Annotated in this window: 23 protein-coding genes (1 of these 23 running past the window's edge); 13 read left to right on the forward strand and 10 right to left on the reverse strand. The window is 74.3% G+C overall.

The genetic code is table 11. The features are described from left to right. The first annotated feature begins 530 nt into the window (after nucleotides 1–530). The 4 genes from ACFW2G_RS18310 to ACFW2G_RS18325 all read left to right on the forward strand — a co-directional run bounded on the left by ACFW2G_RS18310 (nucleotide 531) and on the right by ACFW2G_RS18325 (nucleotide 3142). The gene (locus tag ACFW2G_RS18310; RefSeq protein ID WP_236647499.1) at nucleotides 531–1079 is read left to right on the forward strand and encodes a ribosome-inactivating family protein; all 549 of its coding nucleotides are present in this window, start codon (nucleotides 531–533) and stop codon (nucleotides 1077–1079) included. Then, on the forward strand, nucleotides 1076–1921 hold the full coding sequence (locus ACFW2G_RS18315; RefSeq protein WP_384585179.1) for a hypothetical protein: 846 nt from the start codon (nucleotides 1076–1078) through the stop codon (nucleotides 1919–1921). The genes ACFW2G_RS18310 and ACFW2G_RS18315 overlap by 4 nt, the downstream gene beginning before the upstream one ends. Then, nucleotides 1918–2682 carry a class F sortase gene (locus tag ACFW2G_RS18320; protein WP_384585182.1) on the forward strand — a complete coding sequence of 255 codons (765 nt, stop codon included), beginning with the start codon at nucleotides 1918–1920 and terminating at the stop codon, nucleotides 2680–2682. Before ACFW2G_RS18315 ends, ACFW2G_RS18320 begins: the two co-directional genes overlap by 4 nt. A 166-nt stretch (nucleotides 2683–2848) precedes the next feature. Continuing rightward, complete coding sequence (locus tag ACFW2G_RS18325; protein WP_037917587.1) at nucleotides 2849–3142, forward strand: WhiB family transcriptional regulator; 294 nt, start codon at nucleotides 2849–2851, stop codon at nucleotides 3140–3142. A 44-nt stretch (nucleotides 3143–3186) separates the two neighbouring features. On the opposite strand, the gene ACFW2G_RS18330 is transcribed toward ACFW2G_RS18325, so the two are convergent. After that, nucleotides 3187–3477, reverse strand: coding sequence for a hypothetical protein (locus ACFW2G_RS18330; RefSeq protein WP_384446433.1), 291 nt, complete (start codon nucleotides 3475–3477; stop codon nucleotides 3187–3189). A 328-nt stretch (nucleotides 3478–3805) separates the two neighbouring features. Here ACFW2G_RS18330 and ACFW2G_RS18335 point away from each other — a divergent pair, with 328 nt between their 5' ends. Then, nucleotides 3806–4330, forward strand: a complete 525-nt coding sequence (locus tag ACFW2G_RS18335; RefSeq protein WP_037918600.1) for a DoxX family protein — start codon at nucleotides 3806–3808, stop codon at nucleotides 4328–4330. A gap of 13 nt (nucleotides 4331–4343) precedes the next feature. Here ACFW2G_RS18335 and ACFW2G_RS18340 read toward each other — a convergent pair whose 3' ends face one another. Further along, complete coding sequence (locus ACFW2G_RS18340; RefSeq protein WP_037917593.1) at nucleotides 4344–4727, reverse strand: hypothetical protein; 384 nt, start codon at nucleotides 4725–4727, stop codon at nucleotides 4344–4346. A 526-nt stretch (nucleotides 4728–5253) separates the two neighbouring features. Between ACFW2G_RS18340 and ACFW2G_RS18345 the strand changes: the two genes are divergently transcribed. Beyond that, on the forward strand, nucleotides 5254–5520 hold the full coding sequence (locus ACFW2G_RS18345) for a metal-sensitive transcriptional regulator (RefSeq protein ID WP_384585185.1): 267 nt from the start codon (nucleotides 5254–5256) through the stop codon (nucleotides 5518–5520). Between the two features lie 281 nt (nucleotides 5521–5801). Here ACFW2G_RS18345 and ACFW2G_RS18350 read toward each other — a convergent pair whose 3' ends face one another. Next, a complete protein-coding gene (locus tag ACFW2G_RS18350; protein WP_384585188.1) occupies nucleotides 5802–6506 on the reverse strand; it encodes a 4'-phosphopantetheinyl transferase family protein in 705 nt (234 codons plus the stop codon). A gap of 397 nt (nucleotides 6507–6903) precedes the next feature. Between ACFW2G_RS18350 and ACFW2G_RS18355 the strand changes: the two genes are divergently transcribed. From ACFW2G_RS18355 to ACFW2G_RS18365, 3 genes are all read left to right on the forward strand, one after another. Beyond that, on the forward strand, nucleotides 6904–7212 hold the full coding sequence (locus ACFW2G_RS18355; RefSeq protein WP_384585190.1) for a hypothetical protein: 309 nt from the start codon (nucleotides 6904–6906) through the stop codon (nucleotides 7210–7212). A gap of 234 nt (nucleotides 7213–7446) precedes the next feature. Then, nucleotides 7447–8865: a hypothetical protein gene (locus ACFW2G_RS18360; RefSeq protein ID WP_384585193.1), complete on the forward strand. Its 1419-nt coding sequence runs from the start codon at nucleotides 7447–7449 to the stop codon at nucleotides 8863–8865. A gap of 240 nt (nucleotides 8866–9105) precedes the next feature. After that, complete coding sequence (locus ACFW2G_RS18365; RefSeq protein ID WP_384585196.1) at nucleotides 9106–9690, forward strand: DUF4232 domain-containing protein; 585 nt, start codon at nucleotides 9106–9108, stop codon at nucleotides 9688–9690. A 303-nt stretch (nucleotides 9691–9993) separates the two neighbouring features. On the opposite strand, the gene ACFW2G_RS18370 is transcribed toward ACFW2G_RS18365, so the two are convergent. The 7 genes from ACFW2G_RS18370 to ACFW2G_RS18400 all read right to left on the reverse strand — a co-directional run bounded on the left by ACFW2G_RS18370 (nucleotide 9994) and on the right by ACFW2G_RS18400 (nucleotide 17373). Further along, a complete protein-coding gene (locus ACFW2G_RS18370; protein WP_384446420.1) occupies nucleotides 9994–10251 on the reverse strand; it encodes a hypothetical protein in 258 nt (85 codons plus the stop codon). After that, entirely contained in the window at nucleotides 10238–10528 is a 291-nt protein-coding gene (locus ACFW2G_RS18375; protein ID WP_384446418.1) for a DUF6400 family protein, read from the reverse strand. The genes ACFW2G_RS18370 and ACFW2G_RS18375 overlap by 14 nt, the downstream gene beginning before the upstream one ends. A 608-nt stretch (nucleotides 10529–11136) precedes the next feature. Next, a complete protein-coding gene (locus tag ACFW2G_RS18380) occupies nucleotides 11137–11352 on the reverse strand; it encodes a response regulator transcription factor (protein ID WP_037917606.1) in 216 nt (71 codons plus the stop codon). 1108 nt (nucleotides 11353–12460) lie between these two features. Then, on the reverse strand, nucleotides 12461–12964 hold the full coding sequence (locus ACFW2G_RS18385) for a hypothetical protein (RefSeq protein WP_236647502.1): 504 nt from the start codon (nucleotides 12962–12964) through the stop codon (nucleotides 12461–12463). A 139-nt stretch (nucleotides 12965–13103) separates the two neighbouring features. Then, a complete protein-coding gene (locus tag ACFW2G_RS18390; RefSeq protein ID WP_384585199.1) occupies nucleotides 13104–13877 on the reverse strand; it encodes an intradiol ring-cleavage dioxygenase in 774 nt (257 codons plus the stop codon). Nucleotides 13878–14222: 345 nt separating this feature from the next. After that, nucleotides 14223–15806, reverse strand: coding sequence for a long-chain fatty acid--CoA ligase (locus tag ACFW2G_RS18395; protein ID WP_384446411.1), 1584 nt, complete (start codon nucleotides 15804–15806; stop codon nucleotides 14223–14225). 7 nt (nucleotides 15807–15813) lie between these two features. Beyond that, a complete protein-coding gene (locus ACFW2G_RS18400) occupies nucleotides 15814–17373 on the reverse strand; it encodes a class I adenylate-forming enzyme family protein (RefSeq protein WP_384585202.1) in 1560 nt (519 codons plus the stop codon). 210 nt (nucleotides 17374–17583) lie between these two features. Between ACFW2G_RS18400 and hemA the strand changes: the two genes are divergently transcribed. The 4 genes from hemA to ACFW2G_RS18420 form a co-directional block, all read left to right on the forward strand. Beyond that, a complete protein-coding gene (hemA, locus tag ACFW2G_RS18405) occupies nucleotides 17584–18828 on the forward strand; it encodes a 5-aminolevulinate synthase (RefSeq protein WP_384585205.1) in 1245 nt (414 codons plus the stop codon). A gap of 301 nt (nucleotides 18829–19129) precedes the next feature. Next, nucleotides 19130–33580 (forward strand): type I polyketide synthase, encoded by a 14451-nt coding sequence (locus ACFW2G_RS18410; RefSeq protein WP_384680982.1) that lies wholly within the window; start codon nucleotides 19130–19132, stop codon nucleotides 33578–33580. Between the two features lie 16 nt (nucleotides 33581–33596). Beyond that, nucleotides 33597–48782, forward strand: a complete 15186-nt coding sequence (locus ACFW2G_RS18415) for a type I polyketide synthase (RefSeq protein WP_384680970.1) — start codon at nucleotides 33597–33599, stop codon at nucleotides 48780–48782. A gap of 37 nt (nucleotides 48783–48819) precedes the next feature. Beyond that, nucleotides 48820–57671, forward strand: partial view of an SDR family NAD(P)-dependent oxidoreductase gene (locus ACFW2G_RS18420; RefSeq protein WP_384680973.1) — the 5' portion only. The gene runs 3004 nt beyond the window's last position; only the first 8852 of its 11856 coding nucleotides appear in the window; it begins with the start codon at nucleotides 48820–48822; the stop codon falls past the right edge of the window.

Genomic DNA, 57671 nt, shown 5'->3' on the forward strand with positions numbered 1-57671 from the left:
AGCCCCCGCTGAGAGCAAGGCCCACGCCAGTAACCCACTTCCCCTCCTCACGCTCCACTGGAAGCAGGCTACGGGAGATCTCAAACGCGGTCTGAGCGCATCCCGCACGCCGCGGCCCCGTACTGATTTTTTGGCATCAGAGGCCAACTATTCGCCCGGCCGCCGCCAGGGCGACTACAAAGGTCGAGACCGAACCGAAACCGAAACCGAATCCGGCGACGGTGACCATGTCACCCGTCGGCGCTCGGAATATGTCGAAGGCGGTGGATGCGCGTGCGTGAGTACAGCAAGGTCGAATCGATTCCGTTCAGATTACCGCGGAGGGGTCCGGACTTCGGCTCCTCCACCTGATGCAGGCGGCCATGCTGAAACCCGTGACGTTTTCCTCGGCGCACGCATCGGTGGACGAGTATCGGCTCCTGACATCGACCATCAGGTCCAGAGCCGCAGATGCTCACGGTGGTTTCAGCATGGCCGGCCCGAGTGGGGCGGGCGCATTCCACCTCCCCCTCCGCATTCAACTTCGCGGCTTGTTCATCGAGCTCTACATCGAGCTCCGCCTGTACCGCGCAGGCGCCCGCATCGTCGGATTCCGCAACACTTTCGAGAACGGACAGGCCCCGCCGGAGGCGTACGTGCGCCACGTGCGGGACGCGGCCGCGCCTCCCGGCATCCGCCGCACGCAGGAACTGCCGTTCGGCGGCCGCCGCAGGGACCTCGAGACGGCCGCCGGCGTGCGGAGTTCCGGGATACTCCTGGGGCGTCGGCCCCTCGGCGATGCGGTGATGTGGCTGCACCGCAACCGTGATCCCCAATACACCGCGCACGGAATGCTCGTGCTCTCGGTGATGCTTTGCGACGCCGCCCGATTCCCCGCTCTGGCCGATGCGATGTCACGCATCTGGATGACCGGGGGAAGGCTGCCCGAAGCAGTGGGCGCCGGAAATCCGTCAAACAGAAACCCATCCAGAGGCGTTGGGGCGCCGAAGAAGGAGCGAGGCCCTTTCCAGGGGCTCGTTTCCACCCCGTACGATCTGCGATTCCCGTCCCGGGGATCCACGGAACAGGAGCGAATGTGATAGTCAAGCGCGCCGGTCGCCACGTGGTTCTCGCCGCCGTACCCGCCGCCGTGTTCCTGACCCTCGGTCTTTCCGGACCAGCTCTGGCGCAAGGCGGAAAGGCGTACCAGATCGACCTGGCGCAGCTGAACGAGTCGGGCTCGCGCGGCACGGTCATGCTCAGCCTCAACGGCAACCAGCTGACCGTGCAGATCGAATCCGAGGGCATGGTGCCCGGACAGCCCTCCGCCCAGCACCTCCACGGCTCGACGAAGGGGCACGACTTCAAGTGCCCGGACGCCACCGACGACACCAACCGCGACGGAGTCCTGAGCAACACCGAAGCCACGCACGACTACGGCGACATCAACATCTCCCTCACCACGACGGGGGACACCACCCCCGCCAGCGGTCTCGCCGTCGATCGCATGCCCAAGGCCGACCCGAAGGGCCGACTCTCCTACAAGCGGACCATGACCGTCAGCCAGGACGTGGTCGAACACATCAAGGACCTGCACGTCGTCCAGCACGGCATCGACCGCAACAAGAACGGCAAGTACGACTTCGAGGGTGCCGGCAAGAGCGAACTCGATGCGAAGCTGCCCCAGGAGGCCACGGCCCCGACCAACTGCGGAGAGGTCAAGGGCGCGGCCGTCGGTTCCCTCCCGGTCGGAGCCATCGAGACCGGCGGCGGCTCCCCGGAGAGCACGCAGAGCGCGTCCGTGCCGGTGACGGTCCGGGACGGTGTGGCGATCAGCGTGCTCGCGGTGGCGGCCGGTGCCGTGGCCCTCTCCCGGAAGCGGGCCTCCGCAGTCCCCGTCCCCGTCCGCACCGGCCGGGAGAACACCGGGGGCCGCGCGTGAAGCGGACCCCCACACCCGGCACGCCCCCCGCAACCGCCGCCACGGCCCCGCCCGACCCGGCTCCCGCACCGGCCGCGCGGCCATACCACCGCGGTGCGCGCCCCCTGGCCGCTGCGCTCCTCGGCGCGCTGCTCCTTGCGGGCTGCGGAGGCCAGAACGCCGCGCAGCCGTCCACCCCGCAGGGGCAGGCCGGGGGAGCGGGCGCCGATGCCGGAGTGCCGGCCCCCGCCGGCGGGGGTGCGGCGGCACCCGCGGACGGCTCGCAGAGCGGTCCGGCGGGAGGCGCGGGCAAGGGCGGGCCCGCCCTCGCCCGATCGGAGCCGCAGAAGATCACGATCCCCTCCCTGGGCCTGACCAGCACCCTGGAGACGCTGCGGCAGAACGCCGACGGCACCATGCAGACCCCGAAGGACCCCGCGCTCGCGGGCTGGTACGAGCCGGGGCCGACCCCCGGTTCGCAGGGACCGGCCGTGATCGCAGGCCACGTCACATGGAACGGAGCATCAGCCGTGTTCGAGAAGCTGAAGACGATGAAGGGCGGTGACACCATCAAGGTGACGCGCAAGGACGGCAAGACGGTCACGTTCACGGTGGACCGGGTCGGCGAATATCCGAAGGCCGAATTCCCCACACTGGAGGTCTACAAGAACCTCGACCACGCGGGGCTTCGCCTGGTCACCTGCGGCGGGGACTTCGACCCGAAGAAGCACTACTACGACAGCAACGTCGTGGTGTTCGCCCGCATGACGGACGCCGCCTGAGCCGCACGTCGGGGCCGCGGCGACGCCCGCCGGCCGCAGCCACCCCACTGCGGCCGGCGGGCCGGCCGGCCGCAGTGGGGTGGGAGCCCGTCGCGCGACACGTTTCATCCGCCGGATCGTGAGCAGGCGAGCCTTCGTCACCAGCATCCCACGGAAGGAACAAGCGATGTCCGACGTGTCGCGACTCCCGGGCCGGGCCGAGCACCACTGGGCGTGGCAGGCAGAAGCCGCCTGCCGTGGTCTGGGCTCGCGCCGGTTCTTCCACCCGGCGGGAGAACGCGGTGAGGACCGCGCCGCCCGCGACGAGGCGGCCAAGGCGATATGCGCCGGCTGCCCGGTTCGGGCCGCGTGCCTGCGGCACGCGCTCACCACCGGAGAGGCGTACGGAGTGTGGGGCGGGCTCACCGAGGAGGAGCGCCGGGCCCTCGGAGCCCGCGGCGGCATGAGCAGGGCGGCCTGACGGCCGGCACAGCCCTGCGGCCGGCCGGGTCCGGGGGCTGCGGCTCAGGGCAGCCCGGTGCTCAGCGGACGGGTCGCCCCGGCCCGTACGGAGTTGATCACCGCGTCGTGCAGGGCGCGGCTCGCCTCCTCACTCGGACACGGGACGGGGCTTCCGGCGAGGGGCAGCCAGTCCGAAGCCCCGCTGTACTGCACCGTGACGTGCGCCAGCTTCTCGTCCTCGGTCCACGTGGTGTGGATGTCGAGCTCACCGGTGAGGACGGGCCCCGCCTCGCCGGTCATGACGCCGTCCCGGCCGGCGAAGATCCCGCGGGTCGTCCATGATGCCCAGCTCATCCGGCCTCCTTGCCGCACTGCGCGCAGCGCATCGCACTCGTCGTCCTGTCAGTGTGAACGTGTCGGCCCGCCCGCGCCCTGCGGGCGCCGGCCCACCGTGCCGCGCCCGCCGAACATGCAGGTCATCGGGGGTGCGCAGATCCGGACCGGTCACCGGGTGCCGGCGCGTGGCGCCGGCCCGCCTCCGGAGGCAGGCGTTCGGCGGCGGGACGGCCGCGTCCCGCCCGTTCGGCGGACTTGCCCGCCGCCGCCGGGTGACGGCTGCTCCGACGGGATACGGATGTCGTCGCCGCACCACGACCGGGCCGCCACCTCCAGGGAGACCTCGATGAGCCGTATCAACCGACGTGACCTCGCTCTGCTGGCCCTGCGGGCCGGAACCGGAGCGGTGCTCATGGCGCACGGCACCCAGAAGCTGTTCGGGTGGTTCGGCGGCGCCGGCCTGGACGGGACGGCCGCCGCCATGGAGCACATGGGCTTCACCCCCGGTCGCCGAAGCGCCCTCGCAGCCGGGTTCGGCGAGACGGGCGGAGGGGCGCTGCTCGCACTGGGGCTGGCCACCCCGGCGGCCGGCGCCGCGGCTGCGGGTGCGATGGCGGGCGCGGTCGCCGTCCACGCTCCCGCGGGCTTCTTCGCCCAGGGCGGCGGGTTCGAGTACCCGGCCTTCCTCGGTTTCACCGCCGCCACGATCGGCCTTGCCGGGGCGGGCCGGTACTCCCTGGACCACGCCACCGGTCACACCTTCGACCAGCGGTGGATGCTCGTCCTGGCCTTCACCGCCAGCGCCCTCGCCGCGGGGGCCGTGGTCACCAAGCGTGCGCAGGCCCGGTCGGAGGGCAGCGGCGAGGACTGACGCGCCGGGCCGATCAGCGACCGGCGGTGATCCACCGTACGAGGGCGGAGTTGACCGCGTCGCCGAGCGCGGACAGGGCGCGGATGGCCACCATGTCGCCGGCACGCGGCGGGATGCCGACGGAGGTCAGTGCCGCCTGGAGATCCAGGCGCCGCCGGTCCCAGGCCGTCAGGGACGAGGCCGGGCAGGGTACGGACGACGACGCGTCGGCCTGTGGAACGGTCGTGTCGAGGAGAGGCGGACCGTTCGTCTCGATCTGCTGTTCCCGATGCGTCCGTTCCTGCGGCGGGGCGTCGCAGGTGAGGAACTCCGCTCCCGCGGCACCCGGGAAGCGGTAGGGGTCGAGGACCAGCTGAGGGACCGTTGCCGCTGACGGGGAGTAGTGCCAGGTCTCCATGCGAACCTCCCGGGGTCGGATGCGCTGCTGTCGGGTCGGGATGGGCGTCGGGCGGGCCGGGCGAAACCGCGTGATGCGGTTCCCGCCGTCCTGCCGGGAGCCACACCCTGGCCCCTGCCGGCGGAAACCGCTACGACTCGTGACGGGTGTTTCCCCATGCGGACATGCTTGTGACCCTTGCCTGCACGCGGCAGACGTCACCGTCCGGTTGACGTCGTCGGGCCGGGGCGGGCGCGTCGCCGGCGATAGGTCGACGTGAGCGCGTTCTGCCGGATAAGCAGCTCATGCGCGCCGTGCCGTGCGCTGTGCGCCGAACGGGGCATGGATCCTGTAACAGCCGTACTCCACCACTCGCTCACGCGCGGTGACGCCGCGCCGCAGGAGTGTGCGGGGGGCTGGCCCGCCCCGATCCGACGCGGATCCGGAGGCGCGAGCCCGCTCGCGCGGGACGAGCGCACCCGCCCGACCCGGATACCCCGCTGGGTACCCTGGGGAGGGCAGTACGGTCGGTGATGAGGAGAAATCGGTGAAGGTGGAGGAAGGGGCGGCGAGCGCGGTCCTCAACCGTCTGAGGCGCGCGCAGGGCCAGCTCGCGGGGGTGATCGCCATGATCGAGGCGGGCCGCGACTGCAAGGACGTCGTCACCCAGCTGGCGGCCGTCTCCAGGGCCCTCGACCGGGCCGGTTTCAAAATCATCGCCAGTGGTATGCGCCAGTGCCTCGCCGAAAGCGAAGAAGGCGCACCCCCGATGAGCGAACAGGAACTCGAGAAGTTGTTCCTCACCCTCGCCTGACACCGCGACCCGCCCCGAGGCGCACGCTGGACGGTCCGGACGCTTCGTGCCGCGCTGAGTTCCGGACGCCCGGCCGGTCCACCCTTCAGGCCCATTGCCCTGAGGAGCAGGAGGATCCGGAGGCGCAGGCCCGGGTCGTGCCCCGTCTCGTGGCGGGTGAGCCGAACTCCGGCGACGACGCGGTGCCGGACCGGGCGGTAGGCCGGTCGGACCGGGACCCGGGCTGGACGTCGCCGAGCCCGTGACCTGGCCGGGCACGTCACCGGTGGCCACCGAGTGCGTCAGGTGTCGGTGAGGGTGGCGAGGGCAGCTTGATGACGGGGCGGGGCCGGAAGGTCGGTAAGGCGGTACCCGGGCACCGCGGGCGGGGTGGCACGGGTGCTGACGTAGGGGTGGGCGAGGCCGCCGGCGAGTCCGGTGCCGGTGGCTTTGAGGCAGGCTTCCTTGCGGGCCCAGCACCGGGCGAGCGCGGTGACGCGCTCGGCTGCCGGGAGGGAGTTGAGCTCCTGCGTCTCAGTGGGGTGGAGCACGTGCAGGACGTCGTCGACGGTGTGGGGGGTGGGGTGCTCTTCGATGTCGATGCCGACTGCGGTGGTGGCGACGGCGATGTACGCGTGGTCGCCGCTGTGGGAGAGGGAGAAGTGGAGAGGGTTCCCGGGGACGTTGGGACGGCCGTGCGGTTCGCCGCAGCAGGGGCAGTCCTCGCGGGTGAGCCGGATGGTGCGGGCGGGTTCGCCGAGGTAGAGGGCGAGAACGGTGCGCAGGGCGAGGTGTGAGGCGGTGTAGCGGTGGGCGAGGCCGGGGGTGCGGAAGCGGGCGGCGCGTTCGCGTTCGCCGGCGTCGAGGATGGTGTGGGCGTCTTTGACGGGGTGGCCGCCGACGGTGTCGATGGTGGTGTTGAGGGCCCACACCACAGGGGCGACGGCGGTGGGCGCGGGGCCCGGAGCGGGCGGGTTGGCGCCGAGTTGGTTGATGTTCTCGATCACGCGCTTGAGGGTAGTCGAGCCGGTCGGCGCGCCGGCCACGGTCTGCGGCGGGCGAGGTGCCTTGCCCGTGGTGACGGATCCGCGCGCGCCCGCACGGCGGTGACGTACGCCGCGAACCGGATGGTCGACCGGCAGCGGCAGGAGGACAATCGCGGCATGGAGGGCGTGATGGCCGCCTGTACCGGACTGCGATGACCACCGGCCCCGCGGCACAGGCGGTCCGTAACGGTACCGCTGCCGGTACCGGTGGCTCTGCCCGGCGCCGCAGCCGCTCGGCCGCCGTCCGAGGCCGTCGCATGCGGTGCCCGAGGAACCGGGCAGGCTGGTCGCGGGGGTTCGGGGCCCGGCGTCGGGGCATCCGTACGATCTGGCCCCGGCCCATCGACAGGAGGCAGCAGTGACCACCTACGTCATCACCGTGCCCGGCACCTTCTTGAAGGAGATCGACGAGGATACCCGTTCCGATCTGGCAGGCAGGCTGGCGTCGCACCACACCGGCCTCAGCGAGTCGGAGGACGTGGAACTGCTCACGGTCCACGAGGGCGGCGCCTTCTCCGTCCGCCTCGAAGTGGACGCCCCGGACCGGGCGACGGCCGAGGCCGACGCCGTCCGCCTGCTGACGGGCGCCCTCGAGGAGTCGGGCGTCCCGGAGAAGGAGGCCCCCCTGGGACCTTGCGCGGTTACCGGCATCGACGCCGAGTCCTGACACTCCTGCCCCGCCTCGTTCCGGGAGATCGCCGCCGCGTACGCCGGCACCGGACCAACTGCAGCTGCCCGGGCCGGATGCGGAGATCCGCCGCGCACGTCCCCCGTTCCTCCGGCGCCGTGACGCGCCCCCCGCAGTTCTGCCCGGGTGCCGGGGGCACCCTCGTACCTGGATGCCGCGGTGGGCAGTTGGGGCATGTGCGGTGGGGGACGTGGTGTGGGTACCGTCGGGCCCATGGGTTTCAGTGGTGAAGGTGCCGGCGGTGGGCGGCGGGGGCATGTGCTGCTGTTGGCGGGGGACGCCGCGGTGCGCCGCGGTGGGGTGCTGGTCGCTCCCGGTGCGAACGTCGCTGCGCTGGCCATGGTCCCGGCGGGTGCGCTGCTGGGGTGCGGGGCGCCGGCGGACATGGTGTGCCTGGAGGGGGTGCGTGATCCGAACACCGTGCTGGCACGGTTGCGGGTGGCCGTGGGGGCGGCGGGCCCGGTGTTCGTGTACGTGTCGGGGCGGCTGACCGCGGACCGCCGCGGCCGGCGGTTGTTCGTGGCGTTGGCGGGGACGACCACGGGCAGCGTGCGGTACACGTCGCTGCCGTGGGAGTGGCTGGTGGGGGAGCTGGGTTCGCGTACGGGGGGCGAGACCACGGTGGTGGTCGATCTGGTGGCGGACAAGGCGGCGTGGCCCCTGCTGGGGGAGTACGGCACGCTGCCGGGGCTGTCCGTGCTGGCGGGGGTGGAGGCCTTCGGGGTGGTGCGCGGACCGGGTGCGGCTGCGCCGGCTGAGGACGGCGGGGTCAGCGGGTACACCCGGCAGTGGATCGACCAGCTCAGGCGCGCTCCGGTGCGGCCGTCCCATGTGGAGCTGCACGTACTGGCGGCCGGGTCGGCGGGGCTGCCTCCGGGGACGCTGGTGGTGCCGTCCGCGGGGGAACTGCAGACGCGTGCCGTGCCGGTGCCCGAACGCCCGCGGTCCGGACCGGAGTCCGTATCCGGGTCCGCTGCCCAGGGCGTTCCGGTCTCGGGGCCGGCAGTCGTGATTGCGCCCTCTCCTGGCACCGCACCCGCACCCGCACCCGCACGCGTTTCCGCTTCCGTCCCTGCGTCTGCATCTGCGCCAGGGCCCGTGCCCGTCCTTGCGACCGGAAGCACGCCGGGCACCGCAGTCGGCCCGGTCCCCGTGCCCGTACCCGTCCCCGGGTCGTTGCCGGTGGGCGCCGTGGAGGGGGATCCGCGGGCGCGTCTGCACGCCCTGGCGGTGGAGGGCCGTCATGGGGAGGCGGATGCGCTGGCGCGGGCGTGGGAGCGCGCGGTGGTGGAGCGGTGGGGGCGGATCTCGGCAGAGGCGGTGCGGTGTGCGGAGATCCGTGCGGACCTTGCGCGGATGGCGGGGGATTTCGTGTCGGCGACCCGGTTGTGGACGGGGGCGGGTCGGGTGCGGCTGGAGTGGCAGGGGGTGAATGCGGCCGAGGTCCGGGACGCTGCGACGGGAGCGTTGTACTGCTGGACGCAGGTCAGGCACCCGGCCCGGGCGCTGGAGACCGGGCCGGACCTGGTGGGCCTGCTGCGGTTGCTGCCTCTATTGGATCAGGCTCATCTGCGACTGGCCGAGCGGCGGTTGGACGCGCTGCGTACCGCGGACGCGGCTCTGCGCTTCTGATCGCGTGATTCCGTACGCGCGATGTGCCGGCCCCGGCCGTGTGGCGGCTTCGGAGCGGTAAGGGCCGCAGCCGGCGGGCGCGGAGCACGTCCGTGCGCGGCGCGGCCGACCTGGCTGCCTGGTGCTCCCGTGCCCCTCTGGTTCCCTCGCCTTCCCGCGTGCGGTGTGGGGGCGGCAGGGTCACGCTGGAAAGTGGCCCATCCGGACACCGCTGCAGTGTGGCGTGTGGGAAGGAGCGTCATGTCCTGCACCGTGAAGAGTGCCGTGGCCGGCCACCGCCCGCGTGCGGTCCTGGCTACAGCGGCGGCGGCTGTGGCCCTGCTGGCCGGGACCGCCCCGGCCACCGCCTCTACTACCGGAACCGCAGTCGGGGGTGACGTCGGGAGCGGGATCGTCGCCGCCCCTGTGCCCCCGTGTCGCGGTGGGCAGCTCGCGGCGGGGGGTGCCGAACGGTTGGGGGCGGACGCCGTGCGGATCACCGTCGTCAACGAGAGCGGGGCGCCGTGTGTTCTGCGGGGCTACCCCACGGTCGCTCTCGCTGGTCAGGGCTCGCCCGCCAATGCCCGGTCTCTCACGGTGGTCCACCAGGGCCCGGCCCGCCCGGTGGTGCTGCCCGCCGGTGGCGCGGCGGTGTCCCGTGTCTCCTTCGCGCCGGTGCTGGGGGAGGCAGACGGCTACTGCGCTTCCGGTGCCGAGCCGTTCGCCGCGCCTTCGATGGTGGTCGGTGTGGCGGGTGTCCGCTTGCAGATTGCGCCCGACGACGGCGGGAACTTCGCGGTGTGCGGGACGGTCGTCCGTGCCACTTCCTTCCGCCCTGCCTCCTGAACCCCGTGCCTCCGGCCCCGGCCGACGGCTACTCCTGCGCTGCGGTCTTGCCCGAAGCGGTGGGTACGGGCGCGGAGTCGCAGGTGCCGGCGCCGTTTGGCCGGGCTGTCCGCGACGGGCCCTGCCCGGACGGTGTTCCGCGAGGTCCCACCGTGTTCCGGCCTGCCGCCGCGCCCGGAAGAAAGGGGGCGAGAAGAAACGTGGTGGTGAGGGGCTTGCAGCAGTGGTGCGGGCGGGCGGCTGTGGGCCCAGGGCCGGACGAGCACCGCTGAGGATGCGCAGAGGGCTGTCAGGTTGGTGCCTTCAGTGGGTCGGTGGGGTTGTGGTGGTGTGCTGCCAGGGGTGGCGGGTGGCGCCGAAGCCGCTTTCGTGAACCCATGCGTGGCTGCAGTGGGGGCATTGGAGGTGGAGCAGGCTGCCGGTATTGGTCAGGAGGTAGCGCCAGTGCGTGGGGCAGGTGCGCTGTTGTCGGCAGGGTTCGCAGTCGTGGGTGTCGCGGCAACGGGGACAGGGGATCCAGGCGCGGCGGCCGGGGTCGGCCTGCGGGTCAAGAGGCAGCACGGCCGTCTCCCCGGATGGGCAGGACGCCGGCGGCGACGAGGCCGTCGTAGAGGCGTTGCTGCTCGGCGTCGAGTCCGGAGTACAGCAGGTCGTATGCGGATTCCTCACCGAGGAGGACTTCCACCGGGTTCCAGTCGGGTCCGAGGGCTTCCATGATGTGGGCGCGCCGGAGGACCTCGTGCGACGTGAGGTCCACGGTGAAGTCGGCGGACGCCGACCCGCCGGAGCCGGCTGCGGTGTCGGCGTTGTCGTCGGGGGAGGGGGTGTGGGGGGCCATGCCCTCGAAGTTAGGTACCCCTTCTTTTGCCGGTCAAGGGAGGGTGGGGGGAGTCACAAGCAGCCCCTGGCCTGTCCTGATCCCTGGGCGAAGAGGTGGCGGAGTGTGTCGTATATGTCACCAGAAGTCGCAGTGGGGGTGGTGGGGTCTGCGTGTGACGGTCGGCCCAGGTGGGGTGCCTCCGCGCCCTTGGTCGATGCGTGACGGAGGCCGGCGGTCGGCGGCTCTGGACCGCCCTGGAGGCCGTTCCGGTGCGGCGGGGGTCGTCTGTACCGGCACCGGGCCCTGCTCGGGGGTGCGAGCCTGCGGGGGATGGCCAGGGCGGGGATCCGATGGGGGCGGCGAACGGCGTGGCCGGCTTCTTGGGCGGGACTTGGGGAGAAGCCGTGGCCGAGGTGGTCCTGGGCCTGCTCACTGGTGCGTATCTCGGTCGCCCGGCCCCCTTCACCCACCTGAACCGGTCCGTCGGTCCGCGCTTCACCCTTTGCGCGGGAGCGGCTGCTCGGCATCCCTCGCGCACGGTGCGCGGCAGGTCTTCCGCGCCCTCGGGGTGGCGTTCATGCCGTCGATGGGGATCGGGGCGCGGGGCTGGGCCCGGTGGTGGGGGTTTACAGGCCGAGGGCGATGGCGATGCGGGTCATTTCGGCGGTGCTGTTGACGTTCAGTTTGGCTCGGATGCGGCGCAGGTATGCGTCGACGGTGTGCTTGGAGAGGCCCATGTGGCGGGCGGTCTGGAGGTAGGTGTGCCCGGCGGCGATGTGGCGTAGTGCTTCCTGCTCGCGGGGGGCGAGTCCGGCTGTGGGGGTGGCGGGTGTGGGAGTCATGGGATTTCCTCTGCCGTGTCGGCTCGGTCACCGCTGCTCGCGTCCTCGGAAGCAGTAGGGATATCTAGCTGGATGTCCCTTTTGTTGTCTTATGAAGAGCGTGGCTTCGGGACTTCATGGGGCTGTCCGTCGACTGTCACAGCCGTGTGACAGGCCACCGCCACCCCCGCCGCCTGCGCCGTTCCCGCGGTCCCTGCCGTCCCTGCCGCCCTCTGCCGTGTAAGAGCCCTGCGACCGGTCGGCTGCACCGGGGAGGCCGGATGTCGGGTGGGTGCACCCGGCGCGCGGATCGGTCCGAAGGCGCCTGTGGGGGCGCCGAGTGTGACGAGTGCGCCGTGAGGGCAGGGCGGGCGGGCAGCCCGGGTGGAGGGGATGCGGAGGCCGCGTAACTGCGCGGTTCCGCAGCGCCCGGTACGGCACATGGCGGTGTCGCCGGGGGGCGAGCCGGTGGGTTGCGACCCGGTGATGGCCCGCTGCCTGAGGTGTCTGCCGTTCCGTCGACCCCGAATTCTGCGGGACGGGTTGTGCTCGGCCGGAGCGAGTCGGCCGTGGGGCCGGTGTGCCGGTGGACGTGGAGAGCACCGCTTCGTGGGAGGAGAACGGGGAGCTGAGGTAGGGACGCGAGCACTTTCAGGAGACGGCGAGGTGCCCACCGGGGAGACATGCGGATGAGCCGCTTGGATTGCGTCGCCGGCGGCATGCACCCTCACGGCGTGTAGCGATCGTGCGCGATCCCGGGTGGCGCCCGCTGAGGGTTCTACCGCTGGCGCTGGCGCTGGCGCTGGTCGGTCGCGCAACGGTCGCGCCGCGTAGCGGCAGGCGCCTGCCTTGCTGGCCGGATGCGGGCCGAGCACCGGCGGCGTTTGGTGCCTCGTTGCGCCGGATCCCCTTGTCGCGACGGGATGCGCCGCACGCGCCACAGCAGTCGAGCTCGTCGACATCCAGTGCCCGCAGGGCCCTTGCTGAGAGCGGCACCCTGGTGCGAAGGGTGCTCCTGCAGAAGGAGGGCCGTCTCGGGCGGTCCTTTACCAGCCGTGTCATAGACCTGCCAGGCGATCCCAGTGGGAGAGCGGGGGCAGGTCTGAGGTGGGCACCCCTGGGGCTGGGGTCAGGTGGTGGGGGTGGGCGCGGGGGTGTCGTAGACGAGTTTGTAGGTGATGTCCTTGGGGATGGGGGCGGGCGAAGTGTCGGTGTAGAGGAGTCGGATTCTGGTGAAGCGTTGAGTTTGGGGGTGGTCGGGCCAGGGCTGGGGGTTGCTGAGGGTGACGGTTACCGGGTAGGGGCGGAAGCGGCCTGCGGCGCAGTAGGGGCGGCAGTCGTTGACCATGTCGGTGCCGGTGGCTGTGGCAGTGCTGGGGCCCCACGTGTTCCAGTGCAGGTCGACGAGTCGGTTGTTGCCGTCGCCGCAGGCGAGGAGGTATTCCTCGGGCCGTATGTGGCCTTGGGAGGAGCAGTCGACGACGACCGGGTCGGGTGGGGGTGCGGGCGCGGGGTGCGCGGCGGAGGCTGGCAGGGCTGCGACTGTGAGGGCTGCAGTGGTGCTCAGCAGGATCCCGGTCCGTTTCCGGGACCGGGGGTGGTGGGTGTTGTGGCCGTGTCCTGAAGTGTCCACGAGGCCTCCCTTGCCCGTCCGTGGCGCCCGTCGGCGCTGTGGCCATGCCCAGCTTCTCCGATCCGGGCGAGGCGCGCACCTGCTGGGAGCCGGCGCCTTGGACCGGGGGAGGCCGCCACCCCGGCCCGGGTGGGGCGGTTCAGGTGATGCCGATGGTGTACATGGTGTGATACCCGCCGCCGTCGCTGTCCGGCGTGAGGGGCAGGGTCATGGTCTTACCGGCGGCCCGGTAGCGGCTGTCGCGCTGGTTGGGGTGGTCGGGGGCGGTGCGGTGTGCGTACGGCGGGCGGGCGTACACCTGGGTCAGGAGGTCTTCCGGGAAGAAGAACTGCGAGGTGGTCTCGGTGCGGGAGTCGGGGCGGACTTTGAAGTGGATGTGCGGGGCCAGCCCGGCGTACCAGCCCGGCACGATCGTGCGGAAGGTGCACCGTCCGGTGCGGTCCGTGGTCTGGGTGCCGCGCAGGAAGGTGTCCTTGCCTGTGGAGTAGTCGCCGTTGGCGTCGGCGTGCCAGACCTCGACGGCGGCATGGGCGAGTGGCCGGCAGCCGTCGGCGACCCGTACGACCGTGAGGTCCAGCCGCAGCGGTACTCCGTTTCGGCCCTGGGTGATGTCGGAGCGGACCAGGTCCACGTCCAGGTAGTACGGCCCCGCGCCTGCCTCGACGGCGAGGATGCAGGCGGGCGCGGCCGCGGTGGTCCGTCCGGCCGGGGGCGGGGGGCCGGTGGGCTGTCCGGCTGCGCTCCGTGTTCCGGACGGGGCTGCGCACGCCCCGCCCAGGAGGGCGGCGGCGCCGGCCGATCCGGCGGCGAGCAGCAGGGCGCGGCGGCCGGGCGGCCTCGGGAATGCACCACCGGCACCGGCAGAGGCGACGAGCTCGGGGGTGATGGTGTTGGTGTTCTCGTTCTCGACCATGCGAACCCCTCATGCACGCCGTGGATGCCGTTCCGCGCGGGTGGGCGGGCGCGGCAACTGGCCTCACCGTGCCGGAGGCCACCCGGCCCGCCGGGCACCGACACGCCCTCGTCCGCCCTTCCCATCCCACCGGCCCCGCCTCCGCGGGCCTCCCTGCGGTTGGTTTGTTGGTGAGGGGTGAGGTTCCGTCGAGATGCGGGGATGGGTGACAGAGGGGCAGATGGGTCCCATGAGAGGAGTGGCGGCGGTGAGACCGTCTGCGCGCCGGCACGGGGTGACCGTCGTCGCGCTACGGACCGGCAGGCCGCGGGTGCACCGGTACGCGGGCACCGCCGGTACGACCCGCTACTGCCGTCCTGTTGTGTCGGTCAGGAGGGAGACCAGCTCGCGTTTGAGGATCTTGCCGCTGGGGCCCAGGGGGAAGGAGTCGGTGAACTCGACCCGGCGGGGGTATTTGTACGGGGCCATGCGCTCTCTGCTCCAGGCCACGATCTCGGAGGCGAGGGCAGGGCCCGGGGCCGCGCCGGGGCGGGTCGTCACCACGGCGCACACCTCCTCGCCGTGGACGGGGTGGGGCAGGCCGATGACGGCTGCCTGGGCGATGGCCGGGTGGCGGGCCAGGACGTCTTCGACCTCGCGCGGGTAGACGTTGTAGCCGCCGCGCAGGACGACGTCCTTCTTGCGGTCGACGATGGACAGGTAGCCCTCGTCGTCCTTGACGCCGAGGTCGCCCGAGCGGAACCAGCCGTCCACGATCGCCTCGGCGGTCGCCTCCGGCCGGTTCAGGTAGCCGGCCATCACGTTGTGCCCGCGGATGACGATCTCGCCCACCTCGCCGGCGGCGAGGAGCTCCACCCGGTCCTCCACATCCGCCCGGGCGATCTCGACCTCGACGCCCCAGATCGGCCGGCCCACGGTGCCCGGTCTGAGCGGCCACGACCGCTGGTTGTACGACACCACGGGAGAGGTCTCCGTCAGCCCGTACCCCTCGAAGACCGGGCAGCCGAACTCCTCCCGGAACGCGTCCATGAACGCCACCGGCAGCGCCGAGCCGCCGGAGAACGCGCGGTCGAGCTGAGGTCTGCGCGGGTCGGCGCGGGCCGCGTCGAGGAGCGCCCGGTACATGGTCGGGACGCCCATGAAGAGGGTGCACCGCTCCCGGACCATGAGGTCCAGCGCGCCCGGCCCGTCGAACCGGGGCATCAGGACCAGGGTCGCCCCGGCCCGGAAACAGGTGTTCATTCCGCAGATCTGGCCGAAGGTGTGGAAGAGGGGGAGACAGCCGAGCAGCACGTCGTCCGGCGTGAAGTCGAAGGGCGACTGCATCGTGGTGTCGACGTTCATGACGACGTTGAGGTGGGTGAGCAGGGCGCCCTTGGGGCGGCCGGTGGTGCCGGAGGTATAGAGGATCACCGCGATGTCACCGGGGTCGCGCGGCACCTGGCGGTCGACGGGTGCGCTGCGCGCCGCGAGCGCGTCCAACCGCGGCGGGCGGCCACCCCCCTGCTCACCGTCCGCCCCTTCCTCCCCGTCTCCTTCCTCCATGACGGTGAGCAGGGGGGTGCCGGTCGCCTCCGCCGCCTTGCCGCCCTCGGCCAGCAGCGGGGCGGCGCAGACCAGTGCGACCGCCCCGGAATCCTCCAGGACGTACGCGATCTCGTCCGAGCGGAGCAGGGCGTGGACGGGGACCGCGATGGCGCCGAGCGCGAGTACGCCGAAGTAGGCCAGCGGGAAGTGCGGTGTGCTGGGCAGCAGCAGTGCCACCTTGTCGTCGGGGCCGATACCCCGCGCGCGCAGCGCCGCCGCGTACCGGCGTGCCCCGTCCCACAGTTCACGGTAGGTGATCCTCCGGGTACCGCACACCACCGCCGGGTGCTCCGGCCGTCGTAGCGCGGACTCGGCGAGGATGGCCGCCACGGAGAGGGTCACGGCGGTCTCACGCGCCCGCTTCGGCGGCCAGCCGCGCCTTGTCCGGCTTGCCGACGCCGGTGAGCGGCAGGGCGGGCCGGACGCGGATGTCGGCGGGGACGTGCTTGGGCGAGATGGTGGCCCGGATGTGCTCCGCCAGCTCCTCGGGGGTGACCGCACCCGGTGCGCGCAGCACCACGGCGGCGTGCAGGTGCTCGATCCGGTCCCGGTCCTTGACGCAGAAGACGGCGGCCTGCGCGACATCGGGGTGTGCGAGGAAGGCGTTCTCCACCGTCACCGGATGGATCTTGATGCCGTTGGTCTTGATCACCTCGCCGATCCGGCCGCGGAGGTGGAGGTAGCCGTCGCCGTCGACAAAGCCGAGGTCACCGGTGTGCACCCAGCGGTCCCGTACGGTCCGGGCGGTGAGCTCGGGTTCGGCCACGTACGCGCTCATCGTGAACGCCGACCGTACGCAGACCTCGCCGATCTCGCCGAGCGACAGGTCGCGGTGGTCGTCCGGGTCGGTGATCCGCACCCAGCCGGGCATCGGCCGGCCGACCGTTTCCCGCAGCCGGGGGTCGAGGTGCTCGGCGGGCGAGAGCATGCTGACGAAGCCCGCCTCGCTGGTCGCGTACACCTGGATCAGTACGTCGCCGAAGACCTTGACCGCCTCGGCCAGCCGCTCGGGGGACGCGGGGGAGCCCACGTACGTCACCATCTGGAGGCTGGAGAGGTCGGTCGAGCCCACCTCCGGCCGGTCCATCAGCAGGTAGAGCTGGGGAGGTGAGAGCAACATCCGGGTGATCTTGAACTGCTCGATGCAGCGCAGCGCGTCACCCGGGTCGAAGCCGTCCCGCAGGACCACCGAGCCGCCGGACGCCAGGGAGTCGTCGGCCGTGGCGCCGCTGGAGTGGCTGAGCGGGAGGCAGGCCAGGTAGACCGACCGCCAGCCCATCTGGAGCCCGGCCGAGATGAAGCCGTTGCGGGTGCGGAAGTCGAAGGCGATGCCCTTCGGCTCGCCCGTCGTGCCGCTCGTGTAGGTGACCACCGCGGGCCGGTCGAGCCCTATCCCCATGGCGGACGGGTCCAGCGCGTCCGCGTCGCCGGCCGTCAGGTCCAGGACGTCCGGACCGAGGTCGCCGAGGGCGACGAGGGCGAGCGGGGTGCCCAGCCGCTCGCGCAGCTCGCGGGCGGTCGCGACGTTCTCCGCGTCGACCGCCAGGTGCGTCGCGCCGGTGTCCCGGAGGACCTTGAGTTTGGCGTCGGCGGCCAAGTGGTCGGCCGGGTCGACCGCGTTGGTGGTGTGCAGGTGGACGACGGTGGCCCCGATCAGGTTCGCGGCGTAGCGCAGGACCAGGGTCGGGCCGGTGTTGGTGACGGTGAGGATGGCGACCACGGTGCCGGCCGTGCCGCCGCTCGCGTCGCTTCCGCCGGCGTGCCGGTGCAGGGAGTGCGCTGCGGACCGGACCAGGGCGGTCAGCTGCGCCGCGGTCAGCGTCCGGTCCCGCCAGGAGAGGACCACTTTTTCCGGCTCGGCGGAAATTACCTCAAGGATCTTGCTGACATACGTTTCGTTCGACGGCATAGAGAACTCCAGTGGTGCCGTGTCGAGGAATTTCGGCAGAGCCTACAACAAGCAAAGCGGGTGTACCAGGAGTGTGAATTGAAGAAACGGTCGCATCGGGGGTCTTGAATTGTCGCAGACCGCGTCATCGAAGTGATATTCCGCTCTGGGACAATCCCCTCTACCAGTCCGAGCCCCGTATCGGCGCAGCCTTCGGAGAAAAGGGTCGTCATGAACCAATACTTGGAGCTCTTCTCGCGGCACATGGAGGAAGGCGGGTCCGCAGAGGCGAAACGGGAGTTTCTGGAGGTCAGCCGGCTCGCCGGGAAATTTCCCGCGGCCCGGAGCCTGCGCGACGGCATCGGCTCCGAGATCAGCGTGTGGTGCAGCAACGACTATCTGGGAATGGGCCAGCACCCGCTGGTGCTCGCCGCGACCAGGGAAGCCCTCGACGCGTACGGCGCGGGCTCGGGCGGCTCCCGGAACATCGGGGGGACCAACCATTACCACGTACTGCTGGAGCAGGAACTCGCAGATCTGCACGGCAAGGCCGACGCCCTCCTCTTCACGTCGGGATACACCGCCAATGACGGCGCCCTCACGGTCCTCGCCGGCCGGCTGGGCGACTGCGTCGTCTTCTCCGACGAGATGAACCACGCCTCGATCATCGACGGACTCCGCCACAGCGGCGCCGAGAAGCGCATTTTCCGCCACAACGACACCGCGCATCTCGAAGAGCTGATATCCGCCACCGATTCCGACCGGCCGAAGATGATCGTCATGGAGTCGGTCTACTCGATGGGCGGTGACGTTGCCCCGCTCGCCGAGATCGCCGCCATCGCCCGCAAGCACGGCGCGATGACCTTCCTCGACGAGGTCCACGCGGTCGGCATGTACGGGCCGCAGGGAGCAGGCATCGCCGCGAGCCTGGGCCTGGCCGACGAGTTCACCGTCATCATGGGCACCTTGGCCAAGGGCTTCGGCACTACCGGCGGCTACATCGCCGGCCCCGCCGAACTGGTCGACGCGGTACGCGGTCTGTCCCGCTCCTTCATCTTCACCACGGCCCTGCCCCCCTCGGTCGTGGCGGGCGCGCTCGCCGCCGTCCGGCACCTGCGCGCCTCCGACGAGGAACGCGACCGGCTCCGCGAGAACGCCCGGCTGACGCACCGGCTGCTCACCGAACACGGCATCCCCTTCGTCTCCGACGAATCCCACATCGTCTCGATCTTCGTCGGGGACGACGCGCTCGCCCAGCGGATCTCCGGCCTGCTGCTGGAGCGCCACGGCATCTATGTGCAGTCGATCAACGCGCCGAGCGTGCGGGCCGGTCAGGAGATCCTCCGGAGCGCGCCCGGTGCCGTCCACGAACCCGCCGCGGTCGCGGAGTTCGTCGCGGCCCTGGACGGCATCTGGGAGGAGCTGGGCGTGACGCGCGCACCGGGCTGGCGCCGGTCCGCCGTGACGCACGGCTGACCCGCCCCCGAGGTGCGCGCGGCCCTCCCGCACTCCGCGACCCGCCCGCCCCCGTACCCGTACCCGTACCCGTACCCGTACACACGCCGTACACGTGCCCGTACGCGTACCCCTGTCCGTGTCGCGGCCTGCGCTATCGGGCTGCTATGCGGCTTAGGAAAGATCGGCGTCGCAGGTCCGGCGGAGGTACGCGCCGGGCATGACGAAGGCGCCCTGGCCGGCGCGGGACCCGCGGGAGCGGGCGCCCGCCCAGGTCCGGTGACGGAAGGTCCTGCTCGCCGTGAAGGAGTCCGAAGACACGATGGCGCACCCCGACGGTACGGAAGCACCGCTGCTGTGGACACTGGCCGGCAACGGCAAGGACGCGCTGGCGGCCGGAGCACGCGAGCTGCACGCGCACCTGGCCGGCCGTGACGACTGGAGTCCGCAGGACGTCGCGTTCACCCTCGCGCGCACCGCGTCCGGAGGGAGCCGGCGGGCGGCACTGGTCGCGGACGGGCGCGACGGTTTCCTGGAGCGGCTGGACGCGCTCGCCGAGGGCCGGACCATGCCCGGCCTGGTGGAGGGGTCGGCCGCCGGGTCCGCCCGGCGGGTCGCCTTCGTGTTTCCCGGACAGGGCGCGCAGTGGCCTCGGATGGCGGTCGACCTGCTGGACGCCTCCCCGGTGTTCCGCGACCGGATGGACGCGTGCGCGCAGGCCCTGGAACCCTTCATCGACTGGTCACTGATGGACGTGCTCCGCGACCCGGACGCGCCCGGCGCCCCCGCGGCCGACCGCGCCGACGTGGTGCAGCCCGTGCTGTTCGCCGTGACGGTGTCCCTGGCCGCGCTGTGGCGCTCACACGGGGTACGGCCGGACGCGGTGCTCGGCCACAGCGTCGGCGAGGTCACCGCCGCCGAGGTCTCCGGCGCGCTGTCCCTGGACGACTCCGCGCGCGTGGTGGCTTTGTGGAGCCAGGCCCAGGCCACGCTGGCCGGGCGCGGGGACATGGTCTCCGTGATGGCCCCGGCCGGCGAGGTCGAACCGCGGCTGGGCCGCTGGTACGGCCGCCTCGTCGTCGCCGCGCACAACGGCCCGCGGTCCGTGATCGTCTCCGGCGACCGCGACGCCGCGGCCGAACTCCTCGACGGACTCGCGGCCGACGGGGTGCACGCACGGCGGATCGCGGTGGGCCTGGCCGCCCATTCCCCGCACATCGACGAGATCGTCCCCCGGATGCGCGCCGACCTCGCCCCGGTCCGCCCCCGCACCCCGCACCTGCCCTACTATTCCGGGCTGACCGGCGGACGGCTGGACGTCCCGATCCTGGACGCCGACTACTGGTGCCGCAACCTGCGCGGCACGGTCCTCTTCCGGCAGGCCGCCGGAGCCCTGCTGCGGGACGGCCACGACGTCCTGCTGGAGGTCAGCCCGCACACCGTGCTCACTTCCGCCCTCACGGACACCGCGCAGGAGCGCGGCACACAGGCCGCCGTCCTCGGCACGCTGCGCCGCAACCAGGACGGGCCGGGCCGGTTCCTGACCTCGCTCGGTGAACTGTACGTACGCGGTGCCGCGCCGGGCCCCGACCCGCAGGCGCGCTCCGCCGGGCCGGGCACCCTCGTACCCGAACTCCCGCTGGCGGCCCTCACGGAGGCCGTCCCGGCGGGCGCGTCCGGAGCGGCGGACGGGCACGGGACGGCGGACGGCGACGGGCAGCGGGACGACGGCGCCGCGTTCCGCGCGGAGCTGGCCGCCATGGACCCGGCGGAGCAACGCGCCGCGCTGGCCCGGCTGGTGGCAGCGGAGACCGCCGCGCTGACCGGGCGGTCCGACCCGGTCCCCGGCCGACTGGCCTTCCTCGACCTCGGATTCGACTCCGTCACCGCGGTGGAGCTGCGCAACCGGCTGAGCGCGGCGACGACGCTGCGCATCCCCGCGACGGTCGTCTTCGACTGCCCGACCCCGGACGACCTGACCGCGTACCTGTGCGCCGCGCTCTCCGGTGAACGGCCCGGTGAGGACGCCGACGCGGACGCGCCTGTGCCGGTGCGGGCCGCGGACGACGACCCCGTGGTGATCGTCGGCATGGGCTGCCGCTACCCCGGGGGCGTCGGCAGCCCGGACGACCTGTGGGAGCTGGTGTCGAACGGCGTCGACGCGGTCTCCGCGCTGCCCGACAACCGCGGCTGGGACCTCGCCGGGCGCTACGACCCCGCGCCGGGGACACCGGGCCGCTACTACCAGCGCGAGGCCGGGTTGCTGTACGACGCGGCCGACTTCGACGCGGAGTTCTTCGGCATCTCGCCGCGCGAGGCGCTGGCCATGGACCCGCAGCAGCGGCTCCTGCTGGAGACCACCTGGGAGGTGCTGGAGCGGACCGGGATCGAACCGTCCACCCTGCGCCGCACCCGGACGGGCGTCTTCGTCGGCGCGATGACCATGGACTACGGGCCCTCCCTCGAACAGGGTGCCGACGCGGGCGGCCACCTGCTGACCGGCAACACCGGAAGCGTCGCCTCGGGCCGGCTGGCCTACATCCTCGGGCTGGAGGGAGCGGCGGTCACCGTCGACACGGCCTGCTCCTCCTCGCTGGTCGCCCTGCACCTCGCGGTACGTGCGGTGCGGTCGGGGGAATGCTCGCTGGCGCTCGCCGGAGGCGCCACCGTGATGTCCACGGTCGGCATGCTCGTCGAGTTCAGCCGGCAGGGCGGCCTGGCCCCCGACGGCCGCTGCAAAGCGTTCGCGGCAGCGGCCGACGGCTTCGGCCTGGCCGAGGGCGTGGGCATGCTGCTGGTGGAGCGGTTGTCGGACGCGCGGCGGAACGGGCATCCGGTGCTGGCGGTGATCCGTGGTTCTGCGGTGAACCAGGACGGTGCGAGCAATGGGTTGACGGCGCCGAACGGTCCGTCGCAGCAGCGGGTGATCCGGGCGGCGTTGGCGGACGCGGGGTTGTCGGCTGCCGAGGTGGACGTGGTGGAGGCGCACGGTACGGGGACCCGGCTGGGTGACCCGATCGAGGCGCAGGCGTTGCTGGCGACGTACGGGCAGGGGCGTCCGGCGGACCGGCCTGTGTGGATCGGCTCGCTCAAGTCCAACATCGGACACGCCCAGGCCGCGGCGGGCGTGGGCGGGGTCATCAAATCGGTGCTGGCCCTGCGGCACGGAGTGATGCCGAAGACGCTGCACGTGGACGGCCCGACGCCCGAGGTGGACTGGTCGGCGGGGGCCGGACGGCTGCTGACGGAGGCCCGTACGTGGGACGACGCGGGTCGTCCGCGACGGGCGGGCGTGTCCTCCTTCGGGATCAGCGGCACCAACGCCCATGTGATCGTGGAGGCGGCGCCGGCCGACGAACCGGCCGGGGAACCGGGCGACGGGCCGTCCGTGCAGCCGGGCGGGACGGTGGTGTGGCCCCTGTCGGCACGCACCCCGGAGGCGCTGCGCGCGCAGGCGGCGGCGCTGTCGGCCCGGGTCGGCGACGGGTCGCGCGCCGAGGCCGCCGACGTGGGCTTCTCGCTGGCCACGGGCCGCGCCGTCTGGGGACACCGCAGGGCGCTGGTCGGTGACGGCGACGAACTGCGGGCGCTGCTACAGCAGTTGGCCGATGGCGGCGCGGAGCCGGGCCCGGTGCGCGGGGAGGGTGTATTGCCGACCGACGCCACGGTGTTGGTGTTTCCGGGTCAGGGTTCGCAGTGGGTGGGGATGGCTGCGGAGTTGTTGGCTGGGTCGGTGGTGTTTGCGGGGCGGATGGCGGAGTGTGAGCGGGCTTTGTCGCCGTTTGTGGATTGGTCGTTGGTGGAGGCGTTGGGGTCGGGGGAGTTGCTGGGGCGGGTTGATGTGGTGCAGCCGGTGTTGTGGGCTGTGATGGTGTCGTTGGCGGAGGTGTGGCGGTCCTATGGCGTGACGGCCGATGCGGTGGTGGGGCATTCGCAGGGTGAGATCGCGGCTGCGTGTGTGGCGGGTGGTTTGAGCCTGGAGGATGGGGCTCGGGTGGTGGCGTTGCGTTCGCGTGCGGTGGGGGTGTTGGCGGGTCGGGGTGGGATGGCGTCGGTGCCGGTGCCTGCGGACGCGGTACGGGAACGTCTTGCCGGGTGGGATGGTCGTCTGTCGGTGGCCGCGGTCAACGGGCCTTCGTCCACGGTGGTGTCGGGTGATGCGGATGCGGTTGCGGAACTGGTGGCGGAGTTCGTGGAGGAGGGGGTGCGGGCGCGTGTGATCGAGGTCGATTACGCCTCGCATTCTTCGCATGTGGAGGAGATTCGTGAGCAGTTGCTCGCGGATCTGGCCGGGGTGGCGCCGGGCTCGGGTTCGGTGCCGTTCTTCTCGACGGTGACGGGTGGTTGGCTGGATACGAAGGCTCTGGATGCGGAGTACTGGTACCGCAACCTGCGGGAGACGGTCTGCTTCGAGGAGGCGACCTGTGCGCTGCTGGACAGCGGGCACCGCGTCTTCATCGAGGCCAGCGCCCACCCGGTGCTGGGCGTGGCCGTGGCGGAGTCGGTGGAGGCCGCGGGTGTGGACGCCGCGGTGCTCGGCACTCTGCGTCGTGGTGAGGGTGGTCTCGATCAGGTGCTGCGTGCGGTGGGCCGGGCCTGGGAGCGTGGTCTGGCGGTGGACTGGTCGGGGGCGTATCCGGGGGCGCGGCGGGTCGAGCTGCCGACGTACGCCTTCCAACGCAGCCGCTACTGGCTGACGGCACCCGCCCCCGTACCCGCTCCGGCCGCCGAGGACCGCTGGGACGACCTGGAAGGGCAGGACCCGGCCCGGCTCGCCGAGACCCTGGGCGTCGGCCGTGACGCCCTGGACGAGGTGCTGCCCGCCCTGGCCGCCTGGCGCTCCGCCCGGACCCGTGAACGGCGGGCCGAATCCTGGCGCTACCGCGTCACCTGGACGCCCCTGTCGGTCGCCCCGGCGGACGGACTCGCCGGCCGCTGGCTTGCCCTGCGCCCCGAGAGCGATGCCGCGGCGGCCGTCCTCGACGCGCTCCGCGATGCCGGAGCCGACCTGATTCCGTGCGTCGTCGCCGGTCCGGGCACCACCCGTGGGGAACTGGCCGTGCTGCTCACGGATGCCGTCGGGGGACAGCCGATCGCCGGAGTGCTGTCGCTGCTGTCCTGGGAGGAGCGCACCCATCCCCAGCACCCCGACCTCCCCGGCGGCCCGGCGCTGACCCTCGCGCTGGCCCAGGCGCTGGAGGATGCGGGCATCGACGCCCGCCTCTGGACGCTGACCACCGGAACGGCGGCCCTGGGCGGCGCGGAGCGGCCCGGAACCGTCGGGCAGGCCGCGTCCGCGACCCTGGGCCGGACCGCGGCCCTGGAACACCCGCACCGCCGGGGCGGCCTGGTCGACCTGCCCGAGGTGCTGGACGCGCGCGCCGCCCGCCGCCTGTGCGCGGTGCTCGCGGGAGCCGTAGCCGACGAGGAGCAGGTGGCGGTGAGGTCCACCGGCATCCACGGACGGCGCCTGCGCCCCGCCCCTTCCGCTTCCTCCGCTGCCCCTCTCGCCGCGCCGTCGGAGGGCCGTGCGGACGGCCCGGCCGTCCCGGTGCGGCCCGGTCCGAAGTGGCAGGGCACGGTCCTCGTGACCGGTGGCACCGGTGGCGTCGGCTCGCACACGGCGCGCTGGCTCGCGGGCCAGGGCGCGGAGCGGCTGCTGCTGGTCAGCCGCCGCGGCGCCGACGCACCCGGTACGGACGCCCTGCGGGCGGAACTGACGGCGCTGGGCGCCGAGGTGGCCTTCGCCGCCTGCGATGTAGCCGACCCGGTCGCCCTGGCGGCGCTGATCGACGCCATCCCGGTGCAGTACCCGCTGTCCGCCGTCATCCACGCGGCGGGCGTCCTGGACGACGGCGTGGTCGACGCCCTCGACCCGGCCCGGCTCGCCGTGGTGCTGCGCGCCAAACTGACCGCCGCGCGGAACCTGCACGAGGCCACCGCGGGCCTGAACCTCTCGGCCTTCGTGGTGTTCTCGTCCGTGATGGGCGTCCTGGGCAACGCCGGGCAGGGCAACTACGCCGCCGCCAACGCCGCCGTGGACGCGCTTGTCGCCGCCCGCCGGGCCGCCGGACTGCCCGGCACCTCCGTGGCCTGGGGCGCCTGGGCCGGGCCGGGCATGCTCGCGGACGACGTCGCCGCGCGGCTGCGGGACTTCGGCATGCCGGTGATGGAACCCGAAACGGCCGTCACCGCGATCGGTCGGGCCCTTGCCGAGGACGACACGCTGGTGATGGTCGCTGACATCGACTGGCGGCGCTTCACCGCGGGCATGGGGCTGCGCTCCACCGCCCTGCTGGACGCGCTGCCGGACCCGGCCGGGGCCCCGGCCGCCCCCGACACCGGCGCACCGCCGGCCCGGGACGGCGGCTCCGCCGACGGAGCCCACGACGCCGACACCCTGCGGCAGCAGGTCGCCGTACTGCCTCGCCACGAGGACCGAGTCCGGACCCTCACCGAGCTGGTACGCGCCCACGCCGCGGCGGTCCTACGCCACCCCGACGTGAACACGGTCCAGCCCGCCAAGGCGTTCTCCGCGCTCGGCTTCGACTCACTGACCGCCGTGGAACTGCGCAACCGCCTCGCCACCGCCACCGGACTCGCCCTGCCCGCCACCGTCCTCTTCGACCACCCCACCCCGTCGGCCCTCGCCGACCGGCTGCTCGCCGAACTCGGCCTCCCGGACGCGCCGGAGGAGACCGCCGCTCCCGTCGCGACCGGGGCGCACCGCACCGCGGAGACCGGCCGCAGCGAGCCGATCGCGATCGTCGGCATGGGCTGCCGCTTCCCCGGCGGAGTCACCCGGCCCGAGGACTTCTGGCAGCTGCTGTCCGAAGGCACCGACGCCGTCGGCGACTGGCCCTCGAACCGGGGCTGGGACACCGACGGCCTGTACGACCCGGACCCCGACCGGGCCGGCACCACGTACAGCAGGCAGGGCGGTTTCCTGCACGACGTCCCCGAGTTCGACGCCGAGTTCTTCGGCATCTCGCCCCGCGAAGCCCTGGCCATGGACCCGCAGCAGCGGCTGCTCCTGGAGACCACCTGGGAGGCTGTCGAGCGCGCCGGACAGGACCCGACCGCACTGAAGGACCGCCAGGTCGGGGTCTACATCGGCACCAATGGCCAGGACTACTCCGCCCTGCTGGAGGGCGCCGAGGGCATCTCCGAAGGCCACCTGTTGACCGGCAACACGGCCAGCGTGCTGTCCGGACGGCTCTCCTACGTCCTCGGCCTCCAGGGGCCCTCGCTCACCGTGGACACCGCGTGCTCGTCGTCCCTGGTGGCGCTGCACCTGGCCGTCCAGGCCCTGCGCCGCGGCGACTGCGAACAGGCCCTCGCGGGCGGGGTGACGGTGATGAGCACACCGAAGCTCTTCGTCGAGTTCAGCCGTCAGCGCGGACTCGCCGCCGACGGACGCTGCAAGGCGTTCTCCGCCGAGGCGGACGGCACCGGCTGGGGTGAGGGCGCCGGCGTCCTGCTGCTGGAGCGCCACAGCGACGCCCTGCGCCACGGCCACCCGGTCCTCGCGCTGATCAGCGGCACCGCCGTGAACCAGGACGGCGCCAGTAACGGGCTCACCGCCCCCAACGGACCCTCCCAGCAGCAGGTCATCCGGGCCGCGCTCGCCGACGCGGCGCTGCGTGCCGACCAGATCGACGCGGTCGAGGCCCACGGCACCGGGACCCGGCTCGGCGACCCGATCGAAGCGCAGGCCCTCCAAGCCGTGCACGGGCCCGACCGCCCCGCGGACCGGCCGCTGTGGCTCGGCTCGGTGAAGTCGAACATCGGGCACACCCAGGCCGCGGCCGGGGTGGCCGGGGTGATGAAGATGGTGCTGGCCATCCGCCACGGCGAACTCCCGGGCACCCTCCACGCGGATGCGCCGAACCCGCACGTCGACTGGTCCGGTGGCGCGATCCGGCTGCTCACCGGGCACACCCCGTGGCCGCGGACCGGGGGCCCGCGCCGGGCGGGCGTGTCGTCGTTCGGCATCAGCGGGACCAACGCGCACGCGATCATCGAGCAGGCGCCCGTCATCGCGGTCGTGCCTGCCCCGGACCCGGCCGACACCGGCACCGCGGACGAGACCGGCACCCATGGCGCCACTGCCACCGCGGCCGTCGCCGCGGTCACCGCGACCACGCCCACCGCCCGCCGGACCGGCCCGCCCGTGCCGCTGCTGCTGTCGGCCAGAACGCCGGAGGCGCTGCGGGCGCAGGCGGACCGGCTGGTGGGCCGGCTCGACGCCGACCCGGACCTCGAACTGGCCGACGTCGCCTACTCGCTGGTCACCGGCCGCGCCCCGCTCGAACACCGGGCCGCCGTCCTGGGGCAGGACCGGGCGTCCGTCCGGCGCTCACTGACCGCCCTCGCGCGGGGCACCACGGCGGGCCGGCTGCTCACCGGCCGCGCCGGGCACTCCGGCCGGACCGCCTTCCTCTTCCCGGGACAGGGCAGCCAGCGGGCCGGGGCCGGCGCCGGGCTCTACCGCGACGACCCGGTGTTCGCCGATGCCCTCGACGAGGTGCTGACCGGGCTCGACCCGCACCTCGACCTGCCCCTGCGCGACATCCTGTTCGCCGCGCCCGGAACCCCCGGGGCGGAGCTCCTCGACCGCACCCGGTACACCCAGCCCGCGCTGTTCGCCCTGGAAACGGCCCTGTTCCGGCTCGTCCGGCACTGGGGCGTGCGGCCCGACCTGCTGATGGGGCACTCCATCGGCGAGCTCGCCGCCGCCCACGCCGCGGGCGTACTGGACCTCGCCGACGCCTGCGCGCTGGTCGCGGCCCGGGGCCGGCTGATGGACGCGCTGCCCGCGGGCGGAGCGATGGTGGCCGTGGAGGCCACGGAGGAGGAAGTGCGCCAGGCCCTGCACGACGGCCTCGCGGCCCGCGCCGGGCAGGACCCGGAGCGGGGCGCGGTGGACGTCGCTGCCGTCAACGGGCCCTTCTCCGTAGTCCTGTCCGGCGACGAGGACGCGGTAAGGCGGCTGGCCGGGGTGTTCCGCTCCCGCGGCCGGCGCACCCGGCGCCTCAGCGTGAGCCACGCCTTCCACTCCGCCCGGATGGACGGGATGCTCGACGCGTTCCGGGACGTGGCCGAGTCGCTGACCTACCACGCGCCCGGCATCGAGATCATCTCCAACCTGACCGGCCGGACGGCCACGGCCGCCGAACTCCGCTCCCCGGACCACTGGGTGCGCCACGTACGGGACACCGTCCGCTTCCTGGCGGGGGCCCGCCGGCTGCGGGCCGAGGGTGCGACGACGTTCCTCGAACTCGGCCCCGGCGGCGTGCTGTCCGGCATGCTGCACACCTGCCTCGCCGACCCCGAAGCCGGTCCCGAAGAAGCCGCCCCTGGCACCGATACCGTTTCCGCCTCCGCTTCCAGCGCCCACCGGACGGTGCCGCTGCTGCGCGACGGCCGGGCCGAGACCGACGCGGTCCGCACCGCACTCGCCTCGCTGCACCTGCACGGCGTACCGGTGGACTGGTCGGCGGGTTGGAGCGGCACCGACGTACGACGGGTCGACCTGCCCACCTACGCCTTCCAGCGCAGGCGCTTCTGGCCGGAAGCCGCCCTCGACCCGGCCCCCGCAGCCTGGCGCTCCCGCCGGGCGATCGAGGCCCCGGCCGGACCGCAGCGCTACCGCATCGCGTGGCAGCAGCTCACTGCGCCCGCCGAGGCCCGGCTCTCCGGCCGCTGGCTGCTCGTCACCCCGGACGGACCCGGCGCCGAGGACACCGCGCTCGCCTGCGAACAGGCCCTCGCCGGACACGGCGCCGACGTGGTCGTGATCCGGGTCGGGGCTACCGTCGAACGGACGGAACTGGCCGCACTGTTACCGGAGTTCGGCGCCCTGGATGGCGTCCTGTCGCTGCTGGGCCTGGCCGAGGGAACCCATCCGCGGCTGCGCACGCTGGACGCCTGCCTGACCGGGACCCTGCTGCTGCTCCAGGCCCTGGGCGAAAGCGGCATCGACGCACCCCTGTGGTGCGCCACCCGCGGTGCGGTGGCGGTCGACGGCACCACACCGGTCCGCCCCGAGCAGGCCCAGGTGTGGGGCCTGGGCCGGGTTGCGGCGCTGGAGCACCCGCGGCGCTGGGGCGGCCTGGTCGACCTGCCGGAGCTGCTGGACGGACCCGTGCTGGAAGGGCTGTGCGCGGTGCTGGCCGGACACGACGGCGAGGACCAGGTGGCCGTACGCGCGCCGGGACTCCTGGGCCGCCGCCTCGTCCCCGCACCGGGACCCGCGGCGCCCGGGCCCGCACCGTGGACCCCGCGCGGCACGGTCCTCGTCACCGGAGGCACCGGAGGCCTCGGCGCCCAGGTGGCGCGCTGGCTGGCGGAGCGCGGCGCGGAGCACCTCGTACTGCTGAGCCGGCGCGGGCCCGAGGCGCCGGGAGTCGACGCCCTCGTCGCCGCGCTGGCGGAGCTCGGGGCCCGGAGCACCGTACTGGCCTGCGACGTCGCCGACCGGACCGCACTGGAAGGGGTCCTGGCGCGACTGCGCGCCGAGGACGACACCGTACAGGCCGTGGTGCACACCGCGGGACTGACCTCCGACACCCCGCTCGCCGACTGCACCCCGGAGGAGCTGGCCGCGGACACGGCGGCCAAGACGCGGGGCGCGGCGCACCTGGACGCCCTGTTCGAGGGCGTCGGACTCGACGCGTTCGTGCTGTTCTCCTCGATCTCGGCCACCTGGGGCAGCGGCGGTCAGGGCGCGTACGCGGCGGCCAACGCCTACCTGGACGGCCTGGCCGCGGCGCGCCGCGGCCGCGGCCTGACGGCGGCCTCGGTGGCTTGGGGCCCCTGGTCCGGCGCGGGCATGGCCGACGGCGCCACCGGGGACGGCCTGCGCCGCCACGGCCTGGTGCCGATGGACCCCGCGGCGGCCCTCGCCGCGCTCGGGCTGGCACTGGACCTGGACGAGACCGAAGCGGTGGTCGCCGAGGTCGACTGGAGCCGCTTCGCTCCCACCTTCGGATCCGTGCGCGCCAGTGCGCTGCTGCGCGGACTGCCGGCCGCCGCGGAGACCCCGCCGCCGGACGGCGGCCCCGCCGCGGACGCCCCCGCCGGAGCCGGTACGGGCGGCGACCCGTCGTGGCGGCAGCGGCTGGAGCGGCTGTCCGGGCCGGAGGGCCGCAAGCTGCTGACGGAACTGGTCCGCAGCGAGGCGGCGGCGGTGCTGGGCCACGAGTCGGCGGGCGAGTTCGCGGCCGAACGCCCCTTCCGGGAGGCGGGTTTCGATTCGCTCACCGCCGTCGAACTCCGCAACCGGCTGGTCGAGGTCACCGGCCTGCCGCTGGCCCTCACCTCCGTCTTCGACCACCCGACGGCAGCCGCCCTCGCCGTGCACCTCTTCGACGGACTGAGCGACACCGAAGCCGAAGCCGCGGCCGTCGGCGGCCCGGCCGGACCCGCGGTGGACGACGAGCCGCTGGCCATCGTCTCGATGGCCTGCCGCTTCCCCGGCGGCGTCCGCTCGCCCGAGGACCTGTGGCGGCTGGTGGACGACGGGGTGGACGCGGTCGCCGCGCTGCCCGCCGACCGCGGCTGGTCGCTGGACACCCTCTACGACCCCGACCCCCTGCACCCCGGGACCTTCTACACCACCGGAGGCGGATTCCTGGACGGGGCGGCCGAGTTCGACGCGGAGTTCTTCGGCGTCTCGCCGCGCGAAGCCCTGGCCATGGACCCGCAGCAGCGGCTGCTGCTGGAGACCAGCTGGGAGGCGCTGGAGCGGGCCGGACTCGACCCCGCGTCGGTACGCGGCAGCGAGGGCGGCGTCTACGTCGGCGTCGCGACCCAGGGCTACGGAACCGGCCCGCAGAACCCGTCCGACGAGGTCGAGGGGCACCTGCTGAGCGGCACCGTCACCAGCGTCGCGTCCGGTCGCATCTCCTACACCCTTGGACTCGGCGGCCCCGCCGTGACCGTCGAGACGGCCTGCTCGTCCTCGCTGGTGGCCCTGCACCTGGCCGGGCAGGCGCTGCGCGCCGGGGACTGCTCGTTCGCTCTGGTCGGCGGCGCCGCGGTGATGGCGAGCCCGGACGTCTTCGTCGAGTTCAGCCGTCAACAGGGGCTCTCGCCCGACGGCCGCTGCCGCTCCTTCGCCGAAGGCGCGAACGGCACCGGCTGGGGCGAGGGCGTGGGCGTGCTGCTCGTGGAACGCCTCTCCGACGCGCGCCGCCTCGGGCACCCGGTCCTCGCCCTCGTCCGCAGCACCGCGGTCAACCAGGACGGCGCCAGCAACGGCCTGACCGCCCCCAGCGGTCTCGCACAGCAGCGGGTCATCAAGGCCGCGCTCGCCACCGCCGGACTGGCCGGTACCGACATCGACCTGGTCGAGGCCCACGGCACCGGCACCGTACTCGGCGACCCCATCGAGGCCCAGGCCCTGCTGGCCACGTACGGCCAGGACCGGCCCGAGGGGCGGCCGCTGTGGCTGGGGTCGCTGAAGTCGAACATCGGGCACACCCAGGCCGCCGCAGGGGTCGCCGGGGTCATCAAGACCGTCCTCGCCCTCCGCCACGGCGTCCTGCCCCGCACCCTGCACGCCCAGGAGGCGTCGAGCCGGGTCGACTGGTCGGCCGGCGCGGTGCGGCTGCTCGCGCAAGCCCGCCCCTGGGACGCCCCGGACGGGAACCGGCCGCGCCGGGCCGGGGTCTCTGCCTTCGGCATGAGCGGCACCAACGCGCACGCCATCCTTGAGGAAGCCCCCGCCGACAGCGCCCCGCCGGCCGAAGGCGCGCCCGACGAACGGTCCGGCGACGTCGCGGACACCGAAGCCACGGGGGCCACCGCGGAAACCGTGCCGTGGCTGCTGTCCGCCATGACCCCCGCGGCCCTGCGCCGCCAGGCCCGCCGGCTGGCCGAGCACCTGCGCGCCGACGGCGGCCGGGACGCCGCCGGAGCGGCCCGCGCGCTCGCCACCACCCGCCCCGCCCTGCCGTTCCGGGCCGCCGCCACCGGCCGCGACCGCGACGCGCTCCTCGGCTGGCTGGACGCCCTCGCCGCCGGCGAACCCGCGCCCGACGCCGTGCAGGACCGGGCGCGCGGCGGCCGTACCGCCTTCGTCTTCCCCGGCCAGGGCGCGCAGTGGGCCGGGATGGCCGTGGCCGCGCTCGACACCTCCGAGGCGTTCGCCGCCACGATCGCCGCCTGCGAACGCGCCCTCGCCCCGCACACCGACTGGTCCTTGACCGAGGTGCTCCGCGGCGCGCCCGGCGCACCCTCGCTCGACCGCGTGGACGTCGTCCAGCCGGTGCTGTTCGCCGTGATGGTGGCGCTCGCCGCGCACTGGCGGGCCACCGGGGTCACCCCCGACGCGGTCGTCGGACACAGCCAGGGCGAGATCGCCGCCGCCTGCGTCGCCGGAGCGCTCTCGCTCGACGACGCGGCCCTCGTGGTGGCACGGCGCAGCCGGGCGCTGCTGCGGCTGGCCGGGCGCGGCGGCATGGTGTCGGTCGCCGCCTCCGCCGAGCGGACCGCCCGCCTGCTGCCCGACGGCGGACGCGTGGGCGTGGCCGCGGTCAACGGCCCGGCGGCCGTGGTCGTCGCCGGAGAGCCGCAGGAGCTGGCCGCCCTGCTCGAAGCCTGCGAGCGGGAAGGCGTACGAGCCCGGGCGATCCCGGTGGACTACGCGGCGCACTCGGCCCAGGTCGCCGAGATCGAGGACGAACTGCGCGAAGCCCTCGCCGGGATCCGCCCGCGGGCCTCGGCCGTCCCGCTCTGCTCGACGGTGACCGGCGAACCGGTCGCCGGAGAATCGCTCGACGCCGCCTACTGGTACCGCAACCTGCGCGAGCCGGTCGACTTCGTCGGCGCGACCCGCACCCTGGTGGACGCGGGCCACACCCTGTTCGTGGAGGTCGGCCCGCATCCGGTGCTGCTCGCCGGGATCGAGGCGGTGGCCGACGACGCCGGCCGGGAGGTGGCGGCGGTCGGCACGCTGCGCCGCGGCGACGGCGGCCGGGACCGCCTGCTGGCCTCCCTGACCGAAGCGTGGGCGAGCGGCGGCGGCCCGGTGGACTGGACGCCCTGGACGGGAACCGCCGACCCGGACGCCACACCCTTCCTGCTGCCCACCTACCCCTTCCAGCGCGACCGGTACTGGCTGCCCACCCCCGGCCGGACGGCCGCCACGGTCCCCCGTACCCCAACGGAGCCCGTCGAGCCTGTCGAGCCCGTAGAGTCGGGCGCGGCCGCGGGCGACGACGAGGACACCCCCGCCGTCCTCCTGGCCGCCCGGCTGGCCCCGCTGGACCGGCAGGCCCGCCGTCAGGCCGTACTCGACCTGGTCATCCGGCACGCCGCCGCGGTCCTGGGCCATCCCGGCACCGGTCCGGTCCGCGCGGAGCGCTCCTTCTCCGAGGTCGGCTTCGACTCGATGCTCGCGGTGCGGTTCCGGAACGTACTGGTCGAGGCGACCGGGCTGCCCGTACCGCCGACGGTCGTCTTCGACCACCCGACGCCCGACGCACTCGCCGCACACCTGGATGCGGAGCTCTCCGCCGCGCCCGCACCGCCCTCGCCGCTGCTGGCCGAACTGGACCGGCTGGCCGTGCTCCTCGCGGCCGTGCCGCCCGGAGCGGCCGGTACCGACGGGGTCGGCGAACGACTGGACGCGCTGCTGCGCGGCTGGGGCCGGCGCGGAGCCGCCCCGGACGGCGGGACCCCACCGCCCGCACCCGCCGAGGACACCGCAACCGCTACGGCGGACGAACTGTTCGCCCTGCTCGACAACAACTTCGGCAACGCCTGAGAGAGAGCTGGACCCGATGTCCGACGACAAGAAGCTGCTCGACTACCTCAGGCGCGCCACCGCGGACCTCGGTGACGCCCGGAGGCAGCTGCGCGAGGCCGAGCAGGCCCGCCACGAACCGATCGCCATCGTCTCGATGGCCTGCCGCTACCCCGGCGGCGCCCACACGCCCGAACTGCTGTGGGACCTGGTGAGACGCGGCGCCGACGCGGTGTCCGGCTGGCCGGTTAACCGCGGCTGGGACCTGGACGGCCTCTACGACCCGGACCCCGAGCGGCCCGGCACCTCCTACACCCGGCACGGCGGATTCCTGCACGACGCCGCCGAGTTCGACGCCGAATTCTTCGGGATCTCGCCGCGCGAGGCGCTGGCCACGGACCCCCAGCAGCGGCTGGTGCTGGAGACCGCCTGGGAGGCCGTCGAACGGGCCGCCATCGACCCCCGCGCGCTGCGGCGCACCGGCACCGGCGTCTTCCTCGGGGCGATCGGCAACGGCTACGGCGCCGGCTCCCGCCACCTCCCCGACGTCCAGGGCCTGCTGGACACCGGCACCGCGAGCAGCGTGGTCTCCGGCCGGATCGCCTACACCCTGGGACTCGAAGGGCCCGCGGTGACCGTCGACACGGCCTGCTCGTCCTCGCTGGTCGCCCTGCACCTGGCGATCCGGGCGCTGCGGGCGGGCGACTGCACGCTGGCCCTGGCCGGCGGGGTGTCGGTGATGGCGACCCCCGACGCGTTCGTGGCGTTCAGCCGGCAGCGCGCGCTGTCGGCCGACGGCCGCTGCAAGGCGTTCGGCGCCGGTGCGGACGGCACCGGCTGGTCCGAGGGCGTCGGCGTCCTGCTGCTGGAACGCCTCTCGGACGCCCGGCGCAACGGGCACCCGGTGCTGGCCGTGGTCCGTGGTTCGGCCACCAACCAGGACGGCGCCAGCAACGGCCTGACCGCGCCCAGCGGCCCGTCGCAGCAGCGGGTCATCCGGGCGGCGCTCGCGGACGCGGGCCTGACGGCGTCCGAGGTGGACGTGGTGGAGGCGCACGGCACCGGCACCACCCTCGGCGACCCCATCGAGGCGCAGGCCCTGCTGGCGACGTACGGTCAGGGGCGGCCGGCCCGGCAGCCCCTGTGGCTGGGCTCGCTGAAGTCGAACATCGGCCACACCTCGGCGGCGGCGGGGGTGGGCGGCGTCATCAAGATGGTGCTGGCCATGGCGCACGGCGAACTGCCCCGGACCCTGCACGCTGACCGGCCGACACCGATGGTGGACTGGTCGTCGGGCGCCGTGGAACTGCTCTCCGAGGCCCGCGTCTGGGACGACCGGGGCCGTCCGCGCCGCGCCGGGGTGTCCGCCTTCGGCGTCAGCGGCACCAACGCGCACCTGATCCTGGAACAGGCCCCGGCGGAGGAGGCCGAACCGGCGGCCGAAGCCGGAACCGCGGCGGGTACGGACGCGCACCCGCTCCCCTGGGTGCTGTCCGGGCGCACCGAGGAGGCGCTGCGGGAGCAGGCGTCCCGGCTGCTGACGCACCTGGGCACCCGCCCCGGACCCCTGCGGGCCGGCGGGACCGGCCGCGCCCTCGCCCTCACGCGTACGGCCTTCGAGCGGCGGGCCGTGATCGTGGGCACCGGCCCGGAGCAACTGCTCGACGGGGTCAGGGCGCTGGCCGAGGGCCGGTCGGTGCCGGGGCTGGTGCGGGGCGACGGCGTCTCGTCGGGCCGCACGGTGTTGGTGTTTCCGGGTCAGGGTTCGCAGTGGGTGGGGATGGCTGTGGAGCTGCTGGCTGGGTCGGTGGTGTTTGCGGGGCGGATGGCGGAGTGTGAGCGGGCTTTGTCGCCGTTTGTGGATTGGTCGTTGGTGGAGGCGTTGGGGTCGGGGGAGTTGCTGGGGCGGGTTGATGTGGTGCAGCCGGTGTTGTGGGCTGTGATGGTGTCGTTGGCGGAGGTGTGGCGGTCGTTCGGTGTTGTTCCGGATGCGGTGGTGGGGCATTCGCAGGGTGAGATCGCGGCTGCGTGTGTGGCGGGTGGTTTGAGCCTGGAGGATGGGGCTCGGGTGGTGGCGTTGCGTTCGCGTGCGGTGGGGGTGTTGGCGGGTCGGGGTGGGATGGCGTCGGTGCCGCTGCCGGTGGACGCGGTACGGGAGCGGATCGCCGGGTGGGATGGTCGTCTGTCGGTGGCGGCGGTGAACGGACCTTCGTCCACGGTGGTGTCGGGTGATGCGGACGCGGTCGCGGAACTGGTGGCGGAGTTCGTGGAGGAGGGGGTGCGGGCGCGCCTGATCGAGGTCGATTACGCCTCGCATTCTTCGCATGTGGAGGAGATTCGTGAGCAGTTGCTCGCGGATCTGGCCGGGGTGGCGCCGGGCTCGGGTTCGGTGCCGTTCTTCTCGACGGTGACGGGTGGCTGGCTGGATACGAAGGCTCTGGATGCGGAGTACTGGTACCGCAACCTCCGGCAGACCGTCGAGTTCGGCAACGCCACGGACACGCTGCTCGGGGAGGGCTTCCGGTTCTTCGTGGAGCCCAGCCCGCACCCCGTGCTCACCTTCGGCGTGCAGCAGAGCGCCGACGCGGCCGGTGCCGCCGACTCCGCACAGGGCCCCGCCGTGGTCGTGGGCACGCTCCGGCGCGGCGAGGGAGGCCTCGACCGCTTCCTGACCTCCCTCGGAGAGGCCCACACGGGCGGGCTGCCGCCCGACTGGGAGCGGGTGTTCGCCGGACACCGCACGGACGGCGTCCCGCTGCCCACCTACCCGTTCCAGCGCCGTCCGTACTGGCTGGAGGACACCGGCCCGGCGGCCGGCGGCACCTCCGGCACGGCCTCCGGGGACGACGACTTCTGGGAGGCCCTGGGCGGGGGCGACCTGGACCGGTTCACCACCACCCTCGGGGTGACCCCCGAGGACCCGCTGAACGTGGTGCTGCCCGCGCTCGCCGGCTGGCGCACCGCCCGCACCGAGCGCTCGGTCGCCGACTCCTGGCGCTACCGGGTGACCTGGCGCGCCCTGCCCGAGGCCCCCCCGGCCGCCCTGGGCGGCACCTGGCTCGTCCTGTCCTCGGAGGGCCAGTCCGAGGACGCGGCGCGCCGCGCGGAGGCCATCGCCGACGTTCTGGAGCGGGCCGGGGCCGCCGTGGTCCGCGTACGGCTCGCCGAGGCGGAGGCCGACCGGACCGTACTGGCCGACCGGCTCCGCACGGCTCTCGACGCGCTGCCCGGTGAGGCGGCCGGGGTGCTGTCGCTGCTGGGCCTCGACGAACGCCCGCACTCCGCCCACCCCTCCGTCCCCCTGGGCACCGCGCTCAGCCTGGCCCTGGTGCAGTCCCTGGGCGACGCCGGGATCGACGCCCCGCTGTGGTGGGCGACCCGGGGCGCGGTATCGGTCGCGGGCGAGGACACCGGCAGCCCGGTCAGCGCCCCGCAGCACCTCCTCTGGGGTCTGGGCCGGGTCGCCGCACTGGAGTTCCCACAGCGCTGGGGCGGTCTGATCGACCTCCCGGAGACCCTGGACACCGACACCGCCGCACGCCTGTGCCGGGTCCTGGCCGGCGGGATCGGGGACGAGGACCAGGTCGCCGTACGCGCCACCGCCTGCCACGGCCGCCGGCTGGTCCGGTCCGCCCTGGGGGACAGCGCGCCGCGGCGCGACTGGCGGCCCGGGGGCACCGTGCTCATCACCGGCGGCACCGGCGGTATCGGCGCGCAGATCGCCCGCTGGCTGGCCCGGCGCGGCGCCGGACACCTGGTGCTGGTCAGCCGGCGCGGCCCGGACGCGCCCGGCGCGCCCGAGCTCTCCGAGGAACTCGCCGCGCTCGGTGCCCGCGTCACCGTGGCCGCCTGCGACGTCGCCGACCTGGAAGCGCTGCGCGCCCTGAAGGACGGCCTCGAAGGCGACGGCCACCGGATCGGCACCGTCTTCCACGCCGCCGGCGCCGGGTCGCTGGTGCCGCTGCCCGACACCGACCTCGCCGAGTTCGCCGAGACCCTGCACGCCAAGGCCGGCGGGGCACGGAACCTGGACCTGCTGTTCGACAGGGACACACTCGACGCGTTCGTGCTGTTCTCCTCCATCTCCGGGGTGTGGGGCAGCGCCGTCCACGGCGCCTACGCCGCCGCCAACGCCTACCTCGACGGCCTCGCCGAGGACCGCCGGAGCCGCGGCCTCGCCGCGACCTCCGTCGTGTGGGGGATCTGGAACCCCGAGGGCGGCGCCGGGATGGCCGCCGCACTCGTCGAGGAGACCCTGCGCGGCCACGGCGTGCTCTTCATGCCGCCCGCCACCGCGATCAGCGGGCTCCAGCAGGTCCTGGACCACGACGAGACGGTGGTCGTGGTCGCCGACATCGACTGGGAGCGCTTCGCGACCGTCTTCACCTCGGCGCGCCCCAGCCCGCTGATCGCCGAACTCCCCGAGGTCCGCTCCGCGCTGGCCGCCGAACCGGAGCCCGACGGGGCGGCCAGGACCGCGGGGGCCTCCGCCGAGCTGCGCGAGCGGCTGGAGCCGCTGCCGGCGGCCGAGCGGACCCGGGTGCTCGTCGACCTGGTCCGCACGCACGCCGCCGCCGTCCTCGGGCACGACTCGCCGGACGCCGTCGCCCCCGGCCGGGCCTTCCGCGACCTGGGCTTCGACTCGCTGACCGCCGTGGACATGCGCAACCGCCTCAACACCGCCACCGGCCTGCGGCTGCCCGTCACCGTCGTCTTCGACTACTCCTCCGCCACGGCCCTCGCCCGGCACCTGGAGACCGGACTGCTCGGCGCCGCCGCGGCCCCCGCCGCGGTCGGCCCGCCCCCCGCGATCGTGGCCGCCGCGGACGACGACCCGATCGCCATCGTCTCCATGAGCTGCCGCTACCCCGGCGGGGTCCGCACCCCCGAGGAGCTGTGGCGGCTGGTCGCCGACGGGCGCGACGCGGTCTCCAGCCTGCCCGACGACCGCGGCTGGGACCTCGACGCCCTCTACGACGCGGACCCCGACCGGCCCGGCAGGAGCTACGCCGCCGCGGGCGGGTTCGTCCGCGACGCGGACCGCTTCGACCCCGCCTTCTTCGGCATCTCGCCGCGCGAGGCACGCGCCATGGATCCGCAGCAGCGGCTGCTGCTCGCCACCTCCTGGGAGGCGATCGAACGCGCCGGCATCGACCCGACCTCCCTGCGCGGCACCCCCACCGGCATCTTCGCCGGCGCCTCCTACCAGGGCTACGGCGGCAACCTGCGGGACGTCCCCGAGGAACTGGAGGGCCTGTTCATCGCGGGCATCTCCACCAGCGTGCTGTCCGGCCGGGTCTCCTACCAACTGGGCCTCCAGGGGCCTGCCGTGACCGTGGACACCGCCTGCTCCTCGTCGCTGGTGGCGGTCCACCTGGCCGCGCAGTCGCTGCGTTCGGGTGAATGCCGGCTGGCCCTGGCGGGCGGCGCCACCGTGATGGGCACCCCACTCTCCTTCACCGGCTTCAGCCGGCAGCGCGGCCTCGCCGAGGACGGGCGCTGCAAGTCCTTCGCGGCCTCCGCGGACGGCTTCGGCATGGCCGAGGGCGTCGGCCTGCTGGTCCTGGAACGCCTCTCGGACGCCCGCCGCAACGGCCACCCGGTCCTCGCGGTGCTGCGCGGCTCGGCGATCAACCAGGACGGCGCGAGCAACGGGCTCACCGCGCCCAGCGGCCTGGCCCAGCAGCGGGTGATCCGCGACGCGCTCGCCAACGCCCGCCTGTCGGCCGCCGACGTGGACGCCGTCGAAGCCCACGGCACCGGCACCCGGCTCGGTGACCCGATCGAGGCCGACGCGCTGCTGGCCACGTACGGCCAGGACCGGCCCGAGGGGCGGCCGGTGTGGCTGGGGTCGCTGAAGTCGAACATCGGGCACACCCAGGCCGCCGCCGGGGTCGGTGGCATCATCAAGATGGTGCTGGCCATAGGGCACGGGCAGCTGCCGCAGACCCTGCACGTCGACCGGCCGACCCCGAACGTCGACTGGACGGCCGGCGCCGTCGCCCTACTCACCGAGGCCACCCCCTGGCCGGAGACGGGACGCCCGCGCCGGGCCGGGGTGTCCTCGTTCGGCCTCAGCGGCACCAACGCCCACGTGATCATCGAGCAGCCGCCCGCCGAGTCGGTACCGGCCGGGGCCGCGTCGGGCGGGCCCGCATCGGTCGAATCCGCAGCCTTAGCAGCCCAGTCGGTGCCCGCCGACGCAGGCGCACCCGACCCGCAGGCCGTGCCCGTCGCCGTGCCGTGGGTGCTGTCCGGGGCCGGCGCCGAGGCCCTGCGGGCCCAGGCGGCCCGGCTGCACGCGCACCTGACGGAGCACCCGGAGATACCGTCCGCCGACGTCGGTTACTCGCTGGCGACCACCAGGACCGCCTTCGACCACCGCGCCGCCGTCGTCGGCGAGGATCGGGCCGCCCTGCTGGACGGTCTGGCCGCGCTGGCCGCCGGCGAGCGCGCTCCCGGCCTGGCCCAAGGCACCGTCGCCGGAGCGTCCCGGACGGTCTTCGTCTTCCCCGGCCAGGGCTCCCAGTGGGCCGGTATGGCCCGCGAACTCCTGCTGCACGCACCGGTGTTCGCCGACCGGATCGAAGCCTGCGAACGCGCCCTCGCCCCGCACCTGGACTGGTCGCCGCTCGCGGTCCTGCGGGACGAACCCGGCGCGCCCCCGCTGGACCGGGTGGACGTGGTCCAGCCGGTGCTGTTCGCCGTGATGGTCTCGCTGGCCGAGCTGTGGCGGGCGCACGGCGTCACCCCCGACGCCGTCGTGGGCCACTCCCAGGGCGAGATCGCCGCCGCCTGTGTGGCCGGCGCGCTCTCGCTGGAGGACGCGGCCCGCATCGTCGCCCTGCGCAGCCGGGCCCTGCTGGCCCTGACCGGCCGCGGCGGCATGCTGTTCGTACCCCTGTCGGCCGACGCCGTACGGGACGCCCTCGCCGCCTACGACGGCGCCCTCGACGTCGCCGCCGTCAACGGGCCGACCTCGGTCACCGTCTCCGGCGACCCCGCCGCCCTGGAGCGGCTGTGCGCACAGTACTCCGAGGCGGGCGTGCTGACCTGGCCGGTCCCCGGCGTGGAATTCGCCGGGCACTCCGCGCAGGTGGAGGAGATCCGGGAGGAACTGCTCACCCTCCTCGCCGGCACCGCGCCCCGCACCTCCGACGTCCCCTTCTACTCCACGGTCACCGGCGGCCCGCTCGACACCCGCGGCCTGGACGCCGCGTACTGGTACGACAACCTGCGCCGGCCCGTCGAGTTCGGGCGGGCCGTCGACGCGCTGATCGCCGACGGCCACCACACCTTCGTCGAATGCAGCACCCACCCCGCCCTGACCGTCTGGATCCAGCAGGCCGTCGAGGCCGCCGGGGCCTCCGGCGGAGCCGTCGTCGGCACGCTGCGCCGCACCGAGGGCGGCCAAGCCCGCTTCCTCACCTCGCTCGCCGAACTCCAGGTGCGCGGAGTGCCGGTGGACTGGGAGGCGGTGTTCGCCGGGACAGGCGCCCGCACCCGGCCGCTGCCCACGTACGCCTTCCAGGAGCAGCGCTACTGGCTCGACCCCGTCACCCCCGACCCGTCCGCCGCCGTCGCCGCGGCCGGCACCGGCCCGGCCGACTCCGGGTTCTGGGAGGCGGTCGACCACGGAGACCTCGACGCCCTCGCCACCACCCTGCGCGTCGAAAACGGCGAACTGCGCGCCGCCCTCGCCTCCCTGGTGCCCACCCTCGCCGACTGGGCGCGCGGCCGGCACAGCGACCGGACCGCCGACAGCTGGCGCTACCGGGTCGCCTGGAAGCCCCTGCCGACCGCCGGACCGGCCCGCCTCACCGGGAACTGGCTCGTCGTCACCCCGGCCGGTCACACCGCCCACCCGGCCGTCGCCTTCGCCACGGACGCCCTGCGCGGACACGGCGCTGTACCGGTCCTCGTCGAAGCGGGCCCCGACGCGACCGACCGGGCCCGGTTCGCCGTACAGCTGCGCGAAGCGCACGAACGGGCAGGCGGGCCGCCCGCCGGGGTGCTGTCCCTGCTCGCCCTGGCCGAAGAACCGCACGGCGACGGCTCGGCCCTGCCCCTCGGGCTCACCCTGACCGTCGGCCTCCTCCAGGCGCTGGGCGACCTTGGCGCCGACGCCCCGCTCTGGTGCGCCACCCGCGGCGCCGTGTCGGTCGGCCGCTCCGACCCGATCGACAGCACCCTCCAGGCCCTGGTCTGGGGCCTCGGCGGGGTCGCCGGGGTCGAATACCCGCAGCGCTGGGCGGGACTGGTGGACCTGCCGCAACGCCTCGACGACCGGGCCGCCACCCGGCTGGCCGAAGCGCTCACCGGCCCGGACGGCGAAGACCAGCTCGCGGTACGCGCCTCCGGCGTCTTCGGCCGCAGGCTCGTCCACGCCCCGCTCGGCGACACGCCCCCGGCCCGCGACTGGACCCCCGAGGGCACCGTCCTCATCACCGGCGGCACCGGCGGCCTCGGTGCCCAGATCGCCCGCCGCCTCGCCCGCACCGGCACCGCGCACCTGCTGCTCACCAGCCGCCGCGGAGAACACGCCCCCGGCGCGGCCGACCTGCTCACCGAACTGCGCGCCCTCGGCGCCGAGGCCACCGCGGCGGCCTGCGACGTCGCCGACCGCGCAGCCCTCGCAGACCTGCTCGCCGGCATACCGGACGAGCGCCCGCTGCGCGCCGTGCTGCACACCGCGGGCGTCCTCGACGACGGCGTGATCGACTCGATCACCCCCGAGCGCGCGGCCGGCGTCCTGCACCCCAAGCTGGACGGCGCCCGCAACCTCGACGCCCTCACCCGCGACCTCGACCTCACCGCCTTCGTGCTGTTCTCCTCACTGGCCGGCACCCTCGGCGGCACCGGCCAGGGCAGCTACGCCGCCGCCAACGCCTACCTCGACGCCCTGGCCCGGCACCGCCGCGACCTCGGCCTCCCCGGCACCTCGGTCGCCTGGGGCCTGTGGGGCGGCGACAGCCTCGCCTCCGGAGCCGTCAGCGAACGGCTGATCCGCGACGGCCTGCCCGCCATGGACCCCGCCACCGCCACCCTCGCCCTGCAACGGGCGCTCGACCACGATGACACCGCCGTCCTCATCGCCGACTTCGCCTGGGACCGCTTCACCCGGGCGTTCACCGCCCTGCGGCCCAGTGCCGCCCTCGCCGACCTGCCCGAGGTGCGGGCCGTACGCGACGCCGCGCAGGGGTCCCGTACGGGCGACGGCGCCGAGCCGACGGCCCGGCGGCTGGCCGCCCTGCCCCCGGCCGAACTCGACCGGGCCCTCCTCGACCTGGTCCGCACCGAAGTCGCCGCCGTGCTCGGCCACCCCGGGCCCGAGGCGGTGGGACCCGACCAGGTGTTCAAGGACATCGGCTTCGACTCGCTGACCGCCGTCGACCTGCGCAACCGGCTCGCCGAAGCCACCGGACTGCGCCTCTCGGTGACCCTCGCCTTCGACTACCCGACCGCCACCGTCCTCGCCGGCCACCTGCGCGGCGAACTGCCGGGCACCGACACCGCGGCGGCGCCCGCCGACGCCGGACGGGCACCCGTACCGGCGGCGGCCGTGGCCGAGGACGAGGCCATCGCGGTGGTCGCCATGAGCTGCCGCTATCCCGGCGGCGTCAGCACCCCCGAAGAGCTGTGGGACCTCGTCGCCACCGGGCAGGACGCCATCTCCGGCTTCCCCACCGGCCGCGGCTGGGACCTGGACGGCCTCTACGACCCCGACCCCGAACGGGTCGGCAGCACCTACGCCCGCGAAGGCGGCTTCCTCCACGACGCCGACCGCTTCGACCCCGCCTTCTTCGGGATCTCCCCGCGCGAGGCGCTGACCATCGACCCCCAGCAGCGGCTGCTCCTCGAACTCTCCTGGGAGGCGTTCGAGCGGGCCGGCATCGACCCGCTGTCCCTCAAGGGCAGTGACAGCGGCGTCTTCGTCGGATGCAGCCACCACGACTACGGCTCGCGCGTCACCGAGCCCTCCGAGGAGTTCGAGGGCTACCTCGGCATCGGCAGCGCGGGCAGCGTCGCCTCCGGCCGGATCTCCTACAGCCTCGGCCTCGAAGGGCCCGCGGTCACCGTCGACACGGCCTGCTCCTCGTCGCTGGTCGCCGTCCACCTCGCGGCCCGGTCGCTGCGGGCCGGCGAGTGCTCGCTCGCCCTCGCGGGCGGGGTGACCGTGATGTCGACACCAGGCGCCTTCGTGGAGTTCAGCCGGCAGCGGGTGCTCGCCGAGGACGGCCGCTGCAAGCCGTTCGCCGCCGCCGCCGACGGCACCTCCTGGGCCGAGGGCGCCGGACTGCTCGTCCTGGAACGCCTCTCGGACGCCCGGCGCAACGGCCACCCGGTCCTCGCCCTCGTCCGCGGCTCCGCCGTCAACCAGGACGGCGCCAGCAACGGCCTCACCGCCCCCAACGGCCCCTCCCAGCAGCGCGTCATCCGGGCGGCGCTCGCCGACGCCGGGCTGGCCGCCTCCGAGGTGGACGCGGTGGAGGCGCACGGCACCGGGACCCGGCTGGGCGATCCGATCGAGGCCCAGGCGCTGCTGGCCACCTACGGCCGCGAGCGCGGCGCCGCACAGCCGCTGTGGCTGGGGTCGCTCAAGTCGAACATCGGCCACAGCCAGGCCGCCGCCGGAGTCGCCGGCATCATCAAGATGGTCCAGGCCATGCGGCACGGGGCGCTGCCGCGCACCCTGCACGTCGACAGCCCGACGCCCTTCGTGGACTGGACGGCCGGAGCGGTCCGGCTGCTCACCGACGACACCCCCTGGCCGGAGACCGGCCGGCCCCGCCGGGCCGCGGTGTCCTCCTTCGGAGTCAGCGGCACCAACGCCCACACCATCCTCGAACAGCCCACGGACGCACCGGAACCAGCCCTGCCGGGGGGCCCGGCCCCGGCCGTCGTGACCGGCCCGGCGCAGGAACGGGCCGCCGTCACCGAACCGGCCGCCCCCGACGCGCCCGCCCTGCCCTGGCTGCTGTCCGGGCGGAGCGCGGACGCGCTGCGGGAGCAGGCCGGGCGGCTGCTGCGGTACGTGGCGGGCGCCCCGCACCTCGCCGTCGCCGACCTGGGCCGCGCCCTGGCCCTGCACCGCAGCGCCTTCGAGCACCGGGCCGCCCTCACCGGCACGGACCGGCAGAGCCTGCTGGACGCGCTGGACGCCCTCGCCGCCGGCGAGCCGTCCGCGGACCTGGTGCGCGGCGTCACCGGCCCGGCCGGCAAGACCGCCTTCCTCTTCCCCGGCCAGGGCAGCCAGCGGACCGGCATGGGCGCGCAGTTGTACGCCCGGTTCCCCGTGTTCGCCGACGCCTTCGACGCGGTCTGCGCCGAACTCGACCCGCTGCTGGACCGCCCCCTGCGGGAGGTGATCGACGCGGCCCCCGGCGCCCCGGGCCACGGACTGCTGGACCGTACCGAGTACACCCAGCCCGCCCTGTTCGCCCTCGGGGTCGCGCTGTTCCGGCTGGTCGAGCACTGGGGCGTACGCCCCGACCTGCTGTTCGGCCACTCGGTGGGTGAACTGGCCGCCGCGCACTGCGCCGGGGTGCTCACGCTGCCCGACGCGGCGGCGCTGGTGGCCGCGCGGGGACGGCTGATGCAGGCCCTCCCGGCGGGTGGCGCGATGTTCGCCGTCGCCGCGGGGGAGGAGGAGGTGCTGCCGCTGCTTGCGGGCCGCGAGAAGGAAGCCGGCGTCGCCGCGGTCAACGGCCCGGCCTCGACGGTGATCTCCGGCGACGAGGCGGCGGTGGCCGAGATCGCGGGCGCGCTCGCCGCGCTCGGCCGCAAGACCCGCCGGCTGCGAGTCTCGCACGCCTTCCACTCGCCCTTGATGGAGCCGATGCTCGAAGGGTTCCGCGAGGTCGCCGCCCGCATCGTGCCGGCCCCGGCCACGGTCCCCGTCCTCTCCGACCTGACCGGCGAACCGGTCACCGCCGAGCAGTTCGGCTCCCCCGACTACTGGGTGGAGCACGTGCGCGGCACCGTACGGTTCCAGGACGGCATCCGCCGGCTGCAGCGCGAGGGCGTCACCGCCTACCTCGAACTCGGACCCGACGGCGCGCTCACCGCCATGAGCCAGGACTGCCTGGCCGACACCGCCGACACCGCGAGCGGCATCGGTGCCGGCGACGGCGCGGGCGGGCCCGTGCTGGTGCCACTGCTGCGCAAGGACCGGCCCGAGGGGCCCGCCGCGACGGCCGCCCTGGCCCGGCTGCACGTCGCGGGCGTCCCGGTGGACTGGCAGGCCCTGCACCCCGGCGGCCCGTCCCGCGCCGCCGCAGGCCTGCCGACCTACGCCTTCCAGCGCGACGCCTACTGGCTGGAGGGCGGCCCGGCCACGGCCGGACTGCCCGCCGCCGGACTGATGGCGGTCGACCACCCGCTGCTCGGCGCCGGCACCGAACTCGCCGACTCCGACGGCTTCCTCTTCACCGCCAGGTTCTCCGTCCGCACCCACCCCTGGCTCGCCGACCACGGGGTCTACGAGGGCGTGCTGTTCCCCGCCACCGCCTTCCTGGAACTCGCGGTCCGCGCGGGCGACCAGGTCGGCTGCGACCAGGTCGAGGAACTGACCCTGGAAGCACCGCTGGTGCTCCCGGCGGGCGGTGCCGTCGCACTCCAGCTCACCGTCGGAAGCCCGGACGCCTCCGGCACCCGACCGCTCAGCGTCCACGCCCGGGCCGCCGACGACGGCCCCGACGCCCCCTGGACCCGGCACGCGAGCGGCCTGCTCACCCCCGCCGGGGAACCCGTACCGGCGACCGCACCGGACGACCCGGCCGCCCCCGAGGCCTGGCCGCCGCCCGGTGCCGTCCCGCTCGACACGGAAGGCCTGTACGACCGCTTCGCGGGCGGCGGGTTCGCCTACGGGCCCTCGTTCCAGGGCCTGCGCGCGGCCTGGCGGCTCGGCGACGAGGTGTACGCCGTCGCCACCCTGCCGGACGGGCAGCAGCCGGACGCCGCCGCGTTCGGCCTGCACCCGGCCCTCCTGGACGCAGCCCTGCACGCGCTGGCGTTCGACGTACTGGAGGGTCCCGCGCAGGGCTGGCTGCCGTTCTCCTGGAACGGGGTGCGCCTGCACGCCTCCGGCGCCACCGAACTCCGGCTGCGGCTGACCCCCACCGGCCGCGACGCCGTCGCCGTGCGGGCGACCGACGCCACCGGGCGGCCGGTCCTCTCGGCCCGCTCCCTCGTGCTGCGGCCCGTCTCGCCCGACCGCTTCAAGGCCACCCGCACCGGACACCACGAAGAGCTGTTCCGCCCCGAGTGGCAGCCCCTGCCCGCACGCGCCGGCACGGCGGCGGGCACCGTCCACGGCCCCGAGTCCTGGACCGTGCTCGGCACCGGTACCGGCACACCCCGTCCCGGCGCCGCACCGCTGCCCGGCCGGGCGGTCACCGACCTCGCCGCGCTGACCGCCCTGCTCGACGCCGGCACCCCGGCGCCCCGGCTGGTCCTGGCGCCCTGTCCGCCCGCCACCACCCCGTCCGCACCGCCCGGCACCCTGCGCGACGCCGTCCACGACGGCCTCGGCACGCTCCTCGCGCTGCTGCGCGGCTGGCTGGCCGAGGAGCGCCTGACCGGTTCGAAGCTGGTCCTGGTCACCTCCGGCGCGGTCCCGGTGACCGGCGACGACGTCCCGGACCCGGCCCTGGCCGCACTCTGGGGCATGGTCCGCTCGGCCCAGACCGAGAACCCCGACCGCTTCGTCCTGCTGGACCTCGACGCCGCCCACGCCGCCCCGCCCGCCGTCCTCGCCGAGGCCCTCGCCTCCGGAGAACCCCAGCTCGCGGTCCGGGCCGGGGCCGTCCACATCGCCCGGCTGGCCCGCGTACCGCTGGCCGCCACCGGACGCACCCCCGGCTGGGACGGCGACGGAACCGTCCTCATCACCGGCGGCACCGGCGCCATCGGCGCCCACGTCGCCCGCCACCTCGCCGCCGAACACGGCGTCCGGCACCTGCTGCTCACCAGCCGCAGCGGCCCCGCCGCCGAAGGCGCCGCGGAACTCCTCGCCGAACTCGCCGCCCTGGGCGCGCACGCCGAGATCACCGCCTGCGACGCCGCCGACCGCGACGCCCTCGCCGCCCTGCTCGCCACCCTGCCCGCCGCCCACCCCCTGACCGGGGTGGTGCACGCCGCGGGCGTCCTCGCCGACGGCGTCGTCGCCACCATGACGTCCGAACAGCTCGGCGACGTCCTGCGCCCCAAGGTGGACGCGGCGGTCAACCTGCACGAACTCACCGCGGGCATGGAGCTGACGGAGTTCGTCGTGTTCTCGTCCATCGCCGGCGTCTTCGGCGGCATGGGCCAGGGCAACTACGCCGCCGCCAACGCCTTCCTCGACGCCCTCGCCCACCGGCGCCGCGCCGACGGACTGCCCGGCCGCTCCCTCGCCTGGGGCCTGTGGGCCAACAGCACCGGCATGACCGGCGGCCTCACCGAGGCCGACCTACGACGGATCGCCCGCGGCGGCATCGTCGCCTTCGACCCCGCCCAGGCACTCGCCCTCTTCGACACCGCCGGCACCCTCGACGACCCCGTGGTCCTCCCGCTGCGGCTCGACACCGCGGCCGTCCGCACCCAGGCGGCGAGCGGCGGCGTCCCCGCCCTGCTGCGCGGCCTGGTACGCCCCGCCGCCCGGCGCGGCGCCGCGGGCCCCGCCGCCGGCACCGGCACCGACGGACCCGAAGCACTGAAGCAGAGGCTCGGATCCCTCAACGAAACCCAGCGCGGCCGGGTCCTCCTCGACCTGGTCCGCTCCCACGCCGCCCTGGTCCTCGGCCACAGCGGCCCGGCCGCCGTCGAGCCCGGACGCGGCCTGCTGGAGGTCGGCTTCGACTCGCTGACCGCCGTGGAACTGCGCAACCGGCTGCGCGCCGCCACCGGCCACCCACTGCCGGCCACCCTGCTCTTCGACCACCCCACCCCGGCCGCGATCGCCGGACACCTCGCCGCCGAACTGGTCCCCGACGCCGGACCCGCACCGGCCCCCGGCCTCGCCGAACTGGACAGCCTGGAAAGCGCCCTCGACGGCGGCGTCGACGACCCGGCGGACCGCGAACGGCTCGCCGCCCGGCTTCAGGAACTCCTGGGTCGCCTCGACCCGGCCGCCACGGTCGGCCGCGACGGCACGGGCGCCGACTCCATCGAGGACCGCATGGACGGCGCCAGCGACGACGAACTCTTCGACCTCATCGACAACGAACTCGGCCTGTCATGACACCGACCCGACACGCGAACCAGGACGGCGGATCCCCATGGTGAACGACGACAAGCTGAGGGACTACCTCAAGCGCGTGACGGCGGACCTGCACCACACCCGCCGACGCCTGACCGAAGCCGAGGAAGCGGCCCGCGAACCGATCGCGGTCGTCGCGATGAGCTGCCGCTACCCCGGCGGCGTACGGTCCCCCGAGGACCTGTGGCGCCTGGTCACCGACGGGACCGACGCCATCACCGGCTTCCCCCGCGACCGCGGCTGGGACCTGGACCACCTCAACGACCCCGAACAACTCCGCGAGGGCACCAGCCACACCGCCCTCGGCGGCTTCCTTGACGACGTCGGCCACTTCGACCCCGGCTTCTTCGGGATCTCCCCGCGCGAAGCCCTCGCCATGGACCCGCAGCAGCGCCTCCTCCTGGAAACCACCTGGGAGGCGTTCGAACGGGCCGGCATCGACCCCGCCACCCTGCGCGGCAGCCGCACCGGCGTCTTCGCCGGAGTGATGTACCAGGACTACGCGGTACGGCTGCGCCGGGTCCCCGACGACGTGGCCGGCTACGTCGGCAGCGGCAGCTCCGACAGCGTCGCCTCGGGCCGCGTCGCCTACACCTTCGGCCTGGAGGGCCCGGCGGTCAGCATCGACACCGCCTGCTCCTCCTCCCTGGTCGCCATCCACCTCGCCGCCCAGGCCCTGCGGGCCGGCGACTGCACCCTGGCGCTGGCCGGGGGCGCGATGGTCATGTCGACACCCGTCCCATTCGTCGAGATGAGCCGCCAGGGCGGCCTGGCCCGGGACGGCCGCTGCAAGTCCTTCGCCGCCACCGCCGACGGCACCGGCTGGGGCGAGGGCGTCGGCATGCTCCTGCTGGAGCGCCTCTCCGACGCCCGCCGCCACGGACACCCGGTCCTCGCCCTGATCCGCGGCACCGCCGTCAACCAGGACGGCGCCAGCAGCCGGCTCACCGCCCCCAACGGTCCCGCCCAGCAGCGCGTCATCCGGCACGCCCTGGCCAACGCCGGACTCACCCCCGCCGACGTGGACGTGGTCGAGGCGCACGGCACCGGCACCCCGCTGGGCGACCCCATCGAGGCCCAGGCCCTGCTGGCCACCTACGGCCAGGACCGCGCGGACGGGCATCCGCTGCTGCTCGGCTCGCTCAAGTCCAACATCGGGCACACCCAGGCGGCGGCCGGCGTCGGCGGCGTCATCAAGACCGTCCTCGCCATGCGGCACGGCACCGTCCCGCCCACCCTGCACGCCGAGGACCCGTCCCCTCAGATCGACTGGACCGCGGGCGCCGTACGCCTGGTCACCGCGAACACCCCCTGGCCCGAGACCGGCCGCCCGCGCCGCGCCGCGGTCTCCTCCTTCGGCGTCAGCGGCACCAACGGACACGTCGTCCTGGAACAGGCCGACGAACCCGCCGACCCCGCAGAGCCGGCCGATTCGACTGCCCCCGTAGACACCGACGCCCCCTCCGGCCCCGGCACGCCGTCCCCCGTCCTGCCCTGGGTGCTCTCCGGGCGCACCGTCGAAGCGCTGCGCGTCCAGGCCGTACGGCTCCGCGACCACCTCGACGCCCACCCCGGGCCCGGCCCGGCCGAGATCGGCCACGCCCTTGCCACGACCCGCGCCGCGCACGAGCACCGGGCGGTCCTGATCGGCGCCCACCCCGACGAGTTCCGCGCCGGACTCGACGCCCTCGCGGCCGGCCGCCAGGCCCCCGGCCTGGTCCGCGGCACCGCCGGAACCGGCGGCGAAGTCGCCCTGGTCTTCCCCGGACAGGGCTCCCAGTGGGCCGGCATGGCCGTCGGACTCCTCGATTCCGCCCCCGCCTTCGCCGCCCGCATCGCGGACTGCGAACGCGCCCTGGCCCCCTTCGTGGACTGGTCCCTGGAAGCCGTCCTGCGCGGCGCCCCCCGCACCCCGCCCGCCGAACGCGTCGACGTGGTGCAGCCGGTGCTGTGGGCCGTCATGGTCTCCCTGGCCGAACTGTGGCGCTCCCACGGCATCACCCCCGGCGCCGTGATCGGCCACTCCCAGGGCGAGATCGCGGCCGCCTGCGTCGCGGGCGCCCTTTCCCTCGACGACGCCGCCCGGGTCGTCGCCCTACGCAGCCGGGCGATCCGCGCCCTCTCCGGCCGCGGCGGCATGGCCTCGGTGGCCCTGCCCGCCGCACAGGTCGCCCAACACCTCGCCCCGTGGGAGGGCAGGCTCTCCGTCGCCGCCGTCAACGGACCCGCCTCCACTGTGGTCTCCGGCGACACCGACGCCCTCGACGCGTTCCTCGAACAGGCCGCGGCCCTGGATATCCGCAGCCGCCGCATCCCCGTCGACTACGCCTCGCACAGCGCCCACGTCGAGGACATCCGCGCCGACCTGCTCGCCTGCCTCGACGGACTGGCCCCCCGCCCCGCCGCCATCCCCTTCTACTCCACCCTCACCGGCGGCCTGATGGAGGACACCACCGTCCTCGACGCCGACTACTGGTACCGCAACCTCCGCGGCACCGTCCGCTTCGAACAGGCCACCCGCGCCCTCCTCGCCGACGGCTACCAGGTCCTCCTGGAGAGCAGCCCGCACCCCGTCCTCACCGTCGGCGTCCTGGAGACCGCCGAGGACGCGGGCGCCGACGCCACCGCCCTCGGCACCCTGCGCCGCGACGACGGCGGACCGCGCCGCTTCACCGAGTCCCTGGCCGAACTCCACCTGCGCGGAGTCTCCCCGGACTGGGACACCGTCTTCGCCGGCCGCCGCCCCGGACGGGTGGAACTGCCCACCTACGCCTTCCAGCGAGCCCCCTACTGGCTGGAGGACGGCGCCGCGCCCACCGCCGACGTCACCTCCGCCGGACTGACCCCCGCCGGCCATCCGCTGCTCGGCGCGGTCGTCGTCCTCGCCGACAGCGACGGCCTGCTCCTCACAGGCCGCCTCTCGGCCCGCACCCACCCGTGGCTCGCCGACCACGCCGTAGGCGGCCGGGCCCTGCTCCCGGGCACCGCGTTCCTGGAACTCGCGCTCCAGGCCGGAGCCCGAATCGGCTGCCCGCGGGTCGAGGAATTCACCCTCGAAGCACCCCTCGTGCTGCCCGAACACGGCGGCGCCGTGCTCCGGCTCACCGTCGGCGCCCCCGACCATCGGGGACACCGCCCGCTCAGCCTGCACTCCCGGCCGGACAGTCCGGCCGGCGGCGTCGCCGACGACGATGACGGCGAGTGGACCCGGCACGCCGAAGGCGTCCTGGCCCGCGACGGCGCGGACCAGACCGCGGCCGACGGCCCGATGCCCTGGCCGCCGCCCGGCGCCGAACCCCTCGCCCTCGACGGCCTGTACGAGCGCTACGCGGCGGGCGGATTCGCCTACGGCCCCGCCTTCCAGGGCCTGCGCGCGGCCTGGCGGCGCGGCGATGAACTGTTCGCCGAGGCCGTCCTGCCCGTCGGTCCCGCCTCCGACGCCGCCGCGTTCGGCCTGCACCCGGCCCTGCTGGACGCCGCCCTGCACGCCACTGGCGTGCCCGGCACCCCCGGCGCGGACGCCCACCCCGAGGGCCGGCTGCCGTTCTCCTGGAACGGCGTCACCCTGCACGCCACCGGCGCCGGCACGATCCGCGTCCGGATCGCCCCGGCCGGGCCCGACGCGGTCACCGTCGACGTCGCCGACGCGACCGGCGCCCCCGTGGCGAGCGTCGACGCCCTCGTCCTGCGGCCCGCCGGCACCGTACGCCTCGGCGCCGACCGCGCCGCCCACGGCCGCCGCCACCAGGACCTCTACACAACGGAATGGGTCACCGCGGCCCTGCGCGGAACCGGCGCACCCGTCCACCGCACCGCGGACCTGGCCGCGCTGTCGGCCGCCGTCGACGCCGGGGAGCCGGTTCCCGAAACGGTCCTCCTGACCTGCGCCGAACACCCGTCGGACCCGGCCGGCGGTCCGGCCGCGGCGGTCCGCGCCGCCGTCCACCAGGCCCTCGCCGACGTCCGCACCTGGCTCGCCGACGACCGCTTCGCCAACTCGCGCCTGGTGTTCGCCACCCGGGGCGCCGTCAGCGCCGGGGAGGACGTACGCAACCCCGCGCACAGCGCGCTCTGGGGCCTGGTCCGCTCGGCCCAGTCCGAGCACCCGGGGCGCTTCGCGCTGCTCGACCTCGACGCCGACGACGAACACGGCACCGCCGCGGGCGTCGACGCGGCCCTCGCCTCCGGAGAACCCGAGGCCGCCGTCCGCGGCGACGACGTCCGCGTACCCCGGCTGGCCAGGGTCCCGCGGAACGCCCCGGACACCGCGGATACCCCGGAAGGCGCGGCCGCGCCCGTACGCGCCTTCGACCCCGACGGCACGGTCCTCATCACCGGCGGCACCGGCCTGCTCGGCTCCCATGTCGCCCGCCGCCTGGTCACCGGGCACGGAGTGCGGCACCTGCTGCTGCTCTCCCGAAGCGGCCCGGCCGCCCCGGGAGCCGAGGCACTGCGTGCCGAACTCGCCGAACTGGGCGCCGAGACCGCCTTCGGGGCCTGCGACGTCGCCGACCGGACCGCCCTGGCCGCCGTCCTCGCGGACCTGCCGCCCGCACACCCGCTGACCGCCGTGATCCACGCCGCGGGCACCCTCGACGACGGCGTCGTCACGGCACTCACCCCCGAACGGGTGGACGCCGTCCTGCGCCCCAAGGCCGACGCCGCCCTCCACTTGCACGAACTCACCCGCGACCGCGACCTCACGCACTTCGTGCTCTTCTCCTCCGCCGCGGGCACCTTCGGCGGCCCCGGACAGGCCAACTACGCCGCCGCCAATGCCTTCCTCGACGCCCTCGCCGCCCAACGCCGGGCGGCGGGCCTGCCCGGCCAGTCCCTGGCCTGGACCCTGTGGGCGCAGCCCAGCGCACTGACCGGACACCTGGACGAGGACGACGTACGACGTGTCGCCCGCTCCGGGATGCCGCCGCTCTCCACCGAGCGGGGACTCGCCCTGTTCGACACCGCCCTCACCGTGGACCGGGCCGCCCTGGTCCCGATGCGCCTCGACACCGCCGCCCTGAAGTCCGCGGCCGCGGACGGCACCTTGCCGCCGCTGCTGCGCAGCCTGGTGCGCACACCGCCCCGCCGGGCGGCGACGGCCGCGACCGCGACGGCCGACGACAACGCCCTGCGCGGCCGGCTCGCGGCCCTCGACGGCGCCGGACGGACGCGGCTCCTCGTCCAACTCGTCCGCACCCACGCCGCGGCCGTCCTCGGCCACGCGACCTCGGACACCCTCGACCCCGGACGGGCCTTCCGCGAACTGGGCTTCGACTCGCTGGCCTCGGTCGAACTGCGCAACCGCCTAAACGCCGCCACCGGCCTGCGGCTGCCCGCCAGCCTGGTCTTCGACCACCCGACCCCGGCGGCGCTCGCGGACTTCCTGGCCGCCGGACTGACGGAGACGGACCCGGACACGGACCCGGACACGGCCGCCGCGCCCGCGAGGCCGGCCGACGCCGACCGCGACCGGGACACGGACGACGACCGGATCGCGATCGTCGCCGCGGCCTGCCGCCTCCCCGGCGGCATCCGCTCGCCCGAGGACCTGTGGCGGATGCTGGCCGAAGGCCGCGACGGCATCTCCGGGTTCCCCACCGACCGCGGCTGGAGCCTGGACACCCTCTACGACCCCGACCCGGACCGCGTCGGCACCTCCATCACCCGCGAGGGCGGCTTCCTCTACGACGCGGCCGACTTCGACGCGGAGTTCTTCGGGATCTCGCCGCGCGAAGCGGTGGCCATGGACCCGCAGCAGCGCCTGCTCCTCGAAACCACCTGGGAACTCTTCGAGCGCGCGGCCATCGACCCCGCCACCCTGCGCGGAGCCGCGGTCGGCACGTACGTCGGCCTGATGCAGCAGGACTACGCGGCCCGCCTGCTGCCCTACATCCCCGAGGACGTCGAAGGATTCCTCGGCACCGGCAACTCGGGCAGCATCGTCTCCGGACGCCTGGCCTACTTCTTCGGACTGGAAGGCCCCGCGGTCACCGTCGACACGGCCTGCTCGTCCTCCCTGGTCGCCCTGCACCTCGCCGTACGGGCGCTGCGGTCCGGCGAATGCTCCCTGGCCCTGGCCGGCGGCGTCAACGTGATGTGCAGCCCCGAACTCTTCGTCGAGTTCAGCCGGCAGGGCGGCCTGGCCCCCGACGGCCGCTGCAAGTCCTTCGCCGCGGCAGCCGACGGCACCGCCTTCGGCGAGGGCGTGGGCATGCTGCTGGTGGAGCGGTTGTCGGACGCGCGGCGGAACGGGCATCCGGTGCTGGCGGTGATCCGTGGTTCTGCGGTGAACCAGGACGGTGCGAGCAATGGGTTGACGGCGCCGAACGGTCCGTCGCAGCAGCGGGTGATCCGGGCGGCGTTGGCGGACGCGGGGTTGTCGGCTGCCGAGGTGGACGTGGTGGAGGCGCACGGTACGGGGACCCGGCTGGGTGACCCGATCGAGGCGCAGGCGTTGCTGGCGACGTACGGGCAGGGGCGTTCGGCGGACCGGCCTGTGTGGATCGGCTCGCTCAAGTCCAACATCGGACACGCCTCGGCAGCCGCCGGTGTCGCCGGGGTCATCAAATCGGTGCTGGCCCTGCGGCACGGAGTGATGCCGAAGACGCTGCACGTGGACGGCCCGACGCCCGAGGTGGACTGGTCGGCGGGAGCCGGCCAGTTGCTCACGGAGGCCCGTACGTGGGACGACGAGGGCCGTCCGCGACGGGCGGGCGTGTCCTCCTTCGGAGTCAGCGGCACCAACGCCCACGTCATCCTCGAACAGGCCCCAACAGAGGCCTCGGACACGCTGGCCGAGGGATCCGGAACACCGGAGACCGAGCCCGCCGCCATCCCCCTGCTCCTCTCGGCGCACACTCCGGAAGCGTTGCGCGCCCAGGCGGCGGCGCTGTCGGCCCGGATCACCGACGGTTCGGGTGCCCGCGCCACGGACGTGGCCTTCTCCCTGGCCGCCGGCCGCGGCGCGCTGGGACACCGCGCGGTGCTCGTGGGCACCGAGGACAACCTCGCCGAGCGCCTGAACGCACTGTCGCAGGGCGCCGTGATCTCCGACAGCGGGCTGGTCTCGGGTCGTGCGGTGTTGGTGTTTCCGGGTCAGGGGTCGCAGTGGGTGGGGATGGCTGCGGAGTTGTTGGGTGAGTCGGTGGTGTTTGCGGGGCGGATGGCGGAGTGTGAGCGGGCTTTGTCGCCGTTTGTGGATTGGTCGTTGGTGGAGGCGTTGGGGTCGGGGGAGTTGCTGGGGCGGGTTGATGTGGTGCAGCCGGTGTTGTGGGCTGTGATGGTGTCGTTGGCGGAGGTGTGGCGGTCGTTCGGTGTTGTTCCGGATGCGGTGGTGGGGCATTCGCAGGGTGAGATCGCGGCTGCGTGTGTGGCGGGCGGGCTCAGTTTGGAGGATGGGGCTCGGGTAGTGGCGTTGCGTTCGCGTGCGGTGGGGGTGTTGGCGGGTCGGGGTGGGATGGCGTCGGTGCCGGTGCCTGCGGACGCGGTACGGGAACGTCTTGCCGGGTGGACTGGTCGTCTGTCGGTGGCCGCGGTCAACGGGCCTTCCTCGACGGTGGTTTCGGGTGACGCGGACGCGGTGGCGGAGTGGGTGGACGGGCTGGTCGCCGAAGGCGTCCGGGCGCGTCTGATCGAGGTCGATTATGCGTCGCACTCCTTTCATGTGGAGGAGATCCGTGAGCAGTTGCTTGCCGATCTGGCCGACCTCGCACCCGTCTCGGGTTCGGTGCCGTTCTTTTCGACGGTGACGGGTGGCTGGCTGGATACGAAGGCTCTGGATGCGGAGTACTGGTATCGGAACCTGCGGCAGACCGTCGAGTTCGGCAACGCCACGGACACGCTGCTCGGGGAGGGTTTCCGGTTCTTCGTGGAGCCGAGTGCGCATGCCGTGCTGTCGGTCGCGGTGGGGGAGTCGGTGGAGGCGGCGGGTGTGGACGCCGCGGTGCTGGGAACCCTGCGTCGTGGTGAGGGTGATCTCGATCAGGTGCTGCGTGCGGTGGGCCGGGCCTGGGAGCGCGGTCTGGCGGTGGACTGGTCGGGGGCGTTCCCGGGCGGGCGGCGGGTCGAGCTGCCGACGTACGCCTTCCAACGCAGCCGCTACTGGCTGGACGTTCCGACGACGAGCTGGGATGTCGCCTCGGCGGGTCTCGCCACGACCGGGCACCCGCTGCTCGGTGCGGCGATGGAGGTCGCGGACTCCGGTGAGCTGCTGCTCAGCGGCCGGATCTCGCTGGACACCCACCCCTGGCTCGCCGACCACGCGGTGTCGGGCGTCGTCCTCTTCCCGGGCACGGGCTTTCTCGAACTCGCGCTGCGCGCCGCGGCCGAGGCGGACTGCCCGGTGGTCGAGGAACTCACCCTCGGATCGGCGCTCGTACTCCCCGGCGAGGGAGCCGTCCACCTTCAGCTGCGCGTCGCCGCGGCCGACGGCGACGGTCGCCGCGGGCTCAGCGTGTTCGCGCGGACGACGCGGGGCGCCGACGGGCCCTGGACCGAGCACGCCACCGGCACCCTTGCCCCCCGGCCCGTCGAGGACCCGGCCGCGGCCGGTCTGCTGAGTTGGCCGCCGTCCGGTGCCGAACCCGTGGACACCGACGACCTCTACGAGCGGTTCGCCGAGGCCGGCTACCACTACGGGCCCGCCTTCCGCGGCATCCGGGCCGCGTGGCTGCGCGGGGGCGAGGTGTTCGCCGAGGTGGTGCTGCCGGAGCCGCAGCACGCCGACGCCGCCGGATGCGCGCTGCACCCCGCGCTGCTGGACGCGGCCCTCCAGAGCGCCGCCCTGCTGCCCGACCGGGACGGCCGGGCCCGGCTGCCCTTCAGCTGGAACGGGGTGAGCTGTGGGATCGCCGGGGCCACCACGCTGCGCGT

It is taken from the genome of Streptomyces sp. NPDC058880 (genome assembly GCF_042742535.1).
GTDB lineage: Bacteria > Actinomycetota > Actinomycetes > Streptomycetales > Streptomycetaceae > Streptomyces.

Coding starts and splice junctions, on each gene's coding strand:
- hemA (WP_384585205.1), top strand. CDS start 17,584: ATGAACCAATACTTGGAGCTCTTCTCGCGGCACATGGAGGAAGGCGGG.
- ACFW2G_RS18375 (WP_384446418.1), bottom strand. CDS start 10,528: ATGGCCCCCCACACCCCCTCCCCCGACGACAACGCCGACACCGCAGCC.
- ACFW2G_RS18390 (WP_384585199.1), bottom strand. CDS start 13,877: ATGGTCGAGAACGAGAACACCAACACCATCACCCCCGAGCTCGTCGCC.
- ACFW2G_RS18410 (WP_384680982.1), top strand. CDS start 19,130: ATGGCGCACCCCGACGGTACGGAAGCACCGCTGCTGTGGACACTGGCC.
- ACFW2G_RS18330 (WP_384446433.1), bottom strand. CDS start 3,477: ATGAGCTGGGCATCATGGACGACCCGCGGGATCTTCGCCGGCCGGGAC.
- ACFW2G_RS18415 (WP_384680970.1), top strand. CDS start 33,597: ATGTCCGACGACAAGAAGCTGCTCGACTACCTCAGGCGCGCCACCGCG.
- ACFW2G_RS18335 (WP_037918600.1), top strand. CDS start 3,806: ATGAGCCGTATCAACCGACGTGACCTCGCTCTGCTGGCCCTGCGGGCC.
- ACFW2G_RS18365 (WP_384585196.1), top strand. CDS start 9,106: ATGTCCTGCACCGTGAAGAGTGCCGTGGCCGGCCACCGCCCGCGTGCG.
- ACFW2G_RS18325 (WP_037917587.1), top strand. CDS start 2,849: ATGTCCGACGTGTCGCGACTCCCGGGCCGGGCCGAGCACCACTGGGCG.
- ACFW2G_RS18380 (WP_037917606.1), bottom strand. CDS start 11,352: ATGACTCCCACACCCGCCACCCCCACAGCCGGACTCGCCCCCCGCGAG.
- ACFW2G_RS18340 (WP_037917593.1), bottom strand. CDS start 4,727: ATGGAGACCTGGCACTACTCCCCGTCAGCGGCAACGGTCCCTCAGCTG.
- ACFW2G_RS18400 (WP_384585202.1), bottom strand. CDS start 17,373: ATGCCGTCGAACGAAACGTATGTCAGCAAGATCCTTGAGGTAATTTCC.
- ACFW2G_RS18360 (WP_384585193.1), top strand. CDS start 7,447: ATGGGTTTCAGTGGTGAAGGTGCCGGCGGTGGGCGGCGGGGGCATGTG.